At 62.0% G+C, this 56,554-nt stretch carries 51 protein-coding genes and 1 tRNA gene (2 of these 52 only partly in view); 28 read left to right on the top strand and 24 right to left on the bottom strand.

All coding sequences use genetic code 11. From position 1 onward, the window contains the following. The 6 genes from dnaE to LV476_RS04980 all read left to right on the top strand — a co-directional run. Positions 1-2,741 carry the 3' portion of a DNA polymerase III subunit alpha gene (dnaE, locus tag LV476_RS05005; protein ID WP_250074037.1) on the top strand. It extends 787 nt beyond the left edge of the window, so 2,741 of the gene's 3,528 nt are visible here — the last part of the coding sequence; its start codon lies off the left edge, out of view; it ends in the stop codon at positions 2,739-2,741. A 107-nt stretch (positions 2,742-2,848) separates the two neighbouring features. Next, the gene (locus LV476_RS05000; RefSeq protein WP_250074035.1) at positions 2,849-3,583 is read left to right on the top strand and encodes a hypothetical protein; all 735 of its coding nucleotides are present in this window, start codon (positions 2,849-2,851) and stop codon (positions 3,581-3,583) included. A gap of 881 nt (positions 3,584-4,464) precedes the next feature. Then, positions 4,465-6,303 carry an AMP-dependent synthetase/ligase gene (locus LV476_RS04995; protein WP_250074033.1) on the top strand — a complete coding sequence of 613 codons (1,839 nt, stop codon included), beginning with the start codon at positions 4,465-4,467 and terminating at the stop codon, positions 6,301-6,303. 106 nt (positions 6,304-6,409) lie between these two features. Then, positions 6,410-7,702, top strand: coding sequence for an OmpP1/FadL family transporter (locus LV476_RS04990; protein WP_250074031.1), 1,293 nt, complete (start codon positions 6,410-6,412; stop codon positions 7,700-7,702). 125 nt (positions 7,703-7,827) lie between these two features. Next, the gene (locus tag LV476_RS04985; RefSeq protein ID WP_250074029.1) at positions 7,828-8,064 is read left to right on the top strand and encodes a YdcH family protein; all 237 of its coding nucleotides are present in this window, start codon (positions 7,828-7,830) and stop codon (positions 8,062-8,064) included. A gap of 86 nt (positions 8,065-8,150) precedes the next feature. After that, positions 8,151-8,549 (top strand): hypothetical protein, encoded by a 399-nt coding sequence (locus LV476_RS04980; RefSeq protein ID WP_250074026.1) that lies wholly within the window; start codon positions 8,151-8,153, stop codon positions 8,547-8,549. 9 nt (positions 8,550-8,558) lie between these two features. Here the strand turns inward: LV476_RS04980 and purN are convergent, their stop codons facing one another. After that, positions 8,559-9,236, bottom strand: coding sequence for a phosphoribosylglycinamide formyltransferase (purN, locus tag LV476_RS04975; RefSeq protein WP_250074024.1), 678 nt, complete (start codon positions 9,234-9,236; stop codon positions 8,559-8,561). Next, positions 9,236-10,273 carry a phosphoribosylformylglycinamidine cyclo-ligase gene (purM, locus tag LV476_RS04970; RefSeq protein ID WP_250074022.1) on the bottom strand — a complete coding sequence of 346 codons (1,038 nt, stop codon included), beginning with the start codon at positions 10,271-10,273 and terminating at the stop codon, positions 9,236-9,238. Before purM ends, purN begins: the two co-directional genes overlap by 1 nt. A 113-nt stretch (positions 10,274-10,386) precedes the next feature. Here purM and LV476_RS04965 point away from each other — a divergent pair, with 113 nt between their 5' ends. Continuing rightward, positions 10,387-10,719 carry a DUF2007 domain-containing protein gene (locus LV476_RS04965; RefSeq protein ID WP_250074020.1) on the top strand — a complete coding sequence of 111 codons (333 nt, stop codon included), beginning with the start codon at positions 10,387-10,389 and terminating at the stop codon, positions 10,717-10,719. 132 nt (positions 10,720-10,851) lie between these two features. After that, positions 10,852-11,184 carry a high-potential iron-sulfur protein gene (locus LV476_RS04960; RefSeq protein ID WP_250074018.1) on the top strand — a complete coding sequence of 111 codons (333 nt, stop codon included), beginning with the start codon at positions 10,852-10,854 and terminating at the stop codon, positions 11,182-11,184. Positions 11,185-11,290: 106 nt separating this feature from the next. On the opposite strand, the gene LV476_RS04955 is transcribed toward LV476_RS04960, so the two are convergent. Beyond that, positions 11,291-13,006 (bottom strand): glutamine--tRNA ligase/YqeY domain fusion protein, encoded by a 1,716-nt coding sequence (locus LV476_RS04955; protein WP_250074016.1) that lies wholly within the window; start codon positions 13,004-13,006, stop codon positions 11,291-11,293. Between the two features lie 102 nt (positions 13,007-13,108). After that, positions 13,109-13,690 (bottom strand): nitroreductase family protein, encoded by a 582-nt coding sequence (locus LV476_RS04950; protein ID WP_250074014.1) that lies wholly within the window; start codon positions 13,688-13,690, stop codon positions 13,109-13,111. 157 nt (positions 13,691-13,847) lie between these two features. Here LV476_RS04950 and infA point away from each other — a divergent pair, with 157 nt between their 5' ends. Next, positions 13,848-14,066 carry a translation initiation factor IF-1 gene (infA, locus tag LV476_RS04945; RefSeq protein WP_058574334.1) on the top strand — a complete coding sequence of 73 codons (219 nt, stop codon included), beginning with the start codon at positions 13,848-13,850 and terminating at the stop codon, positions 14,064-14,066. A 183-nt stretch (positions 14,067-14,249) separates the two neighbouring features. Here the strand turns inward: infA and clpA are convergent, their stop codons facing one another. The 5 genes from clpA to LV476_RS04920 all read right to left on the bottom strand — a co-directional run bounded on the left by clpA (position 14,250) and on the right by LV476_RS04920 (position 19,990). Further along, a complete protein-coding gene (gene clpA, locus LV476_RS04940) occupies positions 14,250-16,538 on the bottom strand; it encodes an ATP-dependent Clp protease ATP-binding subunit ClpA (protein WP_250074012.1) in 2,289 nt (762 codons plus the stop codon). A gap of 114 nt (positions 16,539-16,652) precedes the next feature. After that, on the bottom strand, positions 16,653-17,021 hold the full coding sequence (gene clpS, locus LV476_RS04935; RefSeq protein WP_250074010.1) for an ATP-dependent Clp protease adapter ClpS: 369 nt from the start codon (positions 17,019-17,021) through the stop codon (positions 16,653-16,655). Positions 17,022-17,053: 32 nt separating this feature from the next. Further along, on the bottom strand, positions 17,054-18,112 hold the full coding sequence (locus LV476_RS04930) for a S49 family peptidase (protein ID WP_250074008.1): 1,059 nt from the start codon (positions 18,110-18,112) through the stop codon (positions 17,054-17,056). Positions 18,113-18,170: 58 nt separating this feature from the next. Beyond that, on the bottom strand, positions 18,171-18,890 hold the full coding sequence (locus LV476_RS04925) for an HAD-IA family hydrolase (protein WP_250074005.1): 720 nt from the start codon (positions 18,888-18,890) through the stop codon (positions 18,171-18,173). 8 nt (positions 18,891-18,898) lie between these two features. Further along, positions 18,899-19,990: an RluA family pseudouridine synthase gene (locus LV476_RS04920; protein WP_250074003.1), complete on the bottom strand. Its 1,092-nt coding sequence runs from the start codon at positions 19,988-19,990 to the stop codon at positions 18,899-18,901. A gap of 545 nt (positions 19,991-20,535) precedes the next feature. On the opposite strand from LV476_RS04920, the gene rne reads away from it, so the two are divergent. Further along, positions 20,536-23,268, top strand: coding sequence for a ribonuclease E (rne, locus tag LV476_RS04915; RefSeq protein WP_250074001.1), 2,733 nt, complete (start codon positions 20,536-20,538; stop codon positions 23,266-23,268). Between the two features lie 105 nt (positions 23,269-23,373). On the opposite strand, the gene LV476_RS04910 is transcribed toward rne, so the two are convergent. After that, positions 23,374-23,865 (bottom strand): low molecular weight protein-tyrosine-phosphatase, encoded by a 492-nt coding sequence (locus LV476_RS04910; RefSeq protein ID WP_250073999.1) that lies wholly within the window; start codon positions 23,863-23,865, stop codon positions 23,374-23,376. Between the two features lie 234 nt (positions 23,866-24,099). Here LV476_RS04910 and LV476_RS04905 point away from each other — a divergent pair. From LV476_RS04905 to mobI, 4 genes are all read left to right on the top strand, one after another. Next, positions 24,100-24,175: transfer RNA gene (locus LV476_RS04905), tRNA-Ala, on the top strand. A 444-nt stretch (positions 24,176-24,619) separates the two neighbouring features. Next, positions 24,620-25,144: a hypothetical protein gene (locus tag LV476_RS04900; RefSeq protein ID WP_250073998.1), complete on the top strand. Its 525-nt coding sequence runs from the start codon at positions 24,620-24,622 to the stop codon at positions 25,142-25,144. A gap of 58 nt (positions 25,145-25,202) precedes the next feature. Continuing rightward, entirely contained in the window at positions 25,203-26,003 is an 801-nt protein-coding gene (locus tag LV476_RS04895; protein WP_250073996.1) for a hypothetical protein, read from the top strand. Positions 26,004-26,320: 317 nt separating this feature from the next. Beyond that, entirely contained in the window at positions 26,321-26,788 is a 468-nt protein-coding gene (gene mobI / locus LV476_RS04890) for a conjugative transfer protein MobI(A/C) (RefSeq protein WP_250073994.1), read from the top strand. 145 nt (positions 26,789-26,933) lie between these two features. Here the strand turns inward: mobI and LV476_RS04885 are convergent, their stop codons facing one another. The 7 genes from LV476_RS04885 to LV476_RS04855 form a co-directional block, all read right to left on the bottom strand. Further along, positions 26,934-28,616 (bottom strand): class I SAM-dependent methyltransferase, encoded by a 1,683-nt coding sequence (locus LV476_RS04885; RefSeq protein ID WP_250073992.1) that lies wholly within the window; start codon positions 28,614-28,616, stop codon positions 26,934-26,936. Positions 28,617-28,688: 72 nt separating this feature from the next. Beyond that, a complete protein-coding gene (locus LV476_RS04880; RefSeq protein ID WP_250073991.1) occupies positions 28,689-29,891 on the bottom strand; it encodes a ComEA family DNA-binding protein in 1,203 nt (400 codons plus the stop codon). Further along, on the bottom strand, positions 29,888-30,124 hold the full coding sequence (locus tag LV476_RS04875; protein ID WP_250073989.1) for a hypothetical protein: 237 nt from the start codon (positions 30,122-30,124) through the stop codon (positions 29,888-29,890). Before LV476_RS04875 ends, LV476_RS04880 begins: the two co-directional genes overlap by 4 nt. Positions 30,125-30,196: 72 nt before the next feature. Beyond that, positions 30,197-30,472, bottom strand: a complete 276-nt coding sequence (locus LV476_RS04870; RefSeq protein ID WP_250073988.1) for a hypothetical protein — start codon at positions 30,470-30,472, stop codon at positions 30,197-30,199. Positions 30,473-30,594: 122 nt separating this feature from the next. Continuing rightward, entirely contained in the window at positions 30,595-31,260 is a 666-nt protein-coding gene (locus tag LV476_RS04865) for an SOS response-associated peptidase (protein WP_284047410.1), read from the bottom strand. A gap of 183 nt (positions 31,261-31,443) precedes the next feature. Continuing rightward, positions 31,444-31,605: a hypothetical protein gene (locus tag LV476_RS04860; RefSeq protein WP_250073984.1), complete on the bottom strand. Its 162-nt coding sequence runs from the start codon at positions 31,603-31,605 to the stop codon at positions 31,444-31,446. Between the two features lie 2 nt (positions 31,606-31,607). Next, the gene (locus LV476_RS04855) at positions 31,608-31,793 is read right to left on the bottom strand and encodes a hypothetical protein (RefSeq protein WP_250073982.1); all 186 of its coding nucleotides are present in this window, start codon (positions 31,791-31,793) and stop codon (positions 31,608-31,610) included. A gap of 188 nt (positions 31,794-31,981) precedes the next feature. Here LV476_RS04855 and LV476_RS04850 point away from each other — a divergent pair, with 188 nt between their 5' ends. The 8 genes from LV476_RS04850 (at position 31,982) to LV476_RS04815 (ending at position 37,356) form a co-directional block, all read left to right on the top strand. After that, positions 31,982-33,115, top strand: coding sequence for an ADP-ribosylglycohydrolase family protein (locus LV476_RS04850; protein WP_250073981.1), 1,134 nt, complete (start codon positions 31,982-31,984; stop codon positions 33,113-33,115). Positions 33,116-33,134: 19 nt separating this feature from the next. Further along, positions 33,135-33,428, top strand: coding sequence for a hypothetical protein (locus LV476_RS04845; RefSeq protein WP_250073979.1), 294 nt, complete (start codon positions 33,135-33,137; stop codon positions 33,426-33,428). Positions 33,429-33,717: 289 nt separating this feature from the next. Beyond that, the gene (locus LV476_RS04840) at positions 33,718-33,894 is read left to right on the top strand and encodes a hypothetical protein (RefSeq protein ID WP_250073977.1); all 177 of its coding nucleotides are present in this window, start codon (positions 33,718-33,720) and stop codon (positions 33,892-33,894) included. A 111-nt stretch (positions 33,895-34,005) separates the two neighbouring features. Continuing rightward, positions 34,006-35,148 (top strand): ADP-ribosylglycohydrolase family protein, encoded by a 1,143-nt coding sequence (locus LV476_RS04835; protein WP_250073975.1) that lies wholly within the window; start codon positions 34,006-34,008, stop codon positions 35,146-35,148. A gap of 45 nt (positions 35,149-35,193) precedes the next feature. Then, positions 35,194-35,472 (top strand): hypothetical protein, encoded by a 279-nt coding sequence (locus LV476_RS04830; RefSeq protein ID WP_250073974.1) that lies wholly within the window; start codon positions 35,194-35,196, stop codon positions 35,470-35,472. Next, positions 35,469-36,086 (top strand): hypothetical protein, encoded by a 618-nt coding sequence (locus LV476_RS04825; protein ID WP_250073973.1) that lies wholly within the window; start codon positions 35,469-35,471, stop codon positions 36,084-36,086. The genes LV476_RS04830 and LV476_RS04825 overlap by 4 nt, the downstream gene beginning before the upstream one ends. A gap of 79 nt (positions 36,087-36,165) precedes the next feature. Further along, a complete protein-coding gene (locus LV476_RS04820; RefSeq protein ID WP_250073971.1) occupies positions 36,166-37,107 on the top strand; it encodes a metallophosphoesterase in 942 nt (313 codons plus the stop codon). A gap of 36 nt (positions 37,108-37,143) precedes the next feature. Beyond that, positions 37,144-37,356 (top strand): hypothetical protein, encoded by a 213-nt coding sequence (locus LV476_RS04815; RefSeq protein ID WP_250073969.1) that lies wholly within the window; start codon positions 37,144-37,146, stop codon positions 37,354-37,356. Positions 37,357-37,423: 67 nt separating this feature from the next. Here the strand turns inward: LV476_RS04815 and LV476_RS04810 are convergent, their stop codons facing one another. The 7 genes from LV476_RS04810 to LV476_RS04780 form a co-directional block, all read right to left on the bottom strand. Further along, the gene (locus LV476_RS04810) at positions 37,424-38,164 is read right to left on the bottom strand and encodes an endonuclease/exonuclease/phosphatase family protein (protein WP_250073968.1); all 741 of its coding nucleotides are present in this window, start codon (positions 38,162-38,164) and stop codon (positions 37,424-37,426) included. Then, the gene (locus LV476_RS04805; RefSeq protein WP_250073967.1) at positions 38,157-38,825 is read right to left on the bottom strand and encodes a HEPN domain-containing protein; all 669 of its coding nucleotides are present in this window, start codon (positions 38,823-38,825) and stop codon (positions 38,157-38,159) included. The genes LV476_RS04810 and LV476_RS04805 overlap by 8 nt, the downstream gene beginning before the upstream one ends. A 48-nt stretch (positions 38,826-38,873) precedes the next feature. Next, positions 38,874-39,644 carry a SprT-like domain-containing protein gene (locus LV476_RS04800; protein ID WP_250073965.1) on the bottom strand — a complete coding sequence of 257 codons (771 nt, stop codon included), beginning with the start codon at positions 39,642-39,644 and terminating at the stop codon, positions 38,874-38,876. 144 nt (positions 39,645-39,788) lie between these two features. Beyond that, a complete protein-coding gene (locus LV476_RS04795; RefSeq protein ID WP_250073963.1) occupies positions 39,789-40,214 on the bottom strand; it encodes a cyclin-dependent kinase inhibitor 3 family protein in 426 nt (141 codons plus the stop codon). Between the two features lie 186 nt (positions 40,215-40,400). After that, positions 40,401-41,708, bottom strand: coding sequence for a hypothetical protein (locus LV476_RS04790; RefSeq protein WP_250073961.1), 1,308 nt, complete (start codon positions 41,706-41,708; stop codon positions 40,401-40,403). Between the two features lie 48 nt (positions 41,709-41,756). Next, positions 41,757-42,749 (bottom strand): helix-turn-helix transcriptional regulator, encoded by a 993-nt coding sequence (locus LV476_RS04785; protein ID WP_250073959.1) that lies wholly within the window; start codon positions 42,747-42,749, stop codon positions 41,757-41,759. Between the two features lie 92 nt (positions 42,750-42,841). After that, entirely contained in the window at positions 42,842-44,929 is a 2,088-nt protein-coding gene (locus LV476_RS04780) for an AAA family ATPase (RefSeq protein ID WP_250073957.1), read from the bottom strand. 554 nt (positions 44,930-45,483) lie between these two features. On the opposite strand from LV476_RS04780, the gene LV476_RS04775 reads away from it, so the two are divergent. From LV476_RS04775 to LV476_RS04750, 6 genes are all read left to right on the top strand, one after another. After that, the gene (locus LV476_RS04775; protein WP_250073955.1) at positions 45,484-46,770 is read left to right on the top strand and encodes a DUF6361 family protein; all 1,287 of its coding nucleotides are present in this window, start codon (positions 45,484-45,486) and stop codon (positions 46,768-46,770) included. Continuing rightward, positions 46,751-48,595: a phospholipase D family protein gene (locus LV476_RS04770; protein ID WP_250073953.1), complete on the top strand. Its 1,845-nt coding sequence runs from the start codon at positions 46,751-46,753 to the stop codon at positions 48,593-48,595. Before LV476_RS04775 ends, LV476_RS04770 begins: the two co-directional genes overlap by 20 nt. Continuing rightward, a complete protein-coding gene (locus LV476_RS04765) occupies positions 48,588-51,881 on the top strand; it encodes a DEAD/DEAH box helicase (RefSeq protein WP_250073951.1) in 3,294 nt (1,097 codons plus the stop codon). The genes LV476_RS04770 and LV476_RS04765 overlap by 8 nt, the downstream gene beginning before the upstream one ends. Positions 51,882-52,054: 173 nt before the next feature. Then, entirely contained in the window at positions 52,055-53,689 is a 1,635-nt protein-coding gene (rmuC, locus tag LV476_RS04760) for a DNA recombination protein RmuC (RefSeq protein WP_250073949.1), read from the top strand. Between the two features lie 63 nt (positions 53,690-53,752). Then, a complete protein-coding gene (gene zorA, locus LV476_RS04755; RefSeq protein WP_250073947.1) occupies positions 53,753-55,723 on the top strand; it encodes an anti-phage ZorAB system protein ZorA in 1,971 nt (656 codons plus the stop codon). A gap of 71 nt (positions 55,724-55,794) precedes the next feature. Next, positions 55,795-56,554, top strand: partial view of a hypothetical protein gene (locus tag LV476_RS04750; protein ID WP_250073946.1) — the 5' portion only. Its footprint extends 20 nt past the window's final position; the window shows 760 of its 780 coding nt (coding positions 1-760); its start codon is at positions 55,795-55,797; the stop codon falls past the right edge of the window.

Here is a 56,554-nt window from a genome sequence, read left to right as displayed (position 1 = left end):
GCAACGTCACGCTGAAGCTGGGCGAGAACTTCCTGCCCAACTTCCCGACCCCCGCAGGGCAGTCGGAATCCGACTACCTGCGTGAGCTCTCCAAGCAGGGGCTGGAAGGGCGTCTCGAGCGGGTGCCGGAAACCGATCATCAGACCTACCGCGAACGCCTCGAGCGCGAGCTGGACGTCATCATCCAGATGGGCTTCCCCGGCTACTTCCTGATCGTCGCGGACTTCATCCAGTGGGCCAAGCGTCAGGACATCCCGGTCGGGCCGGGGCGGGGCTCGGGCGCCGGCTCGATCGTCGCATGGGCATTGCTGATCACCGACATCGACCCGATGGCCTACGACCTGCTGTTCGAGCGGTTCCTCAACCCCGAACGGGTCTCGATGCCCGACTTCGATATCGACTTCTGCATGGAAGGCCGCGACCGGGTGATCGACTACGTCGCCGAGCAGTACGGCCGCGACGCCGTCTCGCAGATCGCCACCCACGGCACCATGGCCGCCAAGGCGGTGGTGCGCGATGTCGGCCGGGTGCTGGGCTACCCCTACGGCTTCGTCGACCGCATCGCCAAGCTGATCCCGTTCAAGCCGGGCATGGACGTCTCGCTCGACGATGCCCTCGGGCGCACCGAGAAGAGTCAGAAGGAGCCGGAGCGCTACTCGGCCGATCTCAAGGACTTCTACGACCGCGACGAGGAAGTTCAGGCCATCATCGACATGGGCCGTGCCCTGCAGGGCCTGCCGCGCTCGGTGGGCAAGCACGCCGGTGGTGTCCTGATCGCGCCCTCCAAGCTTACCGACTTCACGCCGATGTTCTGCGAGGCGAACCACGCCTCGCCGGCCTCGCAGCTCGACAAGGACGACGTCGAGGCCGTGGGGCTGGTCAAGTTCGACTTCCTGGGCCTCCGGAACCTCACCATCATCGACTGGGCGCTCAAGGCCATCAACGCCACGCGCGAGAAGGCGGGCGAGGAGCCGATCGACATCTCGGCCATCCCGATGGACGACCCCAAGAGTTTCGAGCTCCTGAAACGCTGCGAGACCACCGCGGTGTTCCAGCTCGAATCCAAGGGCATGAAAGGCCTGATCAAGAAGCTCCAGCCGGACAACTTCGAGGAAATCATCGCCCTGGTGGCCCTGTTCCGCCCGGGTCCGCTCGACTCGGGCATGGTCGACGACTTCATCCTGCGCAAGAAGGGCGAGCAGCAGGTCGAGTACCTCCACCCGTGGCTCGAGGAGGTGTTGAAACCCACCTACGGGGTGATCGTCTACCAGGAGCAGGTCATGCAGATCGCGCAGATCCTGGCCGGCTACACCCTGGGCGGCGCGGACCTGCTGCGCCGGGCGATGGGCAAGAAGAAGGTCGAGGAGATGGCCAAGCAGCGCCAGATCTTCCTCGACGGCGCCAAGGAGAAGGGGGTGGACGTCGACGAGGCGGGCTACATCTTCGACTTGGTGGAGAAGTTCGCCGGCTACGGCTTCAACAAGTCGCACTCGGCCGCCTACGCGCTGGTCGCCTACCAGACGGCCTGGCTCAAGGCCCACTACCCGGCGTACTTCATGGCCGCCGTCCTGTCCGCGGACATGGACAACACCGACAAGGTGGTCGGTCTGATCGAGGAGTGCCGGCGCATGGAGCTCGACGTGGTGCCGCCGTCGGTGCAGCGCTGCGCCTACCGCTTCACCGCCGGCGGCGAGCGCGAGATCGTCTACGGCCTCGGCGCGATCCGCGGGGTGGGCGAGGGCGTCATCCAGCGCATCGTCGAGGAGCGCGCCGAGAACGGCCCGTTCGCCGACATGAACGAGTTCTGCCAGCGCGTCGGTGCCGGCACGCTCAACAAGCGCGTGCTCGAAGCGATGGTCTGCGCCGGGGCCCTGGACGAGCTGGGCCCGTCACGCGCGGCATTGCACGCCCACATCCCCGAGGCGATGAAGGCGGCCAGCCAGGTCGCCACCGCCGCCGAGGCTGGCATGAGCGACCTGTTCGGTGGCATGGACGAGCCGGAGACGGCGGTCGCCAGCCCGATCAAGCCGCTGCCCGAATGGTCCGACGACGAGCGCCTGCGCCTCGAGAAGAACATGCTCGGGCTGTACCTGACCGGCCACCCGATCAACCAGTACCTCGACGAACTGACCCGCTTCATCACCGGCCGTCTCGATACCCTCACCGACAAGGCCGAGTCCGCCGCGGCGGCAGCCGGTGGCGGCTTCGTCCGCGGCACGCCGGCGGTGGTGGCCGGGCTGTGCGTCGCCGAGCGCACCATGCGCACCCAGAGCGGTGACAAGCAGCTGTTCATCACCCTCGACGATGGTCGCGGCCGCGGCGAGATGCGGCTGGTGGGCGACGACATCGAGGTGCTGGCCGACCGGGTCGCCCGTGACCAGCTGGTGATCGTCGAAGGCGACGTCTCCTTCGATTCCTTCAATGGCAACCTGCGCATCCGTCACAAGCGGCTCTATACCCTCGGCGAGGCGCGGGCGCGCTTCGCACAGTGCGTCACGATCGCGCTCACCCCCGACTGCGGCATCGAGGCGACCGAGCGGATGCTGGATATTATCGAGCCGTTCCGCGAGGTGGAGGGGTTGCCGGTGATTGTCGAGGTGCAGAGTGAATTGGGGCGGGGGGCGTTCCGGTTATCCGACGAGTGGCGGGTGGCGCCGGAGGCTACGTTGATGGAGCGGTTGGAGGAGTTGGATACCGTTACCAGGGCAGCGGCTTACTATCCCGGACGAAACGGCTCGTAAATAACCCGCTAGTCACCTTAACTGTATCGAGTAAGTCGTCTCGCCTCAGGGGGTATATGAGGCATGACATTGCTCTCGTGAAGTATCCTTTGGGGTGAGTTTCTTTCATGGCGCGAGTTACGATCCAGCAGAAACTATCTGTTAATCAGGAGCTGATAACTTCAGCGAGGCTGATTAAGGCAGGGCTTGGTCAAGTCCAGTCTTTGCATGGTGGAAATGATTTTTACCATCTTCCTTTGTTGACGTTGGCTTCAGGTTTCGAGCGGTTGATGAAGGTTACTTTGAGCTTTCGGTTTTTAGAGACTGAGGGAAGGTTTCCAGGAATAAAAGAAATTCCAGTGGGTCGTAACGGTCATGATCTAACCTTTCTTTTGGAGCTCGTAAAAAAGAAATGCTTCCTCCCAGGTTATGTGGGGCACATCCCTGTTGCCAAGGAAGATTGGGATTACCTTGAGAGTGATAGATTTCTCTCGTTTCTTGAAGCGCTTACTCGTTTTGGGAAGTCGGCCAGGTACTACCATGTGGACGTTGTGTTGGGAAAAGATCCTGACTCTTTGCCACCAGAGAGGGAATGGGAGGCAATCGAAACAAGCATATTTTTATCTAGGGATGATCTAGTTCAAGAGATGGATGAGAATCCAGCTTCTCGGAATATTTATCGCGAACTTAACTCAGAGATGGTCGTCATCGGAGAAAGGTTTGCTCGGTCGTTGGCTAGGCTGTACACGATAGGGCGAATCGGCTCAGAGGCTAAGGCGCATATGGCCCACCTGTCACCTTTTTGGGGATTAAAAGATTCGGAGTTGGGCCGTAGTTCTTATGATCCCTTTGGCCGAGTGTGAGTTCCCACGAGGCTTTTAGGTGGCTCAGAGCCTAATTGTGTAGGTTGCTGGTGAAAAAATTTCACGCGCCGGTTGAGTGAAGGGGGCGTCCTTTATCACGGTGCCCAGCGCGCGAGGCTCTTTTCTTGCTTGTCCAAGAAAAGAGGCGAAAAGAAGGACACCCCGACGCCTTGGCCCTGCGGGCCTGATCGCTGCCGCGATCAGCCTCGCGAACGGGGAAGCGCGGACGGGTCGGTTCGACGCGACGTCGTATCGCGGCGAACCTCGGGCTTGCGTCCATGCAAGCCCGACCCTGCGATTCCCCGCTCGCGAGGCAAGGCGTAAGGGGACTCGTCCTTCGATCCGACGATGTTTCCTGATTTAGGTCGGGCACGCGCCTTGTGATTTCGGTGGAATGGTGGCTGGCACAGCGGTAAACGAAGGTTTGCTTCCCTTTCGGGTTGCCTCACGGCCGGCGGCTGGCCGGGGTCGGAGCGACACGGACGTCGCTCCGAGACTCGCCGCGACACGATGTCGCGTCGAGCCGACCCCGAAGCCGGCCGTCGGTCGTGAGGCTTCTAGGTCGCACGGAAGTCCGGCCTAGAAGGCCCGAAGGGCCAAGCCGTGGGGTGTCCTTCTTTTCGGGTGTTTTCTTGGACAAGCAAGAAAATACCCTCGCGCGCCGCGCACGGCGGGTGGGGCTGTGCCGCATTACGCAACCGGCGTGCGAAACCTCCCCCGCGCCACATCACCACCATGTCCGAGAGTCCTTGGTCTTGGTGATAAATGGCCTTGCAACAGGCTTTTGGCGGTTGATGGCCCATAAAACTCTATGCCGTTACCTGATGTAGCGCCGCTGATACACTCCGGCAAGTCACAGGAATGTCACCCGGAGGAAATCGATGTCCTCGCCCAACCCGACCCACGCCGGTAATTCGGCGGATCACCGCGTCACGCCTGCCCAGGCCGTCAACCTGAGCGGGCTTTTTTTCGAACGTGTCGCGCGCACGCCGGAGGCGATCGCCTACCGGCAGTACGATCCCGGTTGCCAGGACTGGATCGACACCACCTGGGGCGACATGGCCTACGAGGTGGGGCGCATCCAGGCGGCGATGAAGCGGGACGGGCTGGAACCCGGCGACCGCGTCGCGATGATGCTCAAGAACGCCCGCGAATGGGTGCTGTTCGATCAGGCCGCGCTGGGGCTGGGGCTGGTGACGGTGCCGCTGTACACGGACGACCGGCCGCAGAACGTGGCGAACATCATCAAGGAGACAGAGGCGAAGCTGCTGGTGGTCGACGGCCGGCGCCAGTGGCGCGGGCTGGAGGCAGTCTCCGACGGCTTCGAGACCCTCAAGCACATCATCACCCTCGCGCCGATCGACGTGGAGGACGGCGCCAAGGACAAGCACCTGGAATCCTTCGCCGACTGGACCTTCGGTGCGCGCGGCGAGCCGGTACGCCTGGAGTCCGACGGCCAGACGCTGGCCTCCATCGTCTACACCTCGGGCACGGCAGGGCGGGCCAAGGGCGTGATGCTCACGCACAGCAACATGCTGGAGAATGCGTTCGCCTGCTCGAAGGTCGCCTCAATTACCGCCGACGACCTGTTCCTGTCCTTCCTGCCGCTGTCGCACACCCTCGAGCGCACCGGCGGTTACTACCTGCCCATGATTTGCGGCTCGACCGTCGCCTTTGCCCGCTCGGCGCAGCAGCTGGGCGAGGACCTCGGCATCATCAAGCCGACCCTGCTGATCTCGGTGCCGCGCGTCTACGAGCGGGTCTACGATCGCATCGGCTCGGCACTCAAGAAAAAGGGCGCGCTTGCCCAGAAGCTGTTCCGCCTGACGGTGGACGTGGGCAGTGCGCGTTTCGAACGCCGGCAGGGCCGTGGCGGCAGTGCGGCGAAGGCTGCGTTCTGGCCGCTGATGGACCGGCTGGTGGCGGGTAAGCTGCGCGAGCGGCTCGGCGGTCGGCTCCGCTACGCCATCTGCGGCGGCGCGCCACTGTCGCCGGAACTGGCGCGGGTGTTCACCGGTATCGGCGTGCCGGTCCTGCAGGGCTACGGCCTGACCGAGGCGAGCCCGGTGGTCTCCGTGAATCGCCCGGGCGACAACCGCCCCGAGACCATTGGCACGACGCTCGAGGGCGTGCAGGTGCGCCTCGGCGAGCAGAACGAGCTGATGGTCAAGAGCGCCGGGGTGATGCAGGGCTACTGGAAGAACGACGAGGCGACCGCCGCGGCGATCGACGAGCACGGCTGGCTGCATACCGGCGACCAGGCGGCGATCGACGAGGACGGACATATCCGCATCACCGGCCGGATCAAGGACATCATCGTCATGGCCAACGGCGAGAAGGTACCGCCGGCGGCGATGGAGTCGGCGATCGGTCTCGACCCGCTGGTCGACCAGGTGCTGGTGCTCGGCGAGGGCCAGTCGCAGCTGGCGGCACTGGTGGTGGTCGAGCCGGAGACGTTTGCCGCCCTGATGCGCGAGTTCGACCTGGACCCGGAGGACCCGGAGACGGTGGCCGACCGCTTCGTCGAGAAGCTGGTTCTCAAGCGCATCAACGGCCAGCTGGCGGACTTCCCCGGCTACGCACAGATCCGTCGGGTGAAGATCCTCACCGAGCCGTGGACCATCGAGGACGGCCTGATGACACCGACGCAGAAACTCAAGCGTCCGCTGATCGAGAAGGCGCACGCCGAGGACATCGCCGAGCTGTTCAACGGGCGCTAGCCCATCACTCGCTCACGACAGACTTCGGACGCCGGTCGCTCGACCGGCGTCGGCTGACCCGCGCACGAAATCGAAGAAAAAACACAACAAAAGAGGAGCCCTAACCGTGAAACGCTTCAGCAAGACCACTCTCGCGGCGGCCACGTCGCTGTCGACGGCCATGCTCGCCGGTCAGGCCCATGCGGCCGGCTTCGCGCTGATGGAGAAGGATGCCACCGGCCTCGGCCAGGCCTTCGCCAACCTTGCCACCGGCAATGGCGAGTCCAGCGGCCTGGTCGGCAACCCGGCGGCGATGACCCAGATCGACGGCACCGCCGTCTCGGGTGGCGTGAACTACATCATCCCGTCGTTCGAGTTGCAGCCGGGAGCGACCTCCACGGGCGTTGCCGGCCCCGTTTCCGGCGGTCTCGGCGGTGATGCCGGTGAGTCGGCAGCGATTCCGAACGCATCGATCGTCCATCAGCTCGACGAGAAGACCCGCGTCGGCGTGGCCCTGACCGTGCCCTTCGGTCTGGCCACCGACTACGACGATGGCTGGCTGGGGCGTTACCACGCCCAGGAGAGTCATATCGAGGTGATCGACATCAGCCCGTCGTTCAGCCTCGACATCACGCCCGAGTGGACCGTGGGTGCGTCGTTCAACGTGCAGCGTGCCGAAGCGCGACTGTCCTCGGCGATCAACTCCAGCGCGGCTGCTGGCGGCGCCCCGCTGCCGGATGGCAGCGTGGAGGTCGAGGGTGACGACTGGTCGGTCGGTTACAGCCTCGGCGTGCTGTGGCAGGCGACCGAGGACACCCGCCTGGGCCTGGCCTACCACTCGGGGGTCGAGCACGATCTGACCGGTGATGCCGACTACACCATGCCGGCGCCGCTCAATGCCTCGCCGCTTTTCGCCGACAGCTGGGCCGAGGCCGGCCTTGACCTGCCGGCTACCGCGGCGGCAAGCCTGACGCACGATTTCAGCGACACGCTGACCGGCTCCTTCGGCCTGTTGTGGACCGGCTGGTCGAGCTTCGACGAGTTGCGGGTCGAGCAGAGTTACGGTCGTGAATCGGTCACCACCGAGAATTGGGACGACACCCTGCGTGTCGCCGTCGGCGGCGAGTGGGAGTTCGCCCCGCGCTGGACGCTACGGGCCGGTGCGGCCTACGACCCGACGCCGGTGCCGAACAACGAGTTCCGTACCGCGCGTCTGCCGGACTCCGACCGTACGTGGGCCTCGCTGGGTCTCGGTTACGAGATCAGCAAGCAGTGGTCGGTGGACGTCGGCTATACCCACATCTGGTTCAACGACAACTCCGTCGACAACACCACCGAGTCGCTCCTTCCCAACAACCTGCGTGGCCAGTACCAGGGCAAGGTCGACATTATCGGCGTGCAGCTGAACGCGCACTTCTGATCCCGTCCGGCAAGCCAATTCCCGAGCGATTCTCTCGGGGGACGCCTGTCGGTTTCGGCGCTATGATCTAGGCTGGTACCGGCTGGATGTTCCGGCCAGTCTTCCATCCGCAAACGAGGTAACCGATGCAGGTAGACCATCACGATCTGGCGCACGAATTCCCGGAGTTCAAGGAGCGCATTCACCAGCTCAAGACCGAGGATGCCCATTTCCACAAGCAGTTCGAGCGTTACGACGAACTGACCAAGGAAATCGAGGTGCTCGAGAAACAGGACGAGCCGGTCACCGACGAGCACATGGAAGAGCTCAAGAAGCAGCGCCTGGCGCTGAAGGATGAGCTCTACGCGATGCTCAAGGGCTGATCGGCCGAATCGATGGAAGCACGAAGGGCCCGCCTGATTCAGGTGGGCCCTTTTCTTTTCGGAGCCGCCACTGACGGAGGCGCGTCATGACCATGCTGAAGGCCGGTACGGCCTATTTCCTCTGGGTGTTTGGCGCGGGCTTCGCCTTGGGGGTGCTCAGAGAACTGTGGCTGGCCCCATGGCTGGGTACGCGCGCCGCCGAGTTGGTCGAGATGCCGGTGATGCTGCTGGTGATCGTGCTGGCCGCCCGCTGGGCCGTCGGCCATTTCGCATTGCCCGATCGCCTCGGCGTTCGCCTCGGCGCGGGGATGTTGGCCGTGGGCTGGCTGCTGCTCGCGGAGGTGACGCTGGTGCTCGGCCTGCGCGGGATCAGCCTGGCGGAATACCTTGCGAGTCGCGACCCCGTTGCCGCCACGGCCTACGCCGTCAGCCTGCTGCTGATGGCGGCCATGCCGTGGCTGCTGGGTCGGGCAGGGCGGCGGTAGCCGTCCCGGTCAGGGGCTGGGCGGGGCGATCAGGGCGCCGGAGGCGTCGACCACCGCCGGGCTGGTCTGCTTCTCGGCCTGCTCGAAATCGATCTTGCCCTGCACCAGCCAGTCGATGGCCAGCGGATAGATGCGGTGTTCGATGCCGTGAATGCGCTGCTTGAGCGATTCGACGTCGTCGTTGTCGAAGATCTCGAGGCGCCCCTGCACGATCGGCGGGCCGGCATCGACGGTCGGGGTGACGAAGTGCACGGTCGCGCCGTGCTGGATGTCGCCGGCCTCCAGCGCCCGGGCGTGGGTATTCATGCCCGGGTACTTCGGCAGCAGCGAGGGATGGATGTTGATCAGCTGGCCACGGAAGTGCTCGACGAACCCGTCGGTGAGAATGCGCATGAAGCCGGCCATGATGATCCAGTCCGGCCGTGCCTCGTCGACGGCATCGGCCAGGGCCGCGTCGAAGGCCTCGCGGTCGGCATAGGCCTTGTGGTCGATGAGGCGTCCGGGGATGCCGTGCTTCTCGGCCCGCTCGAGCGCATAGGCACCCGGGCGATTGACCACCAGCAGCGCGATCTCCGCGTCCAGTCGGCCGCTCTCGCAGGCGTCGATGATCGCCTGGAAGTTCGAGCCGTTGCCGGAGGCCAGGACCACCAGCCTCGCCTTCTTTCCGGCTTTGTCTCCCGCCGCCATCAGCGGTAGATCACGGGCTCGCCGTTACCCCGCTCGACGATCTCGCCGATCACCCAGGCCGCTTCGCCGGCCGCCTGCATGGCACTGACTGCCTTGTCGGCCTGATCGGCGGCAACGATCACCACCATGCCCACGCCGTTGTTGAAGGTGCGGCGCATCTCGGCGTCTTCGACGTTGCCCTGTTCGGCCAGCCAGTCGAATACCGTCGGGCGCTCCCAGCTCGACCAGTCGATCGCCGCGGCCAGCTCGTCGGGGAAGACGCGCGGCAGGTTCTCGGTCAGCCCGCCGCCGGTGATGTGGCTCATGGCGTGGATGTTGACCTGTTCGGCCAGCGCGGCCACCGCCTTGGCATAGATGCGGGTCGGGGCGAGCAGCTGTTCCAGCAGTTGCTTGCCCTCGGCGCTGTTCCAGTCCGGCTGGGCGCGCTCGATGATCTTGCGGATCAGCGAGTACCCGTTGGCGTGCGGGCCGGAGGCGGGCAGGGCGACCAGCTTGTCGCCGGCGGCCACCTTCGAGCCGTCGATCAGCTGGTCCTTCTCGACCGCGCCGACGGCGAAGCCGGCCAGGTCGTAGTCGCCGTGCTCGTACATCGACGGCATCTCGGCGGTCTCGCCGCCGATCAGTGCGCAGCCGGCCTGCGAGCAGCCTTCGGCAATGCCTTCGACCACTTGGGCGGCGACCTCGACGTCGAGCTTTCCGGTGGCGTAGTAGTCGAGGAAAAACAGCGGTTCGGCGCCGGTGACCAGGATGTCGTTGACGCACATCGCGACCAGATCGATGCCGATCTGGTCATGCTTGTTCAGGTCGATCGCCAGGCGCAGCTTGGTGCCGACGCCGTCGGTGCCCGAGACCAGGACCGGCTGCTTGAATTTGCTGGTGTCCAGCGCGAACAGGCCGCCGAAACCGCCCAGGCCGCCCATGACCTCGGGGCGTTGGGTGCGCTTGACCGCGGGCTTGATGCGGTCGACGAGGCTGTTGCCGGCATCGATGTCGACGCCCGCGTCGCGGTAGGTCAGGGGGGTGTTTTCCTGGGTCATGGCGGTAGGCTGAATGCTTGGAATGGAATGGCGCGTAGTCTACATCAATCTCGGCCTCCGGCGCCCCCTCGACCGGTGCCGGGAATGCGCGAAGACCAACGACTGGAGCCGACATGAAGACCATCTACCGGGCGACCGACATCCTCGAGGCGCACATCGTTGCCGGCATGCTGAATGCCGAGGGCATCGAGGCTGAGGTTGCCGGTTTCTACCAGCAGGGCGCGGTGGGCGAGCTGGCACCGCAGGACTTCGCCCGGGTGATGCTGGTCGACGAGCGTGACACGGCGCGTGCCGAGCAGGTCATTGCGAGCTACGAGGCGCGCGAACCCGAGCCGGCGCATGACGAGCCGGACGTCGAGGGTGATGGGGGCGCGGCCGGCCGACTTGCCGGCTGGCTGCTTGTCGTGGCCTTGCTGCTGTTCCTGCTGAGCTGGGGCGTGCTCTGAGGGAAAACGCGAACCGTCTGGCGAATGAGAACCGTTGCTAAATGAACAAGTTAGCGTTTTCTAACCTGTTTCCCTTCGCGAATAAAGCGCGCTAGAGTCGAGTGGCAGTCACCACCTCAGGGAGAGGAATACATGAAGGACAAGCAATCTCGCCATACAGACCACGCCCGTCGTCGCTTTGTCGGTGGCGCGCTGGCCTCGGCAGTCATCCCGCTGATGGCAATCGCCCCGGCGCGGGCCGAGGGGTTGGCGGAACTGTCGGAGGACGATCCGATGGCCAAGTCGCTCGACTATCGCCATGACGCGAGCGAGGTGCAGCATGCCTCGTACAAGTCGGGCCAGACCTGCGCGAATTGCGCGCTCTACAAGCCCGACCAGGCAGGCGATGGCTGGGGTGGCTGTGCGATCTTCCGCGGCAAGGCGGTCAAGGGCGCCGGCTGGTGCAGTTCCTACGTGAAGGGGTGAGCACGGCGGCACGGGTCCCCGACCCGACCGCCTCAACGTAAAAAGCCGGCCCGGGGTGATGTGCCCCGGGCCGGCTTTTTTGTGTCGCGAGCATTGCGGGTGCCGCTTACTTTGCCTTGCCCCAGGAGTCGCGCAGGGTCACGGCGCGGTTGAACACCGGTCTGCCGCCCGGGGTGTGGTCTTTCTGGTCGGCGACGAAGTAGCCGTGGCGTTCGAACTGGTAGATCGATTCCGGCTCGGCGTTGGCGGCCCCCGGTTCGAGGTAGGCCGTCAGGGTGTGGATCGAGTCCGGATTGAGATCGTCGAGGAAGTCGCGTTCGACCTCTGGCTCGTCTCCCTCGCGGCGTGCGCCCGGCGCCGGCTCCTTGAACAGTCGGTCGTACTGGCGAACGGTGGTCTCGACCGCGTCGCGTGCCGACAGCCAGTGGAGGTTGCCCTTGACCTTGCGAGCATCCGCGCCCGGCGTGCCGGACTTGGTGTCCGGGTCGTATTCGGCGTAGACGCAGGTGACGTTGCCGTCCTCGTCAAGGTCGTGGCCCACGTGCTTGATGATGAAGCCGTAGCGCAGGCGAACCTCACCGTCGGGCTTGAGGCGGAAGTACTTCTTGGGCGGGTCGAGGGCGAAGTCGCCGCGCTCGATCCACAGCTCGCGCGTCAGCGTGACCTCGCGCTTGCCCCAGTCCGGCTTCTGCGGGTGGTTGGGCGCGTAGCAGATCTCCTCGTGATCGTCGGGGAAGTTGACCAGCACGAGCTTGAGCGGGTCGAGCACGCAGATGCGACGCTCGGCCGACTCGTTGAGCGTCTCGCGCATGCAGTCCTCGAGCACGCCGAAGTCGATCAGGCTGTCGGACTTGGACACCCCGATGCGGTCGGTGAACAGCTTGAAGCCCGCCGGGGTGAAGCCGCGCCGGCGCGCGCCCTTGAGCGTCGGCATGCGCGGGTCGTCCCAGCCGTCGACGTGGCCGCCGTCGACCAACTGGATCAATTTCCGCTTGGACAGCGGCATGTAGGTGAGATTGAGCCGCGAGAACTCGATCTGCTGCGGCAGCGGCCGTTCGAAGAAGCCCTGCTCGGCCAGCTTGTCGACGAACCAGTCGTACAGCGGGCGGTGGTCCTCGAACTCGAGCGTGCACAGCGAGTGGGTGACCCCCTCGATCGCGTCCGACACGCAATGGGCGTAGTCGTACATCGGGTAGATCGGCCAGCTGTCACCGGTGCGGTGGTGATGCGCGTGGCGGATTCGGTAGATGGCCGGGTCGCGCATGTTGAGGTTAGGCGAGGCCATGTCGATCTTCGCCCGCAGGATGTGGGAGCCGTCCTCGAACTCGCCGTGGCGCATGCGAGTGAACAGGTCGAGATTCTCCTCGGCACTGCGGTCGCGGTAGGGGCTGTCCTTGCCCGGTTCGGTCAGCGTGCCGCGGTTGGCGCGCATTTCCTCGGCCGACTGCGAATCGACGTAGGCGAGCCCCGCCTTTACCAGTGCCAGCGCCCCCTGGTAGAGCGTCTCGAAGTAGTCGGAGGCGAAGTGCTCGTGCGCCGGGTCACGGAAGCCCAGCCATTCGATGTCCTCGCGGATCGCATCGACGTAGGCCTGCTCTTCCTTGACCGGGTTAGTGTCGTCGAAGCGCAGGTGGCAGATGCCGTTGTAATCCTGTGCCAGGCCGAAGTTGAGGAAGATGCTCTTGGCATGCCCGAAGTGCAGGAAGCCGTTGGGCTCCGGCGGGAAGCGCGTGGTCACCTTGCCGCCGTAGGTGCCCTTCTCCTGGTCGGCGTCGATGCGGTTGCGGATGAAGTGGCTGATCGGCTCGTTGGATTCGGACATCTTGCTCGATTGGCCTCGATTGGCTCGGTGGATGAGTGTTGAGGCGGGCATTGTACGAAAAATCGGTGCGCCCGCCGTGCTTCCGCGCGGAATAGCCGCCGTTCAGCCGGTCCAGCGCTCGATCTCGGCTCGCCGGCGCCGCTTGCCCCGGGTGGGGGCGCCGTCCTTGATCGTGCCGATATTGATCAGGCCGATCAGCCGCTCGTTCTCGGCCAGCCCGAGCCCCCGCATGACATTGGGATCGTAGACGCGCATGCCGGTCAGCCAGATCGCACCGAAACCGGCCGCCCGCGCTGCCAGCAGCAGTTGGCTCGCGGCGCTGCCTGCGGCGAGCAGTTGCTCGACCTCGGGGATCTTGGCGTGTCCCGACTCCTCGCGGGCGATCGCGGCGACGATCATCGGCGCCCGGTGGGCACGGACGCGCTCGCGTTCGAGAGTCGCCTCGCTGGCCTCGGGGTCCTTGGTCCGCATGGCCTCGACGAACAGCTCGCCGAGCCGTTCCAGGGCCTCGCCGTCGATGACGAGGAACCGCCAGGGATGCAGGCCACCGTGATCCGGCGCACTCTCGGCGGCCTGCAGAATGCGTTGCAGGGTGTCGTCGTCGGGTGCCGGTTCGACCAGACAGGTGGCCGGGGTGGAGTGGCGGTCGATCAGGGCGTCCAGCAGTTCGGGGGCTTGATTCATCGGCTTGCGTTCATATCTCTGGGTCAGGCGGTTTTCGACCGAAATCGCGCCATGGTCGCCGCGGTTGGCCGCCCGATGAACGGAATCGGCCGCTTTCCTTGGCGCAAGCGCGGTTTTGGTCGATAATCACGCACCATTTCAACCCGCTAGAGGATTTATGGCAAAAGAAGATTACATCGAGATGCAGGGCGTGGTGATCGACACCCTGCCGAACACCATGTTCCGGGTCGAGCTGGAAAACGGCCACGTGGTGACCGCCCACATTTCCGGGCGCATGCGCAAGAACTACATCCGCATCCTGACCGGCGACAAGGTCACGGTGCAGCTGACCCCGTACGACCTGACCAAGGGTCGCATCTCCTTCCGCTCCCGCTGATCCCGGCCCGGATGGCCGACTGCCCGTCCGGCTATCACAGCGTTACCGACGGATGACCCCACCCGGCCACGCCCTGCGTGAGCCGGGCAGGCGTGTTTTCGGCCCGGTAGATTCCGCCCGTTGATCCCATGAAAAACGGCGCCCTCGGGCGCCGTTTTTGCATCGCGGTCCGTCGCCTGGCTATCAGGCGGTCGAGGATTCCTCGGTCACCGATTCAGGGGCCGGTGTGGCCGTCAGGGACGGCTCGTCGCCGTCCATGCTGAAGCGTGCCCGGCCGCCGTCGGCCAGGTCGCCGAACAGCATCTGCTCGGCGAGCGGTCGCTTGAGCTTGTCCTGGATCAGGCGGGCCATTGGCCGCGCACCCAGCACCACGTCGTAGCCCTTCTCGCCCAGCCAGTGGCGGACCTCGTCGTCCACCTGCAGGGTAACGTGGTTCGCCTCGAGCTGCTGCTCGAGTTCCAGCAGGAGCTTGTCGACCACGTTGGCGATCTGTCGTGTGCCGAGCGACTGGAACTGGATGATCGCGTCGAGCCGGTTGCGGAACTCCGGCGTGAAGCCGCGTTTGATTGCCTCCATGCCGGACGAGCCGATGTCCTGGGCGACGAAGCCCATGCTGTTCTTCGCCATCTCCTCGGCCCCCATGTTGGAGGTCATGATCAGGATCACGTGGCGGAAGTCGATGTTGCGGCCGTTGGTATCGGTCAGCGAGCCGTTGTCCATCACCTGCAGGAGCACGTTGAACACGTCCGGGTGCGCCTTCTCGATCTCGTCGAGCAGCAGCACGCAGTGAGGGTTCTTGTGCACCTTCTCGGTCAGCAGGCCGCCCTCGTCGAAGCCTACGTAGCCCGGCGGGGCACCGATCAGCCGCGAGACGCTGTGGCGCTCCATGTACTCGGACATGTCGAAGCGCACCAGCTCGATGCCGAGCAGGCGGGCGAGTTGCTTGGAGACCTCGGTCTTGCCCACGCCGGTCGGGCCGGCAAACAGGTACGAGCCGATCGGCTTGTTGTCCGGGCGCAGGCCCGAGCGGGCGAGGCGGATCGCGGTGGTGATCTGGCCGATCGCCTCGTCCTGGCCGAACACCACCATCTTGAGATTGCGGTCGAGGTTTCTGAGTACCTCGCGGTCCGAGGTGGAGACGCTGCGCTCGGGGATGCGCGCCATCCGCGCGACCACGCGCTCGATGTCGCCGGCGGTGATGTGGTTGTCCTCGGGGCGCGGGTGCAGCAGGCGGTGCTGGGCACCGACTTCGTCGATCACGTCGATTGCCTTGTCCGGCAGATGGCGATCGTTGATGTGGCGGGTGGAGAGCTTCACAGCCGCCTCGATTGCCTCGTCGGTGTAGACGACATGGTGATGCTTCTCGTAGCCGTCGCGCAGGCCACGGATGATGTCGATCGTTTCGTCCTCGGTGGGTTCGGGGACGTCGATCTTCTGGAAGCGGCGGGTCAGCGCGGCATCCTTTTCGAAGATGCTGCGGTACTCCTGGTGCGTGGTCGAGCCGATGCAGCGCAGCTCGCCCGAGGCGAGCGCCGGCTTGATCAGGTTCGAAGCATCCATCGACCCGCCGGAGGCCGAGCCGGCCCCGATGAGGGTGTGGATCTCGTCGATGAACAGGATCGCGTCGGGGACCGATCGCACCTTCTTCAGCACGATTTTCAGGCGCTTCTCGAAGTCGCCGCGGTACTTGGTGCCCGCGACCAGTGCGCCAAGGTCCAGCGCGTAGATGGTGGCTTCGCCGAGTGCCTCGGGAACCTCGCCGTCGACGATCTTGCGAGCCAGCCCCTCGGCGATCGCGGTCTTGCCGACACCGGCTTCGCCGACCAGCAGCGGGTTGTTCTTGCGCCGGCGGGAGAGGACCTGCTGGACGCGTTCGAGTTCGGCGGCACGGCCGATCAGCGGGTCGATCTTGCCCTCGGCGGCCTGCTTGTTCAGGTTGATGGCGAAGTTCTCGAACGCATTCTCGTCGGTCGGCTGTTCCTCGGCCGCCTCGATGTCCGCCTCGTGGCTGGTCGGCTCCTCGTCGTCGATGCCGTCTTCCTCGGCCTCCGGGCCGTGGGAGATGAAGTTGATGACGTCGAGCCGAGTCACGCCTGCCTTGTGGAGGAGGTGGACGGCATGCGCGTCCTGTTCGCCGAAAATCGCGGCGAGCACGTGGGCGCCGGAGACCTCGCTGCGCTGGGCGGCCTGGACCTGCATCACGGCGCGCTGGAGCACCCGCTGGAAACCCAGTGTCGGCTGGGTCTCGCGCGGGTCGTTCTCCGGAATGCGTGGCGTGGTACGGCGGATGTGCGCCTCGAGGTCCATGGCGAGCTGCGAGATGTTCGCGTTGCAGCCCTCCAACACCATGCGCGCGTCGGGGTCTTCGAGGAGCGTGTGCAACAAGCTCTCGAGGGTGACGAATTCGTAGTTCTGGCGCCGGGCGCGATCGAACACGCGGCTCAGGGTGGTTTCGAGGGATTTGCTCAGCACCGATCCTCTCCTCCGGTCAGTCTGCGTTGGCCCGGTCCCGGCTGGCTGCCGAGCCGTTGCCTGTCTCCCGATGATACGCCGGATTGCGGCGTTGCCAACGGGGCGAGGAATTTTCTATTCGGCGCGTTCCATCACGCACATCAGCGGGTACTCGTGTTCCCGAGCGATCTGATTGACCTGGCTGACGCGGGTCTCGGCGATTTCGCGGGTGAATTCGCCGCAGACGCCGCGTCCCTGGTGGTGTACTTCCAGCATGACGACATTGGCCTGGTCGAAGGTCATGCCGAACAGCTGCATCAGGACCTGTACAACGAAATCCATGGGGGTGAAATCGTCGTTCAACAAGAGCACCCGGTACATCGGGGGCTCGTCGCTGATCGCCTGTTCCGAGACTTCCTCGGTCTCGAGCGGCCGATGCGTGGTGTGCGGCCCGGCAGTGATGCACCCGCCGGGCACGTGACGGGTTTCGTGTGTCTCGATCATGCCCACAGTCTAACCCGATGTGGGTCGGTCGCTCAGGGGAGCATCATGGGCGTCGACGGCTCGCGGGTCACGCCGGTCAGCGAGTTGCCGAACTCGTTGGCGGTGGTGGTCAGCAACTGCTCGAGGCGACTGCGACGCGGCGTGAAGTCGACCTGTTCCTCGACCCCGATTCGGTCGCGGACCACGCCGCGAACGCTGTCCATGCCGTCGACCAGACCCTTTTCAACCGCCGTCTCGCCGGTATAGAACAGGCCGGAGAAGATCGCCTCGTCATCGGCGAGCCGGTTGCCTCGGCCGGTCTTCACCGCCTCGATGAACTGGGCATGGATCTCCGCCAGCACGCCTTCGAGATAGGCGGTCTCTTCCGGGTCGACCGGGCTGAAGGGATCGGCGATGGCCTTGTTCTCGCCGGCGGTGAGGAGGCGGCGCTCGATGCCGAGTTTCTCCATCGCGTCGACGAAACCGAAGCTGTCCATCCGCACGCCGATCGAGCCGACGATCGAGGAGGGATTGGCGTAGATCTCGTCTGCCGCGGCGGCAATGAAGTAGCCACCGGAGGCCGCCATGTCTTCGGCCACGGCGTAGACCGGCTTGTCCGGATATTCGTCCTTCAGGTCGAGGATCGCGTTGAAGATGGCGCTCGATTGCACCGGGCTGCCACCCGGCGTGTTCATTCGCAGCACGATGCCCTTGATGTTCTCCTGCTCGAAGGCCTTCTCCAGTTGCGGGATCACGCGCCGGGCCTCGGTGGGCTCGCCGGTGGCGATCAGGCCGGTGATGTCGATCACGGCGGCCGCCGGCTTGCCCAGCCCCGGCGCGTTGCGGTCACCGGCCGTGAACAGCAGGGTGAACAGCGTCAGAGACCACACGACCAGCGCCACCGTCACCAGGCGGAAGAACACCTTCCAGCGACGGGCGCGACGCTGTTCGATCAGCCCGTACCGTGCCATGTCCAGCAGGGCATCTCGCGCCCAGCCCGGCTCGGCCTCCTCACGGCGCGAGCGATCGTCCACGGACGGTTCACGCGGGCCGTGGCCCGGCTCGTGGGGCGGTTCGATGCGGACGTCGTCGGGCGGGGTGTTTTGGCTCATGGTGGTCTCGGTCCGTGTTGGGTCTCCGGGTGCCGCGTCACGTTCAGGGAACGGGCTGTCAGACGGCTGGGCGCTTGCTTGGTTCCGCAGGGCGCCACTCGCCGTCATGCAGCTGAGCGAGTCGTTCGATCAGCCAGTCCGGTCGAGCGGCGGCCAGTCGTTCGCGCGGGTGGGCCCCATGCGTGATGCCGATCGCGTGCGTCCCAGCGTTGCGTCCCATCAACAGGTCAAAGTCGGTGTCGCCCACCATCCAGGTCTCGTTCGGGAGACTGCCGGTGTAGTCGAGGATACCCTCGAGCATCGCCGGATGCGGCTTGGAGCGCGTTTCCTCGGCGGTGAGCGTGTGATGAAAGTAGTCGGCCGTCCCGGTCTGCGCAAGGGCGCGGTCCAGTCCGCGGCGCGACTTGCCGGTCGCCACGGCCAGCATGCAGCCGGTCTCGCCCAGTGCCTTGAGCAGGGTCTCGGCTTCGGGGTACAGCGCGACCGGCTCCTCGTTGGCGAAGTAGCAGCGGTGGTAGGCCTGGGCGAGGGCCTCGCGGAAGTCGTCCTTCTCGTCGGGGAACAGCTCGGCGATGGCATTGGCCAGCGACAGGCCGATGATGCCGCGGATCGACTCGTCCGGCAGTGGCGGATGATCGACCGAGGCGAGCGCCTGCTGAAAAGCGGTCACGATGCGGCCGGTGGAGTCGGCCAGGGTGCCGTCCCAGTCGAACACCACCAGACGGGGAATGGTGCGCAGATGGTTAGGGCGGATGAGAAGGTCGCTGAAATCAGTCATGAACGCGGTTATCGGGGCGGGTGGCCGGTTTTCAAGGTCTTGCCGGCGGCCTTTACGGTTAGGCCGGCCTGGTCGAGCAGGGGCTGCCAGCTCTCGGGTGGCATGCTGGTGATCGTCAATCGCCCGCCATGCGTCGGGTGCGGGAGTGTGAGCCGGTAGGCATGCAGCATCAGGCCCGGGCGCCGCCGGGCCAGCGGTCGATCGAGGCCACGGTCGCCGTACTTCGCGTCGCCGACGATGGGGTGGCCAGCATGGCGACAGTGCACGCGGATCTGGTGGGTGCGCCCGGTGTGCAGTGTTGCGGCCATCAGGCTGACGGCCGGACCGCGATGGCTGCTGCCCAGACGCTCGAAGTCCGTGCGGGCGGCCTTGCCGTGACGCGGGTCCACTACGACCTGGTGGGCGCGACCCTCGCCCTGCTCCTTGCGCAACGGCGCGGTGATGCTCTGGCGCGTGTCGCGCCAGTGGCCGTGGCAGAGCACCAGGTAGCGCTTTTTCGCCGCGCCTTCCGGGCGGAACTGTTGCTGGAGTTCGAGCAGCGTCTCGCGCGACTTGGCGACCACGATCAGGCCGCTGGTCTCGCGGTCGATACGGTGGACCAGCTCGAGCATGGCCGCATCAGGGCGGGCGGCACGCAGCAATTCGATCAGGCCGAAGTCGTAGCCGCTGCCGGCGTGCGCGGCCAGTCCGGCGGGCTTGTCGACCACCAGCAGGGCCTCGTCCTCGTGACGGATCAGGCTCTCGGCGCGCTCGAGCCAGCCGGCGGGAATGCGGGCATCGCGGCGGTCGGCCTTCGGGTCGCCGCGCAGATCACGCACTGGCGGAATGCGGACCACGTCGCCGTTGCGCAATCGCTGCATCGGCTTGGCGCGCTTCTTGTTCACTCGCACCTGGCCCTTGCGGATCAGGCGGTAGACGAGGGCGCGCGGTTGCTTGTCGTGCTGGGCACCCAGCTCGCGCAGCAGGAAGTTGTCGAGACGTTGGCCGTCGCTGCGGGCGTCGACCGTTTCCAGCCGCACCCGGGGGCGGTCCGCGGGGCGGTCGCCGGGCGATTGTTCCTGAGGGGAATGCTGGGAGACGTGGTGTTTGTCGACAGTCATCTGATGGCTAGCTGGCGGCGGTGATGGGGTGCCGTCGAGACAACGCCCGGCGGCCGGTGGGCGACGGGTCGATTGGCGGCGGTGGGCCGGTGGGGATGTGATAGTATCAGCGCACTGTGGCAAAAGTCAGGTAGTGCGGCAGGTGCCCACTACCCACGGCAGCCAGCGAGTGCCCGGGTATTTCGACCGTCGGCGTTGCGCGCCAGACCTTCCCGTTTGCCCCGAGTGACCCGGCCGGCCAACCCGGCACGGGGCTCGATCGGCATGACCAGCCTCGGGCTGCCGCTTGCTCACAGTTGCAAGAAACGATCATTGGTTATCACGTCCTGAATTCATGCGCCTAGCCTGGTTTCTTTCCCTGCCGCTTCCCGTCCTGTGCCGCCTGATGGCGGCCGGGCAGGAGCTGTCGTGCCCGCGGTCACAGTCGACCATGCGGTGCACGGTGCCGGGCAGCGCGCGTCAGGACGTTCCCCTGAAGTCAAGTCACCTGTCGCGCATGGCCCGTTGCCTGACGCGATCGGTGCAGAAACGTCGAGAATTTTTCCATGAAACGAATGCTGATCAACGCAACGCACTCCGAGGAGATCCGCGTTGCGCTAGTAGACGGGCAACGCCTCTATGACATCGACATAGAGACCCCGTCCCGGGAGCAAAAGAAGGCCAACGTCTACAAGGCCACCATCACGCGCATCGAGCCGAGCCTCGAGGCCGTCTTCGTCAACTACGGTGCTAATCGCCACGGGTTCCTGCCCTTCAAGGAGATCTCGCCCGAGTACTTCGACCCCAAGGCGGTCGATGACAAGGGGCGTCCGATCATCAAGGACGCGCTCAAGGAAGGTCAGGAGCTGATCGTCCAGGTCGAGAAGGAAGAGCGTGGCAACAAGGGTGCCGCCCTGACCACGCTGATCAGCCTGGCTGGTCGCTACCTGGTGGTCATGCCCAACAACCCCAAGGCCGGCGGCGTATCGCGTCGCATCGAGGGCGACGACCGCGCCGAGATCAAGGCGGCGCTGGCACAGCTGAACGTGCCGGCGGGCATGGGCCTGATCGTGCGCACCGCCGGTGTCGGTCGTGACGTCGAGGAACTGCAGTGGGACCTGGACTACCTGGTGCAGGTATGGACCGCCATCCGCGAGGCGGCCGAGAGCCGCCAGGCACCGTTCCTGATCTACCAGGAAAGCAACCTCATCATCCGGGCGCTGCGCGACTACATGCGCAACGACATCGGCGAGATCCTCATCGACGAGCCGGGCATCTACCAGCAGGCGATGGATTTCGTCCAGATGGTCACGCCCAAGGTCGCCGAGAAGATCAAGCTCTACGACGACCCGACCCCGCTGTTCTCCCGCTACCAGATCGAGGCGCAGATCGAGTCGGCCTACCAGCGCAACGTCACGCTGCCCTCGGGCGGCGAACTGGTGTTCGACGTCGCCGAGGCGATGACCGCGGTCGACATCAACTCCGGGCGCAACACCAAGGGCCAGGACATCGAGGACACCGCGTTCAACACCAACCTGGAGGCGGCCGAGGAGATCGCGCGCCAGCTGCGCCTGCGCGACCTGGGCGGGCTGATCGTGATCGATTTCATCGACATGAACTCGTCCAAGCACCAGCGTGACGTCGAGAACCGCCTGCGCGATTCGCTCAAGTACGACCGCGCCCGCGTGCAGACCAGCCGCATCTCGCGCTTCGGCCTGCTGGAGATGTCGCGTCAGCGCCTGCGGGCCTCGCTGGAGGAATCCAGCCAGCACATGTGCCCGCGCTGCAACGGCCAGGGCGTGATCCGCTCGGTCGAGTCGCTGTCGCTCGCGATCCTGCGCCTGCTCGTCGACGAGGCGATGAAGGACAACACCGGGCGGGTCGTTGCCCAGGTGCCGATCGATGTCGCTACCTATCTCCTCAACGAGAAGCGTGACCAGATCAACGAAATCGAGCAGGCGAACAACGTCGATCTGCTGCTGATCCCGAACATCAATCTCGAGACCCCGCACTACGAGATCGAACGCGTCCGCGCCGACGACACCGAGGCGAAGGGTCGCGACGTCCAGCAGCTGATCGAGCCGCTCAGTGTCGAGACGCCGACGCCAGAGCCGCGTCATCGCAAGACCGAGAAGGCGGCGGTGCAGACCATCCCGCGCCCGGCTCAGCCGGCACCGGAGAAGCCGGCTCAGCCGGCGGCGCCCGAGAAGAAGGCGGCAGCGGCCCCCGAGCAGGCACCGACCAAGCCGGCGGCCAATGGCGCCATGTCCCTGCTGCGTCGCGTGGTGACCCAGCTGTTCGGCGCCCCGGCCGAGGAAGAGGCCGAGAAGGCCGCTGGCGGCAAGGGCAAGTCGACCAAGCAGGAAGCCGAGAAGGTCAAGGGCAAGGGCCGAAAGGGCGGCGAGAGCAAGGAAACCGCCCGTGGCGACCAGCAGGACAAGGACGCCGGCCAGGGCAAGGGCAAGGGCAAAGGCAAGTCCGGTGGCCGTCGTCGCCGTGGTCGCGGCCGTCGTGGCGGTGGCCAGCAGGGCGCCGGTCAGAAGCCCGAGCAGAAGGTCGAGCAGCCCGAGTCCGGCAAGGCAGAGGGCAAGCCCAAGCCCGAATCCGGTGGTCGCAAGGCCGGCGGCGAGGGTGAAGGTCCGTCCGGCAAGGGCGGCCAGGGTGGTTCCGGCGGCAAGGGGCGCGGTCGTGGCGATCGCGGTCCCAAGAGCGAGCCGCGCACTCCACCCCCGCTGGGCGAGCGCGAGCGCAAGATGGTCGAGCAGCAGCTCGCTGCTCCGGTCAGTGACGGCCCGAGCCTGCCGCTGGACATGTCCAAGAAGAAGGGCGTTGCCGAAGACCTGCCGCCGAATGCCTCGGTGCGCCTCGAGAGCAGTGATCGCTTGGTAAAGGCCGCCGACGCCAAGACGGCGAAGAAGGCCGCGGCGCCCAAGACCGAGCCGAGTGCCGCTGCCGCCACGTCAGAGGACAAGGCCGAAAACCGTGAGCCGGCGCAGCCGGCCCGGACCGAGGCCGCTGCCGAACCAACCGCCCGCGGGGAGAAGCCGGTCGACGCCAAGGCCGAGTCCGGTGCCGAGCAGAACGTGGCGCCGGCCGAGTCGGGTTCGAAGACTCAGGGCGAGCCCGCTGCTGCAGTCGAGCCCCCGGTCGAGAAGAAGCCCGAGCCCGCTCAGGCCGAATCGACGCAAGAGTCGGCCGCGGAATCCGGTGCGGCGCCGAGCGAACCGGCTGCGGTAACGGAAACCACGAGTGAGGAAGTCGGCAACGAACAGGGTGACGAGGACAAGCGCGAGCGCTGATCCGAATGACGTGTCCGGGGCAATGCCCCTTGGGCACGCCCTGTCCCAACGCAAAACGCCCCGCATCGAGCGGGGCATTTTTTTATGACGCGTGGGTCGAGAGGTTCAGCTTAGGTGTCGGCGCCGGATGTCCTCGAGCAGGTTGCCGGCAGCCGCTTCGATCATGTCGAGCACCTGCTCGAAGCCGTTGGTGCCGCCGTAGTACGGATCCGGCACTTCCTCGAGCCCGTAGTCCGGCGCGTAGCTCATGAACAGATGCGGCTTGTCGCGCAGGGCCTCGTCCGCCAGTGACCGCAGGATCTCCAGGTTTGCGAGATCCATGGCGAGCACGTAGTCGTACTCGGCGATGTCCTCGGCACGGACCTGCCGGGCCGTGAGGTGGTCCATGTGGTACTGGCGGGACATGGCCGCACGCATGGCGCGCTCGTCGGGCGGGTTGCCGACGTGATAGGCGTGGGTGCCAGCCGAGTCGATCCGGATGCGGTCGGCCAGCTGGGCCTGTTCGACCAGACGTTCGAACACGGCATGGGCAGTGGGCGAACGGCAGATGTTGCCCATGCAGACGAACAGGACGCTCGGGGCATTCGGTTGCGTCATGTGATACCTCGTCGTTTGCGAAGGATGGGGTGGCCAGCCGGGAAGGCCGACCGAACGGTTGGCGGTAATGTAACCAAAATCCCGGAAGGTTGCTCGGATTGGTCGGGATTGCAGGCGGGACCGAGCGGTATGACGACGAGGAATCAGGGGCTTGTCGTGATCGACGAAAATCCCCGTGACAGGGTGTTGACAGCCTCCGCCGTGCCGGTACAATGCGCGCATTCCTCGAGACGAGGGGCCATAGCTCAGCTGGGAGAGCGCCTGCATGGCATGCAGGAGGTCGGCGGTTCGATCCCGCCTGGCTCCACCACACAGAAAGGGAAATCAGTCACTTAGAGCTGGTTTCCCGATAAAACTACCCAAAAACCTACCAATCCTAAAACGGTAGGCTTTTCGGGCCCGGAAAGGCCGCATCCAGACTGGGTGCGGCCTTTTTCGTGTGCAAGGATTCATCGTTCTGCTCCGCTGGTCAACCTGGTCGTTTCCCCCGCCCAACCCTGAACTTCCTGTGATCGCCCCGCTGCATCGTCCCTGACAGGCGGCAGCCTCCTGCTCGTGCCCTTGCGCCTCTACCTCTCTACTACACATCCCCGGAGGAAGGCTCTGTGGGCCTCCTGGGTGGCAGCGTTGCCTTGTTGGTTGGTCGATGCCGGGCTGAGACGTGAAGGGTGCGTTAAAGCGTGGTCCAAAAAATAGCGGATCCATCTCCTCGTGTGAGTCTGGTCTTGTGTCAACCAGAAAGGAGATGTCTCCGATGATGAATGAAGAGCTGAACACCCTGACCGTCGATGACGTGAACACCGTGCTCCGGAACCACGCTCTGCCCACCTTCACGCCGGGAAGTTTTGATGTGGCACTTGCGCGGGTCGGGGCGAGAGCGATCCGAGACGGTCTTTTCGATCTCGAGCGAAATGCGAGAGCTGTGCACTTCTTTTGGTACAGCCTGATTCGCGACTGCGTGGGAATAGCCGCGCGAGCCGGCTCGGGATCTAACCGGGAAGGCGTAATGGAGAGTGGTGCCCGGACGAGTCGAGATCGTGAGACAGCTTGCCGGCGGGCCAAAGCGATCGAGGCCGTGTCCAACGGTGTTAACCCCGTGGTCAGGCATCACGGTAGGACAGTGTCGCCTATCCACGGCGGCGGCCAACATTCTCGCGACGTGGTATTCGCTTGCCGTATGGAACTGCGCCCCATGTTGGTAAACGGCGTCCCCGTTTCCTGTGCGAACAAGGAGCCCGAGGCGTTGGTAATGGAGGGCTTGCTTCGAGTTGCGAGTTGAGGGCTTCGCGGACATACCCGGGAGTTGTCGAACAGCCGCATTTTGGAGGGTGTAGGTGATGCAAACGATGCAACTGGAAACCGTGAATCGACTGCTGGCCGAGTCGAGACTGCCGCGCTTTACGCGGCAGGGGTTTGAGTCGGCAATCAAGACCCGTGGTCCAGGGCAGGTAATGCGAGCCGTCCAGGACCTGAGGGAGAAGCGGAAAGGTGTCGATGTCTTTCTTCGCAATCTAGTTCGGGAACACGGTGCTGAATCGTCATCGGAGCCTGAATCGGATCTTCGGCAGCGCCCGAGCGTGAAAGATCGCGGTCGTGATGCCGGCGACCAAGGACCGAAGCTCACAACGCAGCCAAGTGAGATGGTTCCCAAAAAACGGAGCGTGGGTCGAACTGCCGATCAGGTAAAGGTTTATGGCTCGAAAGCTGCCTTTTGCTTTGAGCCTGACCAGACGCGGGCCGGGTATCACACGGTTGCTATCGAGGCTGCACCTGCCAAGCAAGGCCCAAACCGTGAATACGATTGGAGCCACAAGGCCCGGATCCAGGTAACCAGGCAGGAATTACCCATGGTTGCCGCCGTGTTTCTCGGGCTGATCTCGCAGATCGAATACAAGAATCACGGCCCACGAAACAACAAGGGATTTTCCTTCCAGGATCAGGGGGGCAACATGTTCGGCCGCTTGTTCAGCCCGGAAGGGGTCAAGGCGATACCGATCTCGCCTGAAGATGCCTTCGAGGTTTCCAACCTCGTGCTCGCCCAGCTGGCGAAGAATCACCCGGGCGTATCGCCGGTCGATCTGATGGTCTCATTGGGCCCGATGGTGGCACGAAAGGCCGCAAGCCAGAATGGCCGATAACTACGAAACCAATTCCATGTCGCAGTAAATTATTCACGCCATCATGGCGTTCGCTCGAAAAAAGCTGCTCTATCCATCATGACCCCATGATGCCGTAACTAATTTACGGCATCATGGATTTGGTTTCCCCACCTAAGTATCTGATTTGCATAGGGTGATAGGGCGGCGCGGCGCTGCCGTCCCCGCACGCCGCCTTAATTTTCTGCAACATGGAACCATGTTCAGTATAATTAAGATGGCTGCATCATGGAGTGATGTTGTGATCCCGTTTAGAGAGACGTGGTAGACCCAGAAATAGGCGAAGGAGGCCTGGGTGCATGAGAGACGAGATCGACGACGCCCTGGACAACCTGGGCGAGGTCATGGATGCGGTGATCCGATCCGCAGAGTATGAGGCCCAAAGGATTTGTGAACCGTTTTGGGAGAGGTCGCTAGAGATCCGCAGGCAGAGCCGGCCCAAGGATTGGTTCAAGTACACCGTCTTTGTTCGAGGCGAAGAGAAAACAACAGGTAGCTACACGCTGCGGATCGACTGGGCTGAATTGATTTGGATACCGGCCGCATCAGGGGCAGGCCAGAAGCAATGGCAAATGCGATCCAAGTTTCTACGCCGGACGAAAACAGGCAAGTATTCAATTCGCCAGTTCGGGAAAGCCGGCGCCGAGGAAAAGGCGCTAATCCTTGAAACCATGAATCAACTTGAAAAGGTCAACGACATGATCAGGTTGATTGGAAGTATGCGGAAGTCGAAGGCAAACGTGATGAGGAAATATCGCGAGCGGTAGGAGACGGGGGGCATCAAGGCGAAGATATGGATTGAATCGCTCCGACTTCACTAGACACCTCAAGAGTTTCACTGCTGATCCGTTCAGCGCGGCGCAGTTGTTTCTCGCTTTCGATGGTTTCCTTATAGGCGTTTACGATGCCGATTCACAGGCCCATCCACTCAGCCAACTGGAGGTTGGTCTTGAGGCGAAGCCGCTGCCGAAGCATCGCTTCGAAAACGCTCTCGATACTCGCGCCGCGGTTGAGTAATGGCAGCGATGATTCAGCTTCGGCATAGAACTGATCTTCCCGTTCGGTGCCGATGATGGCGGCATCCCACCAATCAAGAATCCGTCCCCGCGATTCCTTGAGCAGCGAATCGGCCGGTAATTTCTCCGCTTTTTTCGCGTTGGCAGTCGCCGATGACGGCATCAGGTTCCAGAGGTCGTTGTTACTCCAACGTGACCAAGGGAAACAGTGGTCGATGTCGTGACGTTTTCGCCGCAGGTCACTGCCCGTCCAGACGCATTCGACCTTGCCCGATTTCAGTTGGCTCTCGATCATGCGGCGGGTCAGGCTTGTGTCACGACGGCCCTCCGACCAGCTCAACGCGTGGCGGCACTCGTCCGCTGAGTGGCTGATGTCCCAGTCCTGCATCAGATTGACCCATTCGTTCACGATTGCGGGCTCAACCCAGCACGCATATCGGCTGAACGTGTCCCAGAGACTTGCTGGGACGCGGAAGCGTCCAAAGCGGGCGAGGGTCTCGCGATCCAATCTCACCGCCTGCGGCTTGATGACCAGGCGTTTCGGGCCACCGTCGAATATCGGCCGGTTCGTGCCCGGCCAAGTCGTGAACCGCGCCGGATTCTTCAAAATGTTTGCCGAGGCATCACGGATTGCGTGGAGCACGGTCGGGGCGATGTCCGCCGAGAGTGATTGGCCGGGACGAAGGTCCAAAACGGAGAGGGTCTTGAGGGCGTTGAAGTGATTCGTGGCGAACCCAAGCCCACGCTTGCCTGGTGATTGCCGTAGGCCGTGTCGGAGTACCAGCGGGTGATAGAGCATCACCCAGAAGAGCCCCAGGGCGCCGAGAGGCAACTCCACGTATTCATCGGTGTGTTCAAGGACAAGGCCGGGAGCGCTGTCGGCGATTCGTACCAACGTGCGGAGTAGGCCAAGCTTGTATGTGGACGACTTGTTGTCGTTGACGATGACGTGACGCAAGGTTGGGAGCGCTCCCGTCCCATCGTCTGGTAGCCGATAAACAGCCGTTTCCCACCAGACCTCCGGCCGTTGGAGTTGATCGGCGTGCGGTGCGCTGCTAAGTGGCACTGGCATGACCGCACGGTGACGCGCCAGCGCGTCGAGTTCTGCCTTGCTTACCTCGTGGAAGACCCGCTCCCCATCACCGGGGCCGTGACGGAGCGTGATGACCAGCATTCCCGACGGCGCCAGCAGCTCCGTCAGGATCCTGAACGCTCGCTCTCGTTGGGTCGGGGCAACGTGCATCCAGACTGCCGAGACGAGAATCAGGTCAAAGCGGTAGGTGAGTTTTCGGACTTGGGCGAGATCCGGAAGTTGATCATCCAACCACTGCACGCTGGCTTTTCCTGTTTCCTGTTCGCCGAGGCGCCGTAGCTCGGCGGCAGGTTCGACCGCGATGACATCCCATCCTCGCTCGGCCAAGGCAAGCGCGTCGCGCCCGCTTGCTGCCCCGACATCGAGGGCAAGGCCGGCCTGGTCAGGTAGAAGCGGCGACCAGTCGCCATGGACGCGTTCAAAGCTCACGGATTGATACTGGGCGAAGAATGTCGAGGCCTTTTGGTTGTATGCCTTGATAGTCATTGGGCCAATGCGCTGGAGACGTGATTGACGGCCGTTCCGAGACAGCTTGAGGACTGTATCAGGTGGCGATCGTCAGACGGTCACACCATGCGCCTTGATTTGCTCCAGACGCGCGGGACCGATGCCATCGATCGCGCGGAGTTGCTCGATGCGCTCGATCGGCCGCATGCCGACGAGGTCCTCCGCGCGTTCCGGGCCGATGTGGGGCAGGGACTGGAGATCTTCGAGTGAGGCCGTGTTCAGATTGATGGAATGGCTGCTCGCGGGCCTGCTGGCGGACCGTTTCCCTGGTGGCGGGGTCGTTTTGGTGGCTTGCTCCGATTGGTCGACCGGTTCAAGTTCCAACCCGGCGAAATCGGCGAACACCTCCAGCATCCGCTCTTGCAGTACGGTTCTAGGTCCTTGGGCGAGCGCCGCTTCGTCCGCGATGAGCAGCAGTTCGCCCATGTCCGACACCGCTAGCCGTCTCGACAGGATCTCGGCAACTCGCCCGAGCACTGCCAGGTGCCAGTCGCCTTCCGGTGCATTTCGCTCGATGTAGGACAGCATCGGCACCGCACGCTCTACTTCCTCGGCGTCGATCATTTCCGATGACGCTGGCTCTCCCCGTCCCCAACACGCGAAAGCCAGGTGGGTCGCTGCTCGCAGTTCGGCATCCGTCATCCGGCCGAGTGTGTCCAGAACCTCGACGTCGAATTGCCGCTGGAGACGCTCGAGTCGCCAGTTGCGCAGGCGGCGTCTTAGGGTTTGCATGGCGGGCGGCGTAGCTTTAATCAGCCAGGCCGTGCCGCGAGCCAAACTGGCGACGACCTGTACCAGTAATCGCAGAGCCGAGACCACCATTTGCGACAGCAGCCCGATAGCCGAGAAGGCGAAGTAGATCGACTGGAGTACGACGGCATTTCGGCCTCGGACCTGGACGCCGGCGATCTTGGCTGAAGAGCGGTTGGGCTTGATCCAGTTGAACGTCCCTAGCCGGTTGCGCGTTGAAACCGTCACGCCCGTTTTCGACAGATTCAGCTTGGTCGGTCCGCGTCCGTAGCGACCGCGAAGAATGAACCGGCCGTTTTGTAGCGCGATCTGGGTGTCCTTGACCGGCGTGGCCGAGACGCGAATGCCTTGTGCCGTGTTGCCGGTGAAATTGACGCCGGCTGCTTTCGTCTGGGCACGTAGGGACACCTCACCCGTTCGGCTGGCCCGCAAATAGCGCCCACGATGCTCGATGCGGACTTGCCGACCGTCGGCGTCCTTCTTGCCGATGTTGAAGAAGCTCATTGTTTGCTCGGGCTGTCCGTCTCCTCGAGATAATTCAGTACCGATCGGATTGCCACGAAAAGCAGTATGTAGAAGATGGCCTTGAGTTCTAAGGCCGGGGCCGAGCCGATCAGCAGAGACGACCACTCGGTGCCGCTATCCCGCTCCAGCAGTGAGGCGGCCATCCAGAGGGCGCAGACGAGAGAGAAATAGCTCACATGGGAGGCAACCTGCATCATTTCCCGCCTAGTCATGTTCATCATCGGTTTGTTTTGAGCTTGCTTCGACATGGTGTTTCTACCCCTTTGTTTCTTGACGTTCGTCGGTCAGAACCCGCGATGATCGTGCCCGGCATCCAACTCGATGTTCTTGGCCTTGGCCTGCAGGGCAGCGAACCCCGCGAGGTACATGATCGGCTTGATCTCGGGCGCGGGCACCTCCCAGACCAGCCAGGCGGGAAGCGATATGACCCCGTCGTGGTTCATGAGCATCAGGGCGGCGTAAAGCGCGAAGCCGAGGATGATGTATGACCCCTCGCGCAGTCTTTTCGCAAAGGTCAGGTTTCGCTCTCGGTCGTGGTCGTGAACGTCGGTGGTCTTCATGGAGCATCCCTCCTGGTTTGGGTGAACTCACCGAGTCGTCGGTGATGTCTCCAACCTAGCTCGGGATTTCGGATCAGCTAATTAATTTGGGAGTCGCCATGAAAAGGCGTTCTGGCGGGGGATCAAGAGCGGTCGGGATTGGTCGGTGTGATCAGTTCGGCGCCTTCGGCGTCCGCTCGATTGACCACGGGGCTGACCCGGAATGCGCGGAAGTCTTCGATCGGTTCGTGGTGAACCTGCTCGCGGAGCTCGTCGGGATCGGTCAGCCCGGGTGACAGCCAGGAGGTGATGCTCTCCGGAGTAAGCACCAGCGGCATTCGGTCATGGATCGTCTTGGCCATGCCGCGGGCTGGCTCGGTGATGATGGCCATGGTTTGGCTGTCGTCTTTTCCCCGGGCCATCAGGCCGGCGAACACGATCGGGTGGCCATCGTTGCGCGCGAAGTACCAAGGCAGCTTTTTGCCGTGCTCTTCCATCCACTCGTACCAGCCGTCGGCGGGCACGAGGCAGCGGTGATTACGGAAGCTGTCGAGGAAGTAGCGGCTTTTACGCAGGCTTTCGGCTCGGGCATTGATCGGCGTGGGGGCGTCCTGCCCGGCCCAGTGGGGGTGGAAGCCCCAGTGTGCCTCGGTACCGATTGGTTCGCCGGAGGCTGGATTGGGGGCAATTACCGGGACCACTCGGCCCGGCGCGATGTTGTATGTCGGATCCCAGTCCAACTCAATCGATAGCCCGAGGTGTTGTGCGACCCGCATCGGGTTTGTGTGAAGGGCATAGCGACCGCACATGGCTCAGACCCTCGGCAAAGTGGTCGACGTTCTCGAATCAATGCCCATCGTGTCCCGGGGTATCGTCGGAGCCGTTGGGCGCGTGGCGCTCAGCTCTGCCCAGCCTATTGGCGTAACGAACCAATACTATTGCAATCAGGATTGCCACGACGAGGAAGCCAAAGCCTAGCAACAAGCCCTTGATCACTGTTCGTTCCCCCATTCGATTTCGTGACGGCGGCAATGCTCCTTTTCCCGTTCTGCACGCATTCGTTTCACGATGTGTCGATAAAGCACGAAGACCGGCCCCAAGAAGACAATGGTCAGGGCCAGTCCGGTCAGCATCGTCGTGAACCAGTCCGACATGGTCACGCTCCCCCTTTCCGTTCTGGCCGATCGGAAGTCGTTATGCCCTGATCATAGCGTGCTCGGTTTCGCTCATTTCGCTGTCGACGATCCCGCCGCTGCACCCAGTTGGCAAAGGCGAAAAGCCCGGCGGTGAATACGGCCAGCCAGGCCGCGCCGGCGAGAAACGCTATCCAGTTTTCGCTCATGTCAGTTTTCCCGTCTTAAAGCGTCGTAGTCGCTTTGCTTGTATGCAGCAATCCAGACTAAGGCTTTCCATGAAATCGGCAATTTATCTCCGGGATCAAATGATCGTCGAGTCTCGCGACAGGATTTGTCGCGGCCGGGCCGTAAAGTGGTGTCACGTTAAGCGTGGGTACAGGGCCAAGGAGGCAGCATGGCAGGGGTCATGGAAACCATTCCAGATGAGTTGAGGCCGCTGCAGTCGAGGTTCCGCGGCTGCCTGCTTGGTGGTGCCGTGGGGGACGCGCTGGGCGCACCAGTCGAGTTCATGAGTCGCAGCGAGATCGAGGGGGCCTTCGGGCCTGACGGCATCACGGACTTTGCCCCGGCCTATGGTGGGGTGGGGCGGATCACCGACGACACCCAGATGACACTCTTCACGGCCGACGGCTTGATCCGGGCCTATGTGCGTGGCAGCACCAAGGGCATCGTCCATGCCCCGAGCGTCGTGCGTTATGCCTACTCGCGTTGGCTGATCACCCAAGGTATTGAGCCGCATGAGGACTGGCGTCCTGGGGAGGATTGGTTTGGGTGGCTCGACGAGCAGCGCGAATTGCGTCATCGCAGGGCACCGGGCAATACCTGCATCACGGCGCTGTCCCGCGGCGAACTGCGGGATGACATCGCGGACAACAACAGCAAGGGCTGTGGTGGCGTGATGCGGGTGGCCCCGGTCGGGCTCAATGCCTCGCTTGGCAACGAGTTCATCGAGGGCGACGACGGGTTTCGCTTGGGGTGCGAGCTGGCCGCGTTCACCCACGGGCATCCGACGGGCTTTCTCGCTGCCGGTGCCTTGGCAGCCCTCATCGCCAACGTGACCAAGGGCGACGATGTCGAGACCGCGTTGACCAAGGCGAGGGAATCCTTGCGCGCAGAGCCGGATTGCGGGGAGACGCTGGATGCCCTCGACCAGGCCCGGGATCTCGCTCGAAGCGACGTGTCGCGTACTGACGCGATCACGAGGCTGGGAGAGGGCTGGGTCGCCGAGGAGGCACTGGCCATCTCGGTCTACTGTGCTCTGGTGGCCCATGATTTCCGTGACGGGGTGACCCTGGCCGTCAACCACGACGGTGACTCCGATTCGACCGGGGCGATCACTGGGAACATCCTCGGGGCACGTTGGGGGCTGGAGTCGATCCCGGCGGAATGGCTTGCTCGCCTCGAGCTTTTCCAGGTAATCATCGAGCTGGCGGATGATTTGTTGAGCTGCCGCTCCTGGCCGGTTGGCGAGCTGGGCGACGACTGGGACTTCGACTCGTTGGTGATGAAAAAATACCCGCCGGTATAAGTAGGAACGGAGTGTCGCCATGAACGAAGCGCTTTTCTTCTCGACCACGCTGCTTCTCGCTTGGGCTTGGCTGGGCTTCTTCTATGCCGGTTGTTGGCTGCTGCTCTCCCTTCTGCGCCAGGGTTTGGACAAGCGTGACCGTGCCTATCTTCGAGGGATGCCCTGGGAGGAGTTGCCGGAGGAAGAGCGTCGCCGAGTCTCCCAGCGCTGGCGAACCACTCGCTGGCGGGGTCTGAAACACTACGTGGTGGGTCTGTTGCTCCTCGGTGTCGCCTGGGTGGCGACGATTGCCTTTCTGGCTCCGACATCGTGATTCGCTGATGCGATGCCACGCGAAAGTACCGGACAAATGGAATGGATAACGCCTCCGCGAATGCGCCGACTACGGACCGCTTCACCCTGCGCCCCGGGCGCTGGTATGCCTGGATGATGCTTCCGGGTTACCAAGGCCCCTACGTCTCCCCGATCTACGTCACTGCCGTCACGCAGGAAAAGACCGGTGGTCACACGCTCAGCTTGAGTTTCCACAACGCCTATTACGCGACCGGCGTCCAGCATTCGAGGGCGTGCGTGGACGTGTTCTCAAGCGATTCCGGGACCACATGCTCCTTGACCTGACGGTCGGCCAGCCCGGCTCCGGGCGGAGTGCGGTGATCAGCGAGATATCCGAGCAATGGCTGCGAATGGCGGGGACGGCGGACAAGTACGAGCAAAACGGCAGGGATTGGCAGGACGTCCTGACCCAGGCTCATTTCCGCGGCCATCCGCCCGGCGGGTGAGTGCCCTTGGCCTCAAACGGCGAGGTTCGCGGTGAGCGCGACATTAAGTGTCGCAACCCTTCGATAGGCTGGACGCACACTGACCAAGGCCCGCGGGGCGAGGGAGGCGACATGGCTGGATTGATTGCGAACGTTCCCAGGGATCTGGCTCCCCGGCAGTCCCGCTTTCGCGGCTGCCTGCTCGGCGGTGCCGTGGGTGATGCGCTCGGCGCACCCGTGGAGTTCATGACGCGTGCCCAGATCGACTCGACCTTTGGTCCCGATGGCATACAGGACTTCGCCCCAGCCTACGGTGGCCTTGGGCGTATTACGGACGATACCCAGATGAGCCTTTTCACCGCTGACGGGCTGATCCGAGCCTGGGTGGCGAGCCATCACACCGAGTGGTTTGTCCACGTCGCGACCGAAGTGAAGTCTGCCTACCTCCGCTGGTTGCTGACACAGGGCTACGAGCCGCGGCACGAGCCCGTTCCTAAGGAGGATTCGCTGGGATGGCTCTACGAGCATCCCGAACTTCACCATGCCAGGGCGCCGGGGAATACCTGCCTGAGTTCGCTGATCGAGATGGGTGAGGGCGAATTGCGGGCCATGAACGACAGCAAGGGCTGTGGCGGCGTGATGCGGGTTGCACCCGTGGCCTTGGCTGCGATGGTTGGTGGTGACTTTCCGCGAACAGAAGAGGCGTCCGACCGTGCCTACGAGATTGCCGGGATCACGCATGGCCACCCCACCGGGAAGGTCGCCGCCTGTGGATTGGCGCTGCTCGTCATCTTGGCTGCTAGGGACGAGGATCTGCGAGTCGCGGCGCGTCCCGTGTTGAGTGTCTACCTCTCCGAGTACGGCGAGGAGGCCAAGGAGACGATGCGCGCCGTCGATCACGCGTTGACGCTGGCGGATTCCGACGTTGATCGCAAGGAGGCGATCGCGCAGCTCGGAGAGGGCTGGGTGGCCGAGGAGGCACTGGCGATATCGCTCTACTGTGCGCTGGTCGCCCGTGATTTCCGTGATGGCGTGACGCTGGCGGTGAACCACGGTGGCGATTCGGATTCCACCGGGGCGATCACCGGCAACATCCTCGGGGCGAGGTGGGGCGTCGAGGCGATCCCGCCGGAATGGCTGGCCGCGCTCGAACTCCGCGAGGTGATCACGGAGATTGCCGACGATCTGCTCACCCACCGGGACTGGCCGATTACCGAGGCCGATCGCGATCCGGCATTCGACGAACGCGTCATGGCGAAGTACCCGCCGTTTTGAGGGCGCCGGCGAAGGCCAACGAAAAGACAGCCAGAGGAGGTCACGATGACACCCACCACGAACACGATGAACTGGCAGCAGGTATCACGGATCCTGTTCGAAACCGACCCGATGCATACCGCTTGCAAGGAGAATGACTGTTTCGACGAGTACGACCGCGTTGCCCGGGGCGTCATCGCCGAGATCGAGAACGGGGTGACGCTGGACGGCGCGCTGGAGCAGGTCCTTGGCGACTGGTTCGGCCAGGAGCTGATCGAATCCCGGGATCTTGCGCCGGTCGTCGAACAACTGAACACCCAGCAGGTTGGAGGGGGTAGCCGATGAGAACCAGTAACCTCAAGGAGCTGTTGAACAGCAAGGTCCGTGAGCGTTCGCGGGAGGACATCCTCAAGGCGATGGGCTACTCGCCGGTACGCCAGTCCAACCGTGACCGATTGGATAAGGTGCTAGCCGACGACACACTGGGGCTGGAGGGCAAGGACTATGACCTCAAGTACGACAGCCGGGGATTCGTGGAGGCATTGTGCAAAGCGGTGGGCCTCGACTACGGCGAGCACGAGGCGGAAGTCGACGAAACTCAGGACTGGATCGTCACCGAGCGCGAGGCGTTCCAGCCCTATCTGTTCGCCGACACGGGCTTCAAGCGCGCCGATCGGCCGAACACGAGCGTCGTCATCCTCGCGGCCCTGGAGTCCAAGCGGAACCTTTGTCTATCGAGAGAAGCGCGTCTCGCCCCTCGTGACAAGGTGATCGAGGAAGCGGTCGAGACGGTGCGTTCGCACTACCGGGAGACCGGCGGCGAATTGCCCGTCTGGGGCACGATCCAGCGTTACCTGCTGTTCCTCGCCCCCGGCGAGAGCGTGGTTATCGGTACCGATGGATCGATCCAGGGCGAGGGACCTCGACATGTGCCCTCGCGCGCTGGGGCCGCCGTGTGACGGCCGTTGGCGTTATCCCCTGGCAGTCAGAGGACCCTCAGGGGGGTGGGCACGCGGAGGAGAGAAGACAGGAGCTTGAATGTACGACTTGATCGGTGACATCCACGGCCATGCGACGGCCCTGAAGAAACTGCTCACGAAAATGGGCTACCGCGAGACCGAGGGTGTCTGGCGCCACCCGGAGCGCCAGGTGATCTTCCTCGGGGATTTCGTCGACCGCGGCCCGGAACAGATCGAGACGGTTCGCATCGCCCAGGCCATGGTCGAGACCGGTGCTGCCTTGGCCGTGATGGGAAATCACGAGTTCAACGCGGTGGCCTGGGCCACGCCGGACCCGGATGTCGCGGGTGAGTACCTGCGCCCGCACAACGAGAAGAATCGTGACCAGCATGCCGCCTACCTCGAGCAGGTGGGCGAGGGGAGTGCGCTGCACCGGGAGCACATCGACTGGTTTCGGACCCTGCCGTTGTATCTCGACCTCGATGGCCTGCGCGTCGTGCATGCCTGCTGGCACGAGCCATCGTTCGCCGAGCTGACTCCCCACCTGGATGGTTCCAACCGTGTCCAGCGGCAGGCCTGGCCCGCTCTGACGACGAAGGGTACGTCCAGCTTCGAGGCAGCCGAAACCGTTCTCAAGGGACTCGAAATTCCGTTGCCTCGCGGTGCCATGTTCCTCGACAAGGACGAAAACCCGCGCCGGCACATCCGGACCCGTTGGTGGGAGCAGGAACAACTTACTTACCGCAGCCTTGCCATGGTGCCGGAGGAGGCGATCGAGTCGATCCCGCATGACCCCATTCCCGAGGATGTCCTGCCGGGATACGAGGGCGACAAGCCTCTATTCGTTGGCCACTACTGGCTTACCGGTGAGCCGGAACCCTTGAGCCCACACATCGCGTGCCTCGATTACAGCATTGCTGGCGGACACACCGAGTCTGGCGTTCCGGGCAAGCTGGTGGGCTATCGATGGAATGGAGAAAGCGCGATCGACCCGGCCAACTTCTGTTGGGTGACCGATTAAGGCGATCGAGACGGAACGGGAAAGGAGATCAATTGTATGAGCAAGAAAAAGAAGACTGGCTTTCCAAAGGATCTTTGGGTGATCGAGGGGGTGGATCGTATGAACTGGGACGATGATTTCCGTGTGGCAGGCCCCATGCCGCGAGAAGAGGCCCATGCAGAATACGACCGGCTGACGGAAAACGGCACCACGAAGACGGCGCAAGACAAGTCAGCACTCAGCTACTACGTGATGCGACAAGTGGGCTGATTGCAATGGTTACTCGTGCCGGCGTGCTCGGCGCCATGGCATCGGGCTTGGTGATGTTTCCGGATACTCAGTCCAAGGATTCGGCAGGTAGTTCGAGGTCGGTGATCACCGGGACGTGATCACTGTATGTTCTCCACTCAGAGAATCCCGGTATCTCGACCCGCTGGCATCTCAAGGTGTGGTGCAGGAAGCAGTAGTCGATGTGAAACGGCTTGTCCGGATTCTTGGTGTGGAAGTAAGTCGGTCTCGATTCCCGACCGAACGCCTCGCCGGTCAGGTGGTGGTAGGCGCTGAACAGCCCGAGTTGATCCAGGTCGTGCTGGATATCGCGAAAGCGGGCCGCCTTGCCGATGTGGTCCCAGATCGTCGAGTTGTTGAAGTCGCCCGCGACAACGCTGGGTCCCTCGCGAAGCCATTCCGACAAGTCTGATATCACCTCGCGCGGGTTGCCCGTGTATCCGGGGCCAATGCGACTCGCGCGATGATTGAATGCCCATGTGGCGAGCATTCGAAGCCGACCCTCGCCGATGGATACGGGCAGGAAATAGGCCCAGTGATACTTGGCGTGCGGGCTGACCTCTAGGGTGAGTCCTTTTGAGATCACGCCGAGGCCCTTGCGCGGGTTGCTCCCCGTCCAGACGAACCGGTAACCCGCTGGAACAGGCAGCGATTGCTCGCACTCCTGAATCACGGCGACGTCGGGCTCCAGGGCCAGTAGTCGATCGAGCTTTTTGCCGAGGGACAGGTTGCCGTTCCAGGTCACGACTCGGAGTGAATGATCGCTCGATCGGTCGGCGGCATCAGACATCCTTGACCACCGGATAGCTGGCATCACCCCAGAGCGTGTCGGAATGATTCATCATGATCTCGACCACGGCGGGCACGAGCTGACACAGCAGCTGAACACAGTCATGCACTTGTCGTCGGTTTACCTGGCTGTTCCAAGTCGCACCGCCATGGATGATCTGGTTGCGGAGTATGTAGGTGCGACGCAGTACAATGGCCAGCACCGTCGCCGTGTCCTGATTGGCCAGCGCCGCGTTGGCTGCAGCCTTGCCCTTTCTGAAGCGTTCTTCCCAGGTAGCCGCGTCGATCTTTCCCTTCTGCCAGTCCCAGAAGCTTGCGAACACGTAGCGGTTGTCGAGCAGTAGCCGGATGCTTTTCGGAAACTCCTGCCAGACGAGCCGGTCGAGCAGTCCCTTGTCATCAAGCCCCTGCAGTTTTCTCAGGAATTCTCCGAAGGCTTTTTGCTGCGTTCGGCCTGCCTCACCGTCAATTTCGTTGGCGTAGGCGGCGTTAAAGGCCACCCAAAGGAAGATGAACTGACCATCCGGGTCGTCGGCGAGCTCGGCCCGTTGAAGCCAGCTCAAGGCACGGTGGACCCGCAGCCCCAGATTTTCCCCGTAGGCATCCCGTTCGGCGCGTTGGCGGGTCTTGAGTTCGTCGAATCGGCAGTCGAGTTGGGACATTGTGTGCCTCCTTGGCGTTTAAGTAGCGATCCATGCGTGGCTAATTGGTCAGGCTTCGGCTGGAGTGCTCGGATCGAGCATTTCCTCGTAGCAGCTGCCACACATCAGTGGGGTCTCCGGTTTGGCCCACGCCCGAGCTTCGCACTGTGGGCAAACCAACCGGACCTTGGGGTCGCGTCTCGGTTCGGGCGGGGAAAAGACCGTCGGTGTGTCGTTGCCAGCCTCTTCGGGAAGCTGGATCGTTTCAACCGGGGCCTCGCTCGTCGCGATATCCAATCCCTGTTCGGCCAGTTCTTCGCGCACTCGCTTGACTGACTCCGGTTCGACCGGGGCATGACGGTCGAACCAGGGCAGGGTGAAGCCCTCGGCAAGCAGGTCCGTGCAGGCCTTGGCGTATGCACCTTCCGGTTCGATGTAATGGCTCACTCGCCGCCCGGTCTGCTTGCCCTCCGGCAGACCGGTGTCGCTGGGCACTAGGCCAATGGCTTCCATCTTTGCCACCCATTCGCGGTTGTGATGGTTGGACCGACTCGGCTTGCCGAAGCATTCCTGCCAGTGGTGGACCATCTCGTGGACCAGTGTCGAGAGCGAGACTTCGAGTGGTTGGAGCGTGAAATGCCCCGGGTGCAGACCGAGCTCGTGAATGACGGTGCCTTCGGCCGAGACGAACCGCTCGGCGTGGTGGTAGCCGCGCTGTCGCCGGGAACTGCGGAGCGTGATCAAGCAGGCGGGCAACTCATTACCAAACAGCCGCTCGTTGAAGTGATCGAAGGCACGCTGCAGCGCCGAGTACATGGCTAGGGTTGGGGGAGTGGTCATAGTGGTCGAGGTGTTTTCGGACTGGGTGCGCCTCATTTTACCGGACTCTGATGCGCGAAATCGGAGTCAAAAAACAATGAAAAAACAAACGGATAAGCTTTTGTGACACGAAATCGGTTTTTGTGACAGGTGACCGCGGACACCCTAGGTGTCGAATAGATAGCGTTCCTGTTCCGTGGTTTCGACTGCACCTGGGCGGACCGCTCGAATTTGTCGCAAGGCGTCGGCGGCGGGTACACCAGAGGCCGTCATCAGAAGGCCTACGACCAACCCGGTTCGACCAAGGCCTCCACGGCAATGCACCACCACCGATTCGCCCACGTCCAGCTTCGACAAGATCGCGTTACGTGCAGCCGGCCATGCCCGCTCGAACCGCTCGTCGGGAATGGATACATCCTGGATTGGAAGGTGGAGCCACGTCATGCCATGTGCCTTGGTTCGCTCTCCTAGGTGGCCAACCTTCAGGGATTCCAACTCGTGGTTTTCCATCAACGTGACCAGTGTCGTGGCACCCCAAGTGCGGATTGCCTTGAGGTCCGTGTCGAGATCGCGCTCCCATGTACCTGTCATCGCGTTTGGATCCTGTTTTCCCGGGCAGAAGGTCAGCCCGATTGTTCCGCTGCCAGGTCGCTGGATAGTGGCGATACGTAGTGGGTGAGTGATACTTGTTCTTCGCATTGGGATCACCAAAAAAGGAAGGCAAGCCGGTAATGGCTTGCCTTTTCACAGTGTCGGCCTAGTTGCCCGAGACGTGGCTCACTCGGAGCTTGTCACAGCGTCGGCTTTGGGCCGACGGTGGTCCTTGAGCTTTTGCCGCCCTTCCTGGTATTTCTCCTGGGCGAAGTTGGCGAGATCAACGCGCCAAATCGCCTGGAAGGCCTTGATGCCGAGGTAGAGGAACAGCAGCGGCAGGGCGATCGTCTTGAGCACGAACAGGCTGATGAGCCGAATCGAGGAGTCGATGAAATCGTCAGCCAGTTGACCGATGTTATCGAGGCTCAGTGAATCTTTGATGGCTGACATCTTTCGGGACACCGAACTCATGAACGATCCATCCTTGCCCGCGAGGATGGCCCGGATGTCTTGTGCTTCCTCGGCATATTCCTCGATTTGGTCATTAAGAGCGTCCATTCGGCTGGACAGTTGCTCGACCTTGTCTGCCGCTTGATCACGGGCCCCCTCGGCTTTGTCGTACTCCGGGGTGTCTTTCATGAAATTGATCGCGTCCATGGTCGACCGGCCCTCGTCAAGCCTCTCGACTCTCTCCTGAGCCGCTGTCAGTTCATCACGCGCCTTTTCGAGTTTGGTGGCCAGTTCCTGGCTGGCTGTCATTGCCTGCTGTTTTGCGGACTCGGCCTCGGTCAGCCTTGCCTCGAGCGTTGCTTTCTCTTCGGCAGATAGGTCGATTTCGGACTCGGCCGCCTGGAACTGGTTGGATTGCTGGGCCAGCTTCTGCGCTTCTGCCTCGGTCTGTTCTTCAAGGAAGGCGTTGTCTGCCATCGCGCTCGCGGCCAGCACAAGGATCAAGAGGAATCGAACAAGGCCAACGGTCAGGAAGACCTTGAAAGCGGTATTTGTGATGCCCGATGGGCCATATCGAAGGATGGCGATAAATAAAAGACCGCCGATCGTGAGAAGGATCTTGAAGCCCGTTGAAGAGACAATCTCGATAATGATCTTTTGCAGGACCAGCGAGGCTGTGGCGAATTTCATGACGGTCGAGAAGTCTTCGACCATGTCATCGATAGGATCCAGCGCGGCTCCGATGTCGGCGCTAACGAAGGGCACACTCACTTCTGCCGATTTGATGACGGAGACCGTCGCGTTGATCGCTCGGGCGGATGCAAAGCTGGTCACTGCCGTGACGAGTGTTTGATCGATGTAACTTTCCGTCTTCCGATCGAAGACTTCGACCCACGAGACCAAGATCAAAAGAACGACCGCCACATAGATGCTCACCTTCCGGTAGGACCGGACAGACAACTGATTGGCACCATCGGACGTCTGTTCCTTTTCGAGGGTCTGAGTGTCCGCTTGTTTCTGTTGCGTCTTGTCCTCTTCCATGGGGGGCTCCTGGATGCTGTCGCTGGTTTGTTGGTTTTACGGGGCTAGCTAGGTCTCATAGGTCGCCAGTTGCCGCTGGATGCCTTCTATCGCCCAGTCACGCAACGGCTTCGGTGATTTGATTTCCACGTCGGGGCCGAATCCTCGTAGCCACCAGCGGAGCTGGTGAGTATCTCGGACGTCGGCTGTCAGCTCGAGCCGGGCGTCATCGCAGACCGTCAGCGAGCGCTGTCCCTCGACTGGGGTTTCGAATAGGTGCTTACCCGCTCCCGAAGAAAAGCGAGCAACGAGCCGGATTGTTTTCTCATGCTGACCGGCGTCAAACCCGCCGCGTCCAACCCAGTCGTCGATGTTGAAGTCCGCAAGTTCACGCTTTGGCTGATCGGTCTCTTCGGCCTCGAGAAACCGATGGAGGGCAAACATGACCACATCGTCATAGTCGCGGTGGTTGGCAACGAGATAGGTGACGGCGTCACGAAACGCGAGGCCCTGTGGACTCAGGATGTACTGCCGAGGCTCGCTGTCTCTAGGCTTGTAGGTGGCCGCAAAGCGGCGGTCGTGCAGTAGAGAGTCATACACGACCCTCGCAATATCCGGATCGATCTCCGGCGGTTGAAGGGGCTGGGAGCGTGGGAGAAGGCGAATCTTGTCGCGCCAGGCGAATAATCCGTTGCCATTGGACTCGAGCACGTGGTGCGCATGGCGGAAATGTGGATCCATCAGGCTCAGTACGCCAATAGGAAGCATTTCCTTGAGATATTCCTCGGCCATCGTGAACGTCAGGGCCGTCGCGGCATCCATGCTTTGCAGTGGTTCTGCGGCGGAATCTTTTGACCAGGACCATCCGTAGGGGGTGTTGCGCTCGTCGCTTACCAACGGAAAGTGTGCGGAAAGGTCCTGGAGATTGCGCTGGATGGTGCGTTGCGTTACCTCGAATCCCGCGGCGGCGAGCCGCGCGCGTAGTTCCGAGGTGGAGATCTTCCTGGGCTCTCGCGGGATATGGCGGAGCATCTCAATCTTTCGAATGGCGGTGTCTACCATGGCTAGTCCAATAGTGAGATGACTGGGTGACCTTACCTTTTCCGGGCTTAGATGTGGTGGAGCGAATGCACGTTCTTCAGGGCCTCTGCGAGTCAGAAACCGATCCGCCGCTCCCTTCCATCCGGTTTGTGCCGCGACTCGTCTCGTAGCGCTGATACGAGCTCCTCGGCCGTGGCGAAGGGCTCGAATCGATGGCGCCGCGAAACCGCAGCGAAATCGCCCGGCGTGAGATTGTGCAAGTCGTGAAGCTCCCCGCGTGCCTTCTGGATGCCGCGGGTCGCACCGAGATTTCGAGCCGTCTCGCGGAGCAGCCTCTCGCGCTGGGCGTGATCGAGATAGTCGAACTCGAGCTTCAGGTCGAAGCGACGCATCGTGGCAGGGTCCAGGCCATTCATGCGGTTGGTCGTGGCAATGAACACGCCTTGAAAACGCTCCATCTGGGTGAGCATCTCGTTGACCATCGTTGCCTGCCATTGCTGTGTGGCGCCGGCCCGGTCAGCGAGGAAGCTGTCGATCTCGTCGATAAGGAGGATGGCTCCCGCTTCCTCGGCTTCCCGGAACGCTTCTGCCATGTTCTGTTCGGTCATCCCCACGTAGGGACCGAGTAGGTCAGATGCCCGCTTCAGGATTAGCCGCCGGTCAAGCTTCTCGGCCAGCCAGTGGCCGAATGCACTTTTGCCGGTGCCCGGCGGGCCGTAGAGGCACAGGCGTGCATCATTCGTCGTGGCGATGCCGTTGGCTACTTGGGAAAGGTCGCTGGTCGTGTTCACGAGTTCGGGCCGGTAACGGCCAGCCAGGCCGAGCGCGGGCTCCATATTCAGCCCTTTGGCACCCTGTGCCTTGAGCGTGTTGTCCAGCATGATCTGGATCAGCCGGTTTTCGTCGCCGAGCAGTGTGTCGGTCGTGGTGCCTGCGGGCTGCATCTCGGGGCTGTGTGAGGCAGGCATGGAGATGCGGTGGGCGACAGAGGCGGCCCGCTGCAGGACTGCCGGGCTCAGGCTGTCCGTGGCCGCTACCCGATCGAGGAGTGCGTCGTCGACTCGGTCCCCGAGCATTTGTTGAGCCATCCGTCGTCGTTGGTCGTGGGTGGGCTGGCGTACCTCGAGCAACAGGTCGAATCGTCGGACGAAGGCCGGATCCAGGCTGCTGATGGAGTTCGAAAGCCACAGCGTGGGGACGGGGTTCGTCTCGAGCGCCCGGTTGACCCAGCCTTTCATGCGCTGCGCAAGTGAGCTGCTGAACAGCTGATGCGAAGCGAAGATGTCCTCGGCTTCATCGAAGATGAGAAGGGCAGGGCGGCTGCCTAGCACCGCTTGCCCGGCGCGCCATGCCCGGAGCCGGTGGCGCCCGTCCTCGGGGTCGCCATCCTTCGATTCGATCGCCACCTCGAAGGCTTCAAGCCCGACTTCGGAGGCAACGAGCCGACTCAGTTCGGTCTTTCCGGTGCCGGGAGCACCGTAGAGCAGCACATTGACGCCTTGGCGTTGTCGGCGCTTGGCATCAGCGACCACTGCCTTGACCAGCGTGTGCACCTCGTCGATGTGAGAAAAATCGTCTGAGGCAAGGCGGCCTGAAGGGGCGGTGGTGAGTTTGCCCCGAAACAGGTCCACGGGTTCGATGTTCTGTTCGAACATCTTTTCGCTGAAGCTTCGAATGCCCAGCTCGAGCTTGCCGATCAGGTTGTACTGGCCATCGCGGTCCACCTCGATGAGGCCCGTCGTGTGAAGCAGGCCGGCGGGGGACAAGGCTCGACGGACCTCGTTAATCGGCATCTGGAGCAAGCCGCTCAGCGTGGTGTAAAGACTCGCGCTCGAGTGATCCCGGCCTTGGGATGCCAGAGCGGTGAGTGTTGAGCCGCCGTGCAGAATGACCGTGAAGGCAAGGATGAGCTGTTCGGTCTCGTCGAGACCGATCAACTCGGCCAGTTTGGCAAGGTTGATGGCAAGCTCGTCCGGCAGCTCGAGGTTGTTCCGATGCGCGCGCACTTCGCGATAGCGGGCGCTTACGCTGCGACGCATCTGGTCGGGATCCATTTCAAACTCTTCGGCAGGGGGTAAGCCCAGGGCCGAAGCCACGGAGGCGTCTGACCAACCGCCGAACTCCTCGACGAAGCCCTTCAGATCACCGTGTGCGACGAGAAGGTCTAGGCACCAGTGAAGCTCGGGATCGGATAGCTCCAAGGGGGTGAGTGCTTCACTTGCCGAGTTGCGAAAGTTGGGGATTCGGTGACGACTGAGCTTAAAAGGCATGTTCGCTTTCTCCGTTCGTCGGTTGGGAAAGCACTATGCCGGATAGCCGCGACAGGTTTTGTCGCATCAGGTGGGCCTGTGTGAGAAGAGAGGGTGGAAATTTTTGCCTGAGTTTATTGCGCCGCCACGGCTGGGTGCCGGAAGGCGGTGCTGTGTTCCCTGCGACGTTAACTGTCGCATGATGCCCATACGGTTCTGTGGACAGTCACGCTTGGTGACTTATGGATAGTCGAGACAAGCGAACATATGCGGGCTCTCGAATTTTGTTAGCCTGCCGATGATTTGACGTCGATCGAAAGACGGTCCGCCAAGGAGGGATGGGTAGAAGTGAACTGGTTAGTGCCACCAATGGAAGTATGCGGGCGAATACCCCTATCACGTCGGTGCCGCCCAAGGACACTGCAAGCCGCTGTCTTTGAAAGGGAGCAATCCCACGCTCGTGCTGGTTCCCAAGGGACGTCTGATTTTTTGTCAGGTTCAGGGGGGTGCTGACAGTGGCCTCTTCGTTTTCCTGGCTGGATTATTCCGAAACCGAGCGGCGGCAGATGTTGAATGCCGTGCAGGCGTTGAACGAGCCCGGTACCCGAGACGAGCTGGGTATCGGCACGGTTCGGGATGCCATATCCAATCTGCTGTTCCCGGGCACCTCGACCATCCAGACGCGAGCGCGGTACTTCCTTCTGGTGCCGTGGTGCCATCTACGTGTCGAAGCAAAATTGCGCCAGAAGCGGACGAGGGATCCAGCCACGATTCGGGATTGGATTCGGTCCGAGGAAGTCAGCCTTATTCACCCCTTGAGTCACTCTTCCGACACTGACGGTGTGATCGGTGCGAGTTCCGGCAAAAGCGTTCAGCGTCTCCCAGGAAGTGTCTATTGGCAGGGGCTCAAGCGATGGGGGATTCGTCTCTTCGAGGGCTCCCAGGATGCATATGCGCGGCATCTGGCCGAGAACGGTCCGCCGATTTCCGCTCATTCTCAAGATGAAGAGGCGTGTTCGGCTGCTATGGCGAACTGGCATGGAGGTCTACCAGATCTCCCTAAGGACTATCCAAAAAACCTTTCTATGGCTCTCACCCAAACCGAGGCGAGATACCTGAAAGACCGCGTTCGTGAGACGGTGCCGGGTACTTTATTGGCATATCTCATCGACAGGCCAGACGTTCCCTTTGGAGATATGGCGTTCCCGTGGGACTTGCTCTCCGATGACCACGTGTCCCCCGGTCGGCTCAAAGACGAGCTCATGCATGCCAGCAACTTTTCCCTCCTGACCCACGGTGCGCGGCTTCTCTATGACTGCATGTTGGCTAAGCGAGCCGCGTCGGAATTGCCTGGGGGCTGGCATGAACAGATCGAGCAGTCAGAAAAACACTTCCACGATTGGGCAGGGGTGGTCATCGAGCGTCGCGACAGCTTGGCTGAGTGGGATCGCAGGCGGGATGAATTTTGGGATTACGTGGCCAAGGACAATCCACGGCTTGCGGAGACGAATCGAACCAGACAGTTCATTGATCAATGGTTTGACCTGGTTCTTCAGTCAACGCAGCCACGCGATCTGCTCTTAAACGCTGTCGCTCAAGACTTGATTCGAAAGCGCGAAGAAGCCTTGAAGAAGAATCTCGCTCGGTTGGTGAATCGCCGAGCGCTCGAATTGTGGTCGGGAAACCTCGGGGCAGACCAGCTCACCTTCCGCTGGGAGACCGTGAAAACCCTGCTGCGAGACATTCACGAGGGAATTGCAGAGGAGCAAGGACATGCTCGAGCCGCAGGATAGGCAGCTTCTGCTCGAGAGTCTCAAGCCACCGGTCGGCCATCAACTGGATCGCGCGATCGGTACGACCTATTCACTGGATCTGCATGCGCTACTCACGGCGCCGCTGGCATTCACGTTTTTTGATTGGCAGGAAGACGAAGAAACACGCCGGCCAGACCCGCTCGCCCTCCTCAGATCGGTGCGTGAATATGCCAATCGGATGGCGATCTTCTGTCAGGCAGGGGAAATCCATGTGCCGCCCAGGAGCGAGTCAATGTTCGCTTACCTGGAAGGATCGGTGTTCCCCGTCCACTCGCCTCAGGGAGGCGTCTTTCACCCGAAAATCTGGTTGCTTCGCTACAAAGGGGAGGGTGACGAAGTCCTCTACCGCTTCCTGTGCCTGAGTCGCAACCTGACCTTCGATCGTTCTTGGGATACGGCACTCGTTCTGGATGGCCGAGTTGGAGATTCCGAACGTGACCCCTCGATCAATCAGCCGTTGATTGATTTCCTCGGAGCGCTTCCCGCAATGACTACCGCGACGGTATCGCCTGAGTGGATCAGAGAGGTTCAGACGATGCAGGACGATCTCCGAGAGATCGTCTTCGATCCGCCTCCCGGCGTCGAGCGCATGCGGTTCTGGCCCATCGGCACACGCTCTGCGCCCATCCCCGATTTTGTGGATTCGAGGTCTCCGTTGCTCGTGACATCTCCGTTTCTCGCGGAAGAGTTCCTTGCGCGGCTCCGGCCGGAAGAACGGCAGATCACCTTGGCGACCCGTCTCGATTCGGCGGAAGCGGTGGAGCAGGACCTCCTCGAAACGTTTAACGACACCTTGATTCTGGCCGAGGAGGCGAACCCCGAACAGGTGGAGGTCGAGAAGGCCGAGGCGGATGGGGCCGATATGTTGTCGGGGCTTCATGCCAAGTTCTACCTCGTTGACGAGGGTGCGAAGGCAAGGCTATGGACCGGGTCCGCCAATGCCACCACGGCGGCGTTCTGCAACAATGTCGAGTTCCTGGTGGAGCTCGTTGGTGATCGCAAGCGGATGGGCATTCCCGTTTTCCTGAGTCAGGAAGCCGGATCCAACGGCTTCCGTGACCTCTTTCGCAAGTATGTTCCATCGACAACCGAGAAGGCGGACCAAAGCGATCAACAAAAACTTGAAGAGCGCGTGGGGAATTACCGCAGAGAGCTAGCCGGGACCGAGCTTTGCCTGAGTGTTACCCCGGGGCGGCAGGAAGGTCGCTACCAGTTTCGGCTTGAGGGGGCTCTCCCCGAGGCGGACGTCGGGTGGCACATCAAGGTTCGACCGGTGACGCTCTCTCAGCAGTCGCTCCAGCAGGTTGATCCGGGGGGTGACCCTGTCGCCGATTTTGGCGAGATCTCGATCGAGGCGATTTCGGCATTTCTCGTCGTAGATATCACCGCGGAAGAAAGCGGTCTAAGCGCCCGGTCGCAGTTCGTTCTCCGCCTGCCTATCGAGGGGGAACCTGACCACCGTTTCGAGGAGTTGCTGAGCTCGATCGTCGAGAATAGGGCGGCTTTCTTTCGGCTGCTCTTGATGATGCTTGCCGATATCCCGGAAGCATCTCGAGATCTTCACGAGATGCACGGCATGCTCAGTTCTAGTGCCCAGGGGCGCGGCAGTGGAGGCGGACAAATTCCTATGCTGGAAACGCTCCTCAAAGCGCTGGACCGTGACCCGGAGCGGCTGGATCAGGTAGCAAAGGTGGTTGAGGAGTTGCGTCGTACCGACAAGGGGGCAGACCTCATTCCAACGGCGTTCCAGGAGGTGTGGGAGCCCATCTGGCAAACGAGGGAGACGCTTAGGCGGCATGGATAGCCAGTTTGAAACCTCAGAAGTTCGGGCGGTCCTGAACCGACTAAAGCCGTTTCAGCGAGACACGGTCGAGTACGTCTTTCGTCGGCTCTATACGGATCCTGACCACGTCCATCGGTTTCTTGTCGCCGACGAGGTCGGGCTGGGCAAGACCATGGTGGCGCGTGGTGTTGTCGCCAAGGCCGTGGAGCACCTCTGGGATGAGGTCGGCCGCATTGACGTCGTGTACATCTGCTCCAATGCCGACATCGCACGGCAGAACCTCAACCGGCTCAACATCACGAAACAACGGGATTTCGAGCACGCCTCGCGGATCACCTTGTTGCCCATCACCCGTCAGGATCCCGCGCAGAAGATCAACTTCATCTCGTTCACGCCCAGTACTTCGCTGAATCTGCGTTCCGCTATGGGCATTCGCCAGGAGCGGGAGCTGCTTTTCTGGCTGCTCAAGGATGACTGGAGCCTACCGAAGATCTCATTACTTCGAGTACTGCAGGGCACTGTGAACGACTGGGACCAATGGCGCGAGGGCGTGACCGGGCTCGGCTGGCAGGAACGTGCTGCCGGTATCGATCCCGCGATCCGGGACCGTTTCCTCGGAACCCTTACGGCTTACGAAGACGTCGTGCATTTGCGCAGCAGGTTGCTCGCGCTTTGCATGGACCCGGCTTTCCACGACGACGAGGGCAATACGACTCCGCATGGAGATCTGCCAGGTAGCGTCCGGAAAGAGCGCGAGGTGGTCATCGGGGAACTGCGGGAGCAGCTTGCCAGGGCGTGTGTGAGTGCCCTTGAACCGGACCTGATCATTCTGGACGAGTTTCAGCGGTTCAAGGATCTCCTGGGCGACGCCACCGACTCCTCGAGCCTGGCGGGCAAACTCTTCGACTATGCCAATGGCGATAACCGGGTAAGAACGCTCCTGCTGTCGGCCACGCCATACAAGATGTACACCTTGCACGACGAGCGGGGCGAGGAGGATCACTATCAGGACTTTCTCGCCACGCTCGAATTTCTCGAGAACGGAGAGGGCAAGGGTGAGTCGTTTTCGCGGCTGATCGAGAACTACCGCGATGCCATGTATCGGCTCGCCGATGGGGATGATCAGGCACTTTTCGCAGCCAAGGAGGCCTTGGAGGCGGCCTTGCGTCGCTACATGGTCCGTACCGAGCGCCTCGCAATCGGCGAAGGGGCGGACGACATGCTCAAGGACGTCGAGGGGCGACAGCTCCGTCTGTCGACACCCGATGTCCAGCGCTACGTCTCCCTGCAAAAGCTTTCCAGGATTCTCGGCGGTGGCGATGTTACCGAGTATTGGAAGTCGGGTGCCTATCTCCTGAACTTCATGGAAGCGTACAAGTTCAAGGAAGAATTCGAGCGGTCCCTAGAGGACAGTCGAAAGCCATCGGTCGTTGCCACGTTGAAGGCGAGTCGCAACCTCCTTCTGTCTCCAAGCGATATCGAGGCCTATCGGCGCCTCGAACCCGTCAATGCCCGGATCGAGAGCCTTCTCGAGGATGTCAGGGAATCGGGAGTCTGGCGCCTGCTGTGGATGCCACCCTCGGCACCGTATTACGAGCTCGGTGGCGTGTTTGCACAGGCGGCCGATCACAGTCCGACCAAGCGGCTGATTTTCTCGAGCTGGACGGTTGTTCCACGGGTGATCTCTGCGCTGGTGAGTTACGAGGTCGAGCGATTGATCTTCCAGGAGTTCAAGGATCGGCCGAGCAACACGTCCGAAGCCAGGAAGCGGTACGGACGCCTTTTTGATTTTGAGCGCCGCGACGGGCGCCTGACCGGCATGCCGGCGCTGGCGCTTCTCTACCCGTCGTTCTCTCTCGCCCGTCTTGGTGATCCACTCGATGTTCCGCACGAGAAAGCCGGATACCGCATGCCCAAAGAGGAGTTTCGCGCGCTGGTCCGTGGGCGGGTCGAGCAGGCCTTGGAGCCGATCCTCGAGGAAACGAGTGGGGAATCCGGCCAAGAGGACAAGCGATGGTACTGGGCCACACCTGTGCTGCTTGATCAGGAGGATAATGGTGAGGCGGCGACGGCCTGGCTGAGTCGAGGTGGCTCAGAGGATGGCAAGGCCCTGGCTCAGGTCTGGGTGGGTGGCGACGACGATGTCGAATCGTTGCCTTCATCATTCCCGGACCATGCTGAGCAACTCAAAAATCTCCTGGATAACGATGGAGAGCGAGAGCTGTTGGGTCGTCCTCCAGCCGATTTGATCGATGTGATCACGGATATGGCACTCGCCGCGCCGGGGGTTACCTGCCTGAGATCCCTATCCAGAGTCGTCGGCAATGGTGACGGGCTCGCCTCTACCGAGACGCGAGATGCGGCTGCGAAGCTTTCCTGGGGCTTTCGCAAGCTGCTCAACCAACCTGAAGCCATGGCGCTGATTCGCATGTTCGGTGGTCAGCAACCTTACTGGCGGCAGGTGTTGCGGTACTCATTCGATGGCGGACTTCAGGCCGTTCTCGACGAGTTTCTGCACCTACTGGTGGAATCTCGTGGCCTGCGTGATGCCAGCACGGAAACGGCCGGCGACGAAGTCGCTGATGTGGCGCGCAGCGGTCTCGAGTTGATCACTAGTGGTTCCCGCTGGAAGGCGGTTGAGCAGACGGGGTCCGATATCACGATCGATGGAGACAGCCGGTCGCTGCGAACCCACTTTGCACTTCGGTTTGGCAACGAGAAGCGTGAGGATGGCCGGGATCTGCGAGAACAGCACGTCAGGGATGCCTTCAACTCACCGTTCTGGCCTTTCCTGTTGGTCACCACGTCCGTGGGGCAGGAGGGCCTCGATTTCCATCCGTATTGCCATGCGGTGATGCACTGGAACCTGCCGGCCAACCCGGTGGATATGGAGCAGCGTGAGGGGCGGGTGCATCGCTACAAGAATCATGCGGTGCGGAAGAACATCGCGGCTAAATATGGGGATTTGCTGCGCGATGGAGCGGGTGATCCCTGGTGGAGAATGTTTCGTGCGGCCGAAGTGGATGACGCGGGTAGTGGTCGTGGGTTGGTACCTTTTTGGACCTACCCCCTTGCCGATGGCGCCCATATTGAACGGCATGTGCCGCGGCTGCCGCTGAGTCGCGACTATCAGCGCCTTCAGATGCTTAAGCGATCGCTGGCGGTTTACCGGATGGTTTTCGGCCAGGCAAGGCAAGAGGATCTCGTTGAATACCTTTGGGAAACGTTGTCCCACGACGAGATCGATTCGCTCTCACAACGGCTGCGGATCAGCCTCCTGCCTCCTCGTTGCGCCGAAAGTGGGTAACCGGTTTTCGCAAAAATGTAGATAATTCGTCGCGCTTCTCGACAGCCATCGACGCTTGCCATTAAAGCGCTGAGTGGACGCGGCGAGAGTGAGTGTCACGTCGAAGCGGAAAGTGCTGTGGACATAGGTGGCGAGCATCTCACTCGAGAACCAATAACGAACAAGGAGTGGATATGGACATCGCGTTCCAGATTGGGGCTTTTTCGGTCTTTTCCTTAGCGGTTGGCTATCTTGCGGCACGCCTTCAAGTGAGTCGCCGGCTGGCTAGGCATGAGGCGCGAATCGAGCGGCAGGAGCAGGAGGTTTCCCAGCTTGCTGCCGACCTCGAGGCGCGGTCGACTGAGTACAAAGAGGCTCAGCTTCAGCTGCAGGAGCTTGAGAAGAAGGCAGCGGTTTCGGATGAGCAACTGTCGACGGCTCGTGAGCGATTGGAGAGACAGACGGCCGAAAATCGAACCCTTGTCGAGCGTCTCGAAAAGGAGCAGGAGGTTCGTTCCGAACGTGAGCGGACGCTGTCCGCGGCCGAGTCCAACCTCCAGGCCGGGAAGGAGCAGGCCCAGCGAGATGAAAAGCGGTTTGAGGAGCTCAAAGAAGAACTGGTTGCCGAGGTTCGCAAAAGAGAAACGATCGAGCAGGCACGCCACGAGATCGCCGAAGAGCTGGCCCAGCTAAAGACTAGCCATGCCGAGCGAGACAAGCATTACCGCGAACAGCTTCGTCAGTTGGAGGAGAACAAGGTTGCCCTGAAGTCCGAGTTTCAGAACCTGGCAAACGAGATCCTCGAGGCCAAAGGCAAGGCCTTTGCCAACAAGAGCCAGGAATCTCTCAACGACCTCCTCAAACCGTTCCGCGAACAGATAGACGGTTTCCGCAAACGCGTCGACGAGGTGCATCATCACGAAACGCAGCAGCAGGCTGCAATGCGCCAGGAGCTGAAGCAGCTCCAGACGATGCATCAGCAAATGACGGCAGAGGCCCACAATCTCGCCACGGCGCTTCGTGGCGAAAAGAAGAAGCAGGGCAACTGGGGTGAGCTAATCCTCGAGAACGCCCTCGATCGGTCGGGGCTGAGAAAGGGCATCGACTATGAGCGGGAGGTGAGCGTGAATACCGAGAACGGTCGGTCACGCCCCGATGCTGTGGTCTATCTGCCGGACAATAGGCATCTCATTATCGATGCCAAAGTCTCTCTGAATGCCTACACGGACTACGTCAATGCCGAGGAGGAAGGGGTTCGCGCCGCTCGGCTTAAAGAGCACGTTCAGTCGATCTCCGATCGCATCAAGGAACTTGCGGATCGCCAGTACCAGGACCTGCCCGGGTTCAATTCACCGGACATGGTCTTCATGTTCATCCCGATCGAATCGGCTTTCGTCGAGGCACTGCGAGGTGATGAGACGCTTTTCCAGAAGGCGCTGGAGAAGAACGTTCTGGTCGCGACCCCGACCACCTTGCTGACCAGCCTGAACATCGTCCGGCAGCTGTGGCGATTCGAAAATCAGAACAAGCACACCGCTGAGCTCGCGGACAAGGCCGGCAAGGTTTACAACAAGCTGCGCCTTTTCCTCGAAAGCTTTGAAGACATCGCCAAGCACCTGGACAAGGCCAAGGACGCTTACAGCCAGTCGAGGGATCGGTTGCTCGATGGCCGCGGCAACCTCATCAAGCAGGCGAGCGAGTTCAAGCAGCTCGGCGTTTCGGTTAAAGACGAGCTGCCCGCTCACCTAGTTCAGAAGGCGGAACTCGAGCTTTCGCATCGAGAAGTTACCGAGTCTGCCGAGCCGTCTGAAGCGAACTCAGCGACGTGATAGCGCCCGCACGCTACCGAACTTCCACCCCTACCTCATAAGACCGATGGAGCGGCAATACCAATGCTGGACCTGTTGCAACACCTGATACCGAATTTTGCTGACTTGTTCGCTGCCATAGCCAACATGGGGCAGACCTCAGACGAGGGGCAAAGCACAGTAGCGTTGACGGAACATGCCGGAGCTCTGAGCGCTCTTTTCTGGATCGTGATGTACGGAATGTTCTCGCTGGGGCTTTTCTTCCTCGTGCGCCACATTCAGCATTTTCGGGATCGATTGAATGCATTGAAAAGCCTACTGGCCGGGCAGAGCAAAGAAACCCTTGCCGCCTCGCGTCGTGAAACCTTGAAAAAGGCACTCGACCTTGACGTGCTGAACATTGGGAAGTTGTGGCGTGAATTCGATGAGAGTCTGGTCAGCTCTGTTGACAACCATCACGTCTTCAACACGCTAGATGCAGAGCATTTCTTTAACGCCAACAGTCTGGCGCCGGGGCTGACCGGAAGTCGGTTGTTGGCAGCCATGCCGAGCTTTCTTGTCGCGGTCGGCGTTCTCGGTACTTTTGTGGGTTTGACCATTGGTTTGGCAAATCTTGGAGCCAACGGTGACTTTCAAAACGTCGACGAGATTCGCGGCGGCATCACGGCGCTGATAGCTGGGGCTGCCGTAGCCTTCATGACCTCCGTTTGGGGTGTGTTATTCAGTTTTGTTTTTAACTTCATCGAGAAATTGATGGAGAGGTTTGCCTTAGCGCAAATCCGTGATGTCCAGTACCAGATTGATTTTCTCTACCCTCGGCTACCGGCCGAGTACTCACTCGTGCAGATTTCCGACAACACACGAGAGAGCAAGGAGTCTCTCCAAGAGCTTCATGAGCGGATTGGTGATCGGATGCAGGAGACGCTCAATGGGCTGACCGACAGCATGCAGCATGCCCTGAGCGACACCCTAAACAACATCATGGGGCCGGCGATCGAAACGCTGGTGAACACGACCAGCAAACAGTCGACGCATGCGATGGAGGCCCTTGTAAAAGAATTCATGGGTGGCGTGTCGAGCGCCGGCCGTGAACAAGGGGAAATCATGGAGCGGGCGGCTGCTCAAGTGAATGGTGCCGTATCAGGCATGAGCGAACAGGTGGCTTCCATCATGGAGTCAATGGAGACACAGCGGGCCCAACAAGCAGAACTGTCGAGCCAGCAAGCAGGCGAGTTCAGTCACCAGATCCAACAATTGTCCTCGGTCGCTGAGGAACGTCAGCAAAAGCTGAATGAGGGAATGGAATCGCTATTGAGCAACCTGGGTGATCGCTTGGATGCTCACCAGGCCGCCACCGAGCAACGTGAAGAAGCGCAGCGGGCCCGATTCAATGAGCACATCAATGCATTGGCAGAGGAGCAGCGGGCCCTGCTGACCGAGATATCCAAAGCTACAGTGCAGGCCCAGGAGCAGAGCCGTGAAATGGCCGAAAGGCATCGCAGCCTTCTTGAGCGTTTCGAGTCTGTGGGAGAGGCGGTTACGACGAGCAGCCGTCACCTGGATAACAGCGCCAACCACCTCGGTGTATTGGCCACCAACCTGACTCAATCCGCCGAGGTGCTTGGCGAACAGATGGGAGGAACGCTCGAGCGAATCGAGGCACTCGGTGGGCAGAACTCTGAGGTTGCCAAAATGCTTTCACAGCAGGTTTCCCATCTAGAGACGCTTCAGGCAAGCCTCGCTGATACAACAAGCCGAATGAACGAAGCCGCGAAGCTGGCGCAAACGGGCTTCAGTGAGCTCGGCGATCACCAGGAGCAGTTCCTCGAGTCGGTACAAAAGCAGTTTGAGGCGCTGGGGAACTCTCTCCGTCAGCAGGTTGAGGCAATCGAGAAGCAGGCCGAGAACTGGTTGCACGAATATCGTGATGAGGTGCATCAGCAGGTGGATGAGCGAATGCAGGAATGGAACAAGCATTCGCAGCAATATGCCGACAAGATGCTGCAGAACGTTCAGGCCATGAGTGGCATTCTTGATGAGCTGGAGGCTCGCTGATGCGCTCCCGAAAGCCTAGGTTTCAATCCGTAGACGAAGAGAACCCGTACTGGGTAAGTTTCTCGGACATCATGGCGGGGCTGCTGGTTGTCTTCATCCTGGCTTCGGTAGTTTTGATCCTTCAGGTGATTGAGGAGCAAGCGGTTCTCGAGAAGAAGCAGACCGAAGTTGAAGAGACTCGGGAAGAGCTCACGGAGGCAAAGGCTCGATACGAGAGCACCAAGGAACAACTCCAGGAGGCTCTCGCTCAGCTGAGAAAGGCCGAGGAGGTGCGTCGTACGGTCGTCGAGGAGCTTGTTCAAAAGCTTGCCGAGCGAGGAATTAATGTCCGAATCAGCGAGAACGCGTCCGTCGTAAGCATACCGAACGAGCTCCTGGGGTTCGGCTCCGGTCGGGATGAGATTCTTCCTCGATACCAGGAAACTGCCCGGGATATCGGTCGGGTGCTGCACGAGGTGGTAAGCCACGGTGACCGGTTTCGCTATCTGGATACGGTTTTCATCGAAGGGCACACAGACCCCCGCCCGTTTGACGGGGCGCAGTGCGCCGGGAAGGGTAACTGGTGCCTCTCGACCTTCCGTGCCATCTCGCTTTGGCGTTTCTGGGAGGACGCTCTGCCCAGCGATAGCCAGCTCGATGAACTGAGGAACCCAGACGGCAAGCCATTGTTTTCTGTTAGTGGCTATGCCGATTCGCGGCCACCAGGATCGCTGAATGTCATTTCGCATCAAGATGATCTTACCGACGAGCAATTGGCCCAATTCCGCCGGATCAATATCCGCTTCACCGTGAGCCGGCCTGAGAGCGAGGAGGTCGAAACGTTTGCCGAGG

The sequence above is a fragment of the Guyparkeria hydrothermalis genome, from assembly GCF_023555385.1.
GTDB lineage: Bacteria > Pseudomonadota > Gammaproteobacteria > Halothiobacillales > Halothiobacillaceae > Guyparkeria > Guyparkeria hydrothermalis_A.
This window is presented reverse-complemented; position numbering and strand designations above follow the sequence as displayed.

What these genes read in the sequence shown, in the direction of transcription:
- rne (WP_250074001.1), top strand. Translation starts at nt 20,536, where the DNA reads ATGAAACGAATGCTGATCAACGCAACGCACTCCGAGGAGATCCGCGTT.
- LV476_RS04910 (WP_250073999.1), bottom strand. Translation starts at nt 23,865, where the DNA reads ATGACGCAACCGAATGCCCCGAGCGTCCTGTTCGTCTGCATGGGCAAC.
- infA (WP_058574334.1), top strand. Translation starts at nt 13,848, where the DNA reads ATGGCAAAAGAAGATTACATCGAGATGCAGGGCGTGGTGATCGACACC.
- LV476_RS04800 (WP_250073965.1), bottom strand. Translation starts at nt 39,644, where the DNA reads ATGACCACTCCCCCAACCCTAGCCATGTACTCGGCGCTGCAGCGTGCC.
- LV476_RS04920 (WP_250074003.1), bottom strand. Translation starts at nt 19,990, where the DNA reads ATGACTGTCGACAAACACCACGTCTCCCAGCATTCCCCTCAGGAACAA.
- LV476_RS04840 (WP_250073977.1), top strand. Translation starts at nt 33,718, where the DNA reads ATGCTCCTTGACCTGACGGTCGGCCAGCCCGGCTCCGGGCGGAGTGCG.
- LV476_RS04955 (WP_250074016.1), bottom strand. Translation starts at nt 13,006, where the DNA reads ATGTCCGAATCCAACGAGCCGATCAGCCACTTCATCCGCAACCGCATC.
- LV476_RS04865 (WP_284047410.1), bottom strand. Translation starts at nt 31,260, where the DNA reads ATGTGCGGTCGCTATGCCCTTCACACAAACCCGATGCGGGTCGCACAA.
- purM (WP_250074022.1), bottom strand. Translation starts at nt 10,273, where the DNA reads ATGACCCAGGAAAACACCCCCCTGACCTACCGCGACGCGGGCGTCGAC.
- LV476_RS04825 (WP_250073973.1), top strand. Translation starts at nt 35,469, where the DNA reads ATGAGAACCAGTAACCTCAAGGAGCTGTTGAACAGCAAGGTCCGTGAG.
- LV476_RS04790 (WP_250073961.1), bottom strand. Translation starts at nt 41,708, where the DNA reads ATGGAAGAGGACAAGACGCAACAGAAACAAGCGGACACTCAGACCCTC.
- rmuC (WP_250073949.1), top strand. Translation starts at nt 52,055, where the DNA reads ATGGACATCGCGTTCCAGATTGGGGCTTTTTCGGTCTTTTCCTTAGCG.
- LV476_RS04765 (WP_250073951.1), top strand. Translation starts at nt 48,588, where the DNA reads ATGGATAGCCAGTTTGAAACCTCAGAAGTTCGGGCGGTCCTGAACCGA.
- LV476_RS04815 (WP_250073969.1), top strand. Translation starts at nt 37,144, where the DNA reads ATGAGCAAGAAAAAGAAGACTGGCTTTCCAAAGGATCTTTGGGTGATC.
- LV476_RS04930 (WP_250074008.1), bottom strand. Translation starts at nt 18,112, where the DNA reads ATGAGCCAAAACACCCCGCCCGACGACGTCCGCATCGAACCGCCCCAC.
- LV476_RS04950 (WP_250074014.1), bottom strand. Translation starts at nt 13,690, where the DNA reads ATGAATCAAGCCCCCGAACTGCTGGACGCCCTGATCGACCGCCACTCC.
- mobI (WP_250073994.1), top strand. Translation starts at nt 26,321, where the DNA reads ATGAGAGACGAGATCGACGACGCCCTGGACAACCTGGGCGAGGTCATG.
- purN (WP_250074024.1), bottom strand. Translation starts at nt 9,236, where the DNA reads ATGGCGGCGGGAGACAAAGCCGGAAAGAAGGCGAGGCTGGTGGTCCTG.
- LV476_RS04830 (WP_250073974.1), top strand. Translation starts at nt 35,194, where the DNA reads ATGACACCCACCACGAACACGATGAACTGGCAGCAGGTATCACGGATC.
- LV476_RS04995 (WP_250074033.1), top strand. Translation starts at nt 4,465, where the DNA reads ATGTCCTCGCCCAACCCGACCCACGCCGGTAATTCGGCGGATCACCGC.
- LV476_RS04870 (WP_250073988.1), bottom strand. Translation starts at nt 30,472, where the DNA reads ATGAAGACCACCGACGTTCACGACCACGACCGAGAGCGAAACCTGACC.
- LV476_RS04810 (WP_250073968.1), bottom strand. Translation starts at nt 38,164, where the DNA reads ATGTCTGATGCCGCCGACCGATCGAGCGATCATTCACTCCGAGTCGTG.
- LV476_RS04895 (WP_250073996.1), top strand. Translation starts at nt 25,203, where the DNA reads ATGCAAACGATGCAACTGGAAACCGTGAATCGACTGCTGGCCGAGTCG.
- LV476_RS04965 (WP_250074020.1), top strand. Translation starts at nt 10,387, where the DNA reads ATGAAGACCATCTACCGGGCGACCGACATCCTCGAGGCGCACATCGTT.
- LV476_RS04845 (WP_250073979.1), top strand. Translation starts at nt 33,135, where the DNA reads ATGAACGAAGCGCTTTTCTTCTCGACCACGCTGCTTCTCGCTTGGGCT.
- LV476_RS04850 (WP_250073981.1), top strand. Translation starts at nt 31,982, where the DNA reads ATGGCAGGGGTCATGGAAACCATTCCAGATGAGTTGAGGCCGCTGCAG.
- LV476_RS04855 (WP_250073982.1), bottom strand. Translation starts at nt 31,793, where the DNA reads ATGAGCGAAAACTGGATAGCGTTTCTCGCCGGCGCGGCCTGGCTGGCC.
- LV476_RS04885 (WP_250073992.1), bottom strand. Translation starts at nt 28,616, where the DNA reads ATGACTATCAAGGCATACAACCAAAAGGCCTCGACATTCTTCGCCCAG.
- LV476_RS04875 (WP_250073989.1), bottom strand. Translation starts at nt 30,124, where the DNA reads ATGACTAGGCGGGAAATGATGCAGGTTGCCTCCCATGTGAGCTATTTC.
- LV476_RS04785 (WP_250073959.1), bottom strand. Translation starts at nt 42,749, where the DNA reads ATGGTAGACACCGCCATTCGAAAGATTGAGATGCTCCGCCATATCCCG.
- LV476_RS04795 (WP_250073963.1), bottom strand. Translation starts at nt 40,214, where the DNA reads ATGACAGGTACATGGGAGCGCGATCTCGACACGGACCTCAAGGCAATC.
- LV476_RS04960 (WP_250074018.1), top strand. Translation starts at nt 10,852, where the DNA reads ATGAAGGACAAGCAATCTCGCCATACAGACCACGCCCGTCGTCGCTTT.
- LV476_RS04925 (WP_250074005.1), bottom strand. Translation starts at nt 18,890, where the DNA reads ATGACTGATTTCAGCGACCTTCTCATCCGCCCTAACCATCTGCGCACC.
- LV476_RS04980 (WP_250074026.1), top strand. Translation starts at nt 8,151, where the DNA reads ATGACCATGCTGAAGGCCGGTACGGCCTATTTCCTCTGGGTGTTTGGC.
- LV476_RS05000 (WP_250074035.1), top strand. Translation starts at nt 2,849, where the DNA reads ATGGCGCGAGTTACGATCCAGCAGAAACTATCTGTTAATCAGGAGCTG.
- LV476_RS04805 (WP_250073967.1), bottom strand. Translation starts at nt 38,825, where the DNA reads ATGTCCCAACTCGACTGCCGATTCGACGAACTCAAGACCCGCCAACGC.
- LV476_RS04860 (WP_250073984.1), bottom strand. Translation starts at nt 31,605, where the DNA reads ATGTCGGACTGGTTCACGACGATGCTGACCGGACTGGCCCTGACCATT.
- LV476_RS04900 (WP_250073998.1), top strand. Translation starts at nt 24,620, where the DNA reads ATGATGAATGAAGAGCTGAACACCCTGACCGTCGATGACGTGAACACC.
- LV476_RS04880 (WP_250073991.1), bottom strand. Translation starts at nt 29,891, where the DNA reads ATGAGCTTCTTCAACATCGGCAAGAAGGACGCCGACGGTCGGCAAGTC.
- LV476_RS04770 (WP_250073953.1), top strand. Translation starts at nt 46,751, where the DNA reads ATGCTCGAGCCGCAGGATAGGCAGCTTCTGCTCGAGAGTCTCAAGCCA.
- clpS (WP_250074010.1), bottom strand. Translation starts at nt 17,021, where the DNA reads ATGATCGAGACACACGAAACCCGTCACGTGCCCGGCGGGTGCATCACT.
- LV476_RS04820 (WP_250073971.1), top strand. Translation starts at nt 36,166, where the DNA reads ATGTACGACTTGATCGGTGACATCCACGGCCATGCGACGGCCCTGAAG.
- LV476_RS04835 (WP_250073975.1), top strand. Translation starts at nt 34,006, where the DNA reads ATGGCTGGATTGATTGCGAACGTTCCCAGGGATCTGGCTCCCCGGCAG.
- zorA (WP_250073947.1), top strand. Translation starts at nt 53,753, where the DNA reads ATGCTGGACCTGTTGCAACACCTGATACCGAATTTTGCTGACTTGTTC.
- LV476_RS04985 (WP_250074029.1), top strand. Translation starts at nt 7,828, where the DNA reads ATGCAGGTAGACCATCACGATCTGGCGCACGAATTCCCGGAGTTCAAG.